This window comes from Streptomyces sp. CNH189 (assembly GCF_000527195.1).
The window spans coordinates 57,526-98,209 of sequence record NZ_AZUS01000028.1; the positions used below are offsets into that span (position 1 = coordinate 57,526).

Annotated in this window: 38 protein-coding genes and 3 pseudogenes (1 of these 41 cut by a window edge); 20 read left to right on the forward strand and 21 right to left on the reverse strand. The window is 73.2% G+C overall.

The window, feature by feature from the left end; translation table 11 throughout:
* Positions 1–226, forward strand: the 3' end of a protein-coding gene (locus B100_RS0130365) for a DUF2510 domain-containing protein (protein ID WP_024888145.1). 755 nt of this gene lie to the left of the window's left edge; only the last 226 of its 981 coding nucleotides appear in the window; its start codon lies off the left edge, out of view; the stop codon is at positions 224–226.
* Positions 227–370: 144 nt separating this feature from the next.
* Here the strand turns inward: B100_RS0130365 and B100_RS0130370 are convergent, their stop codons facing one another.
* Entirely contained in the window at positions 371–985 is a 615-nt protein-coding gene (locus B100_RS0130370; protein WP_024888146.1) for a TetR/AcrR family transcriptional regulator, read from the reverse strand.
* 245 nt (positions 986–1,230) lie between these two features.
* Between B100_RS0130370 and B100_RS0130375 the strand changes: the two genes are divergently transcribed.
* Both B100_RS0130375 and B100_RS34470 read left to right on the forward strand, forming a co-directional pair.
* Complete coding sequence (locus tag B100_RS0130375) at positions 1,231–2,022, forward strand: phosphatase PAP2 family protein (RefSeq protein WP_024888147.1); 792 nt, start codon at positions 1,231–1,233, stop codon at positions 2,020–2,022.
* Positions 2,019–2,832: pseudogene (locus B100_RS34470) on the forward strand (DMT family protein); the annotation flags it as partial. The gene B100_RS0130375 and the pseudogene B100_RS34470, both read left to right, overlap by 4 nt.
* A gap of 1,106 nt (positions 2,833–3,938) precedes the next feature.
* Here the strand turns inward: B100_RS34470 and B100_RS0130385 are convergent.
* From B100_RS0130385 to B100_RS0130395, 3 genes are all read right to left on the reverse strand, one after another.
* Positions 3,939–4,814 carry a glutathione S-transferase C-terminal domain-containing protein gene (locus B100_RS0130385; protein WP_024888149.1) on the reverse strand — a complete coding sequence of 292 codons (876 nt, stop codon included), beginning with the start codon at positions 4,812–4,814 and terminating at the stop codon, positions 3,939–3,941.
* Between the two features lie 125 nt (positions 4,815–4,939).
* Entirely contained in the window at positions 4,940–5,089 is a 150-nt protein-coding gene (locus tag B100_RS37370) for a putative leader peptide (RefSeq protein ID WP_199785305.1), read from the reverse strand.
* 153 nt (positions 5,090–5,242) lie between these two features.
* Complete coding sequence (locus tag B100_RS0130395) at positions 5,243–6,523, reverse strand: sulfite oxidase (RefSeq protein WP_024888150.1); 1,281 nt, start codon at positions 6,521–6,523, stop codon at positions 5,243–5,245.
* 619 nt (positions 6,524–7,142) lie between these two features.
* Here B100_RS0130395 and B100_RS0130400 point away from each other — a divergent pair.
* The 8 genes from B100_RS0130400 (at position 7,143) to B100_RS0130435 (ending at position 13,609) form a co-directional block, all read left to right on the forward strand.
* Complete coding sequence (locus B100_RS0130400) at positions 7,143–7,712, forward strand: winged helix-turn-helix domain-containing protein (RefSeq protein ID WP_024888151.1); 570 nt, start codon at positions 7,143–7,145, stop codon at positions 7,710–7,712.
* A 13-nt stretch (positions 7,713–7,725) separates the two neighbouring features.
* Positions 7,726–8,955: an acyl-CoA dehydrogenase family protein gene (locus tag B100_RS0130405; protein ID WP_024888152.1), complete on the forward strand. Its 1,230-nt coding sequence runs from the start codon at positions 7,726–7,728 to the stop codon at positions 8,953–8,955.
* Positions 8,956–8,995: 40 nt separating this feature from the next.
* Complete coding sequence (locus B100_RS0130410) at positions 8,996–9,778, forward strand: sulfite exporter TauE/SafE family protein (RefSeq protein ID WP_024888153.1); 783 nt, start codon at positions 8,996–8,998, stop codon at positions 9,776–9,778.
* Positions 9,779–9,886: 108 nt separating this feature from the next.
* Entirely contained in the window at positions 9,887–10,345 is a 459-nt protein-coding gene (locus B100_RS0130415; RefSeq protein ID WP_024888154.1) for an RrF2 family transcriptional regulator, read from the forward strand.
* A 139-nt stretch (positions 10,346–10,484) separates the two neighbouring features.
* Positions 10,485–10,586 (forward strand): putative leader peptide, encoded by a 102-nt coding sequence (locus B100_RS37815; RefSeq protein ID WP_486585736.1) that lies wholly within the window; start codon positions 10,485–10,487, stop codon positions 10,584–10,586.
* 182 nt (positions 10,587–10,768) lie between these two features.
* On the forward strand, positions 10,769–11,875 hold the full coding sequence (locus B100_RS0130425) for an aliphatic sulfonate ABC transporter substrate-binding protein (protein ID WP_024888155.1): 1,107 nt from the start codon (positions 10,769–10,771) through the stop codon (positions 11,873–11,875).
* A 38-nt stretch (positions 11,876–11,913) separates the two neighbouring features.
* Positions 11,914–12,711 (forward strand): ABC transporter ATP-binding protein, encoded by a 798-nt coding sequence (locus tag B100_RS0130430; protein WP_024888156.1) that lies wholly within the window; start codon positions 11,914–11,916, stop codon positions 12,709–12,711.
* A complete protein-coding gene (locus B100_RS0130435; RefSeq protein ID WP_024888157.1) occupies positions 12,698–13,609 on the forward strand; it encodes an ABC transporter permease in 912 nt (303 codons plus the stop codon). Before B100_RS0130430 ends, B100_RS0130435 begins: the two co-directional genes overlap by 14 nt.
* Before the next feature lie 20 nt (positions 13,610–13,629).
* On the opposite strand, the gene B100_RS0130440 is transcribed toward B100_RS0130435, so the two are convergent.
* The 13 genes from B100_RS0130440 to B100_RS0130500 all read right to left on the reverse strand — a co-directional run bounded on the left by B100_RS0130440 (position 13,630) and on the right by B100_RS0130500 (position 27,942).
* Positions 13,630–15,792 carry a discoidin domain-containing protein gene (locus tag B100_RS0130440; protein ID WP_024888158.1) on the reverse strand — a complete coding sequence of 721 codons (2,163 nt, stop codon included), beginning with the start codon at positions 15,790–15,792 and terminating at the stop codon, positions 13,630–13,632.
* Between the two features lie 47 nt (positions 15,793–15,839).
* Positions 15,840–17,417, reverse strand: coding sequence for a glycoside hydrolase family 13 protein (locus tag B100_RS0130445; RefSeq protein WP_024888159.1), 1,578 nt, complete (start codon positions 17,415–17,417; stop codon positions 15,840–15,842).
* A 37-nt stretch (positions 17,418–17,454) separates the two neighbouring features.
* Entirely contained in the window at positions 17,455–18,321 is an 867-nt protein-coding gene (locus B100_RS0130450; RefSeq protein WP_024888160.1) for a carbohydrate ABC transporter permease, read from the reverse strand.
* Positions 18,318–19,268, reverse strand: a complete 951-nt coding sequence (locus B100_RS0130455; protein ID WP_024888161.1) for a carbohydrate ABC transporter permease — start codon at positions 19,266–19,268, stop codon at positions 18,318–18,320. Before B100_RS0130455 ends, B100_RS0130450 begins: the two co-directional genes overlap by 4 nt.
* A gap of 3 nt (positions 19,269–19,271) precedes the next feature.
* Positions 19,272–20,615: an ABC transporter substrate-binding protein gene (locus B100_RS0130460; protein ID WP_024888162.1), complete on the reverse strand. Its 1,344-nt coding sequence runs from the start codon at positions 20,613–20,615 to the stop codon at positions 19,272–19,274.
* Positions 20,616–20,751: 136 nt separating this feature from the next.
* Positions 20,752–21,750, reverse strand: a complete 999-nt coding sequence (locus B100_RS0130465) for a LacI family DNA-binding transcriptional regulator (RefSeq protein ID WP_199785306.1) — start codon at positions 21,748–21,750, stop codon at positions 20,752–20,754.
* 58 nt (positions 21,751–21,808) lie between these two features.
* A complete protein-coding gene (locus tag B100_RS0130470) occupies positions 21,809–22,474 on the reverse strand; it encodes a GntR family transcriptional regulator (protein ID WP_024888164.1) in 666 nt (221 codons plus the stop codon).
* Entirely contained in the window at positions 22,471–23,472 is a 1,002-nt protein-coding gene (locus tag B100_RS0130475) for a proline racemase family protein (RefSeq protein ID WP_024888165.1), read from the reverse strand. The genes B100_RS0130470 and B100_RS0130475 overlap by 4 nt, the downstream gene beginning before the upstream one ends.
* A 14-nt stretch (positions 23,473–23,486) precedes the next feature.
* Positions 23,487–24,380: a dihydrodipicolinate synthase family protein gene (locus B100_RS0130480; protein ID WP_024888166.1), complete on the reverse strand. Its 894-nt coding sequence runs from the start codon at positions 24,378–24,380 to the stop codon at positions 23,487–23,489.
* A complete protein-coding gene (locus tag B100_RS0130485; protein ID WP_024888167.1) occupies positions 24,377–25,765 on the reverse strand; it encodes an FAD/NAD(P)-dependent oxidoreductase in 1,389 nt (462 codons plus the stop codon). Before B100_RS0130485 ends, B100_RS0130480 begins: the two co-directional genes overlap by 4 nt.
* Positions 25,755–26,054: a (2Fe-2S)-binding protein gene (locus B100_RS0130490; protein ID WP_024888168.1), complete on the reverse strand. Its 300-nt coding sequence runs from the start codon at positions 26,052–26,054 to the stop codon at positions 25,755–25,757. The genes B100_RS0130485 and B100_RS0130490 overlap by 11 nt, the downstream gene beginning before the upstream one ends.
* Positions 26,051–27,214 carry an NAD(P)/FAD-dependent oxidoreductase gene (locus B100_RS0130495; protein ID WP_024888169.1) on the reverse strand — a complete coding sequence of 388 codons (1,164 nt, stop codon included), beginning with the start codon at positions 27,212–27,214 and terminating at the stop codon, positions 26,051–26,053. Before B100_RS0130495 ends, B100_RS0130490 begins: the two co-directional genes overlap by 4 nt.
* A gap of 68 nt (positions 27,215–27,282) precedes the next feature.
* Positions 27,283–27,942 (reverse strand): MmyB family transcriptional regulator, encoded by a 660-nt coding sequence (locus B100_RS0130500; RefSeq protein WP_024888170.1) that lies wholly within the window; start codon positions 27,940–27,942, stop codon positions 27,283–27,285.
* A gap of 223 nt (positions 27,943–28,165) precedes the next feature.
* Between B100_RS0130500 and B100_RS0130505 the strand changes: the two genes are divergently transcribed.
* The 3 genes from B100_RS0130505 to B100_RS0130515 all read left to right on the forward strand — a co-directional run bounded on the left by B100_RS0130505 (position 28,166) and on the right by B100_RS0130515 (position 29,777).
* A complete protein-coding gene (locus B100_RS0130505; RefSeq protein ID WP_024888171.1) occupies positions 28,166–28,816 on the forward strand; it encodes a helix-turn-helix domain-containing protein in 651 nt (216 codons plus the stop codon).
* Positions 28,817–28,847: 31 nt separating this feature from the next.
* Entirely contained in the window at positions 28,848–29,387 is a 540-nt protein-coding gene (locus B100_RS0130510) for a hypothetical protein (protein WP_024888172.1), read from the forward strand.
* A gap of 150 nt (positions 29,388–29,537) precedes the next feature.
* Complete coding sequence (locus B100_RS0130515) at positions 29,538–29,777, forward strand: hypothetical protein (RefSeq protein WP_024888173.1); 240 nt, start codon at positions 29,538–29,540, stop codon at positions 29,775–29,777.
* Between the two features lie 288 nt (positions 29,778–30,065).
* Here B100_RS0130515 and B100_RS0130520 read toward each other — a convergent pair whose 3' ends face one another.
* Both B100_RS0130520 and B100_RS0130525 read right to left on the reverse strand, forming a co-directional pair.
* Positions 30,066–30,725 carry a 4'-phosphopantetheinyl transferase superfamily protein gene (locus B100_RS0130520; RefSeq protein WP_024888174.1) on the reverse strand — a complete coding sequence of 220 codons (660 nt, stop codon included), beginning with the start codon at positions 30,723–30,725 and terminating at the stop codon, positions 30,066–30,068.
* Complete coding sequence (locus tag B100_RS0130525) at positions 30,722–31,582, reverse strand: metallophosphoesterase family protein (protein WP_024888175.1); 861 nt, start codon at positions 31,580–31,582, stop codon at positions 30,722–30,724. The genes B100_RS0130520 and B100_RS0130525 overlap by 4 nt, the downstream gene beginning before the upstream one ends.
* A 239-nt stretch (positions 31,583–31,821) precedes the next feature.
* Here B100_RS0130525 and B100_RS0130530 point away from each other — a divergent pair, with 239 nt between their 5' ends.
* On the forward strand, positions 31,822–32,955 hold the full coding sequence (locus B100_RS0130530) for an ATP-grasp domain-containing protein (RefSeq protein ID WP_024888176.1): 1,134 nt from the start codon (positions 31,822–31,824) through the stop codon (positions 32,953–32,955).
* 203 nt (positions 32,956–33,158) lie between these two features.
* On the opposite strand, the gene B100_RS0130535 is transcribed toward B100_RS0130530, so the two are convergent.
* The gene (locus B100_RS0130535) at positions 33,159–34,496 is read right to left on the reverse strand and encodes a 6-phospho-beta-glucosidase (protein WP_024888177.1); all 1,338 of its coding nucleotides are present in this window, start codon (positions 34,494–34,496) and stop codon (positions 33,159–33,161) included.
* Between the two features lie 520 nt (positions 34,497–35,016).
* Here B100_RS0130535 and B100_RS0130540 point away from each other — a divergent pair.
* A pseudogene (locus tag B100_RS0130540) lies at positions 35,017–36,001 on the forward strand (glycoside hydrolase family 16 protein); the annotation flags it as partial.
* Between the two features lie 91 nt (positions 36,002–36,092).
* Here the strand turns inward: B100_RS0130540 and B100_RS0130545 are convergent.
* Positions 36,093–37,016, reverse strand: a complete 924-nt coding sequence (locus B100_RS0130545) for an AraC family transcriptional regulator (protein WP_024888179.1) — start codon at positions 37,014–37,016, stop codon at positions 36,093–36,095.
* Positions 37,017–37,278: 262 nt separating this feature from the next.
* Between B100_RS0130545 and B100_RS0130550 the strand changes: the two genes are divergently transcribed.
* The 4 genes and pseudogenes from B100_RS0130550 to B100_RS0130565 form a co-directional block, all read left to right on the forward strand.
* On the forward strand, positions 37,279–37,596 hold the full coding sequence (locus B100_RS0130550) for a hypothetical protein (RefSeq protein WP_486585737.1): 318 nt from the start codon (positions 37,279–37,281) through the stop codon (positions 37,594–37,596).
* Positions 37,593–39,209: a glucose-6-phosphate dehydrogenase gene (gene zwf, locus B100_RS0130555; protein ID WP_024888181.1), complete on the forward strand. Its 1,617-nt coding sequence runs from the start codon at positions 37,593–37,595 to the stop codon at positions 39,207–39,209. The genes B100_RS0130550 and zwf overlap by 4 nt, the downstream gene beginning before the upstream one ends.
* Positions 39,206–40,141 (forward strand): glucose-6-phosphate dehydrogenase assembly protein OpcA, encoded by a 936-nt coding sequence (gene opcA / locus B100_RS0130560; RefSeq protein WP_024888182.1) that lies wholly within the window; start codon positions 39,206–39,208, stop codon positions 40,139–40,141. Before zwf ends, opcA begins: the two co-directional genes overlap by 4 nt.
* A pseudogene (locus B100_RS0130565) lies at positions 40,134–40,684 on the forward strand (glucose-6-phosphate isomerase); the annotation flags it as partial. The gene opcA and the pseudogene B100_RS0130565, both read left to right, overlap by 8 nt.

Here is a 40,684-nt window from a genome sequence, read left to right on the forward strand (position 1 = left end):
GGTGACGGTGGCCGGGCAGCAGGGGTACCTGGTCCGCTGGAAGGCGGTCACCAGCAAGGGCTCGGACGGCTACGTGCAGTCCCTCGCCTTCCCGTCCCCGGCGAGCCCGCGGCAGATCGTGGTGGTGCGTTTCGGCGTCGACACCGACCAGGGGCAGACGGTCCTCGACGAGATCACCGAGGGCATCGCGGTGTCGAAGGGCGGCGGCAACGGTCAGGACGTCTGACCGGCCCTCACGACGACGGCCGGGTGGGGCACCCCTCCGCTCAAGAGGTGTCCCACCCGGCCGGGTGGCGCCGCCCCCGTCCCCACGGTGCGGCGCGTCTCGGGCCTCCGTCCGGTCGTCCCCTTGACCGGCGGGGCCCGGGTCTCATTCCAGCCCGAGGGCCGGCAGCACGGCGGCCTCCACGAAGCGCACCACGTACTCCGGGTCGGCGTTGCGGCCCTCCAGCATGGGCCGGACCCGCAGCACCCCGAAGATCTGCGCCGGGATGTACTCCAGCGCCGCGTTGTCCGCGGCGACCTCGCCGCGCTCCACCCCGCGCCCGAGGATCTCCCGGAGCGCGGCGATCTCCGGGTCGACCAGCGCCTCCCGCAGCGCCTGCGCCAGCTCCCGGTCCTGGACGACCGCGTGGCCGAGGGCCTGGAGCAGCGTGGCGTCCTTCGGTGACCACTCCCCCGCGCGGCGGGCCGCCTCCCGCAGGTCCCCGGCGAGGCTGCCGGTGTCGATCCGCGCGAACCGCGCCTGCCGGCTGGAGCGCAGGGCGGCGGCGACGAACTGCGGCTTGGTCCGCCACTGCCGGTAGAGCGTCGACTTGCTGCAGCGTGTGCTGGCGGCGACGCCCTCCATGGTGACCGCGTCGTAGCCGCACTCGCGGATCTGGTTCAGCACGGCGTCGAAGAACTCCCGCTCACGCTCGGGCGTGATCTTGGAGCGGCGCGAGGTTCCGACCGGTCCGGGTCGGTCCGCGTCCTGCGACGTCATCGGCTGCCTCTCCTTCGACGGAATGTGTCGTGCCTCGAGTGTGTCGTACGTCGGGGTGTGTCGTACGCAATCGAAACACGAGTGTACCGGTACGCGAACGTATCGGTACACTGGCGTATCGGTACTGAGCCGTATCGGTACGTTCGCGTCTCGATATGATCAGCACCGATGAGCTGGACCCGGTCCCCGAGTCAGCAGCTCCGACTGCACCAGACCGCACCACCGTCAGCGAAGGGGCCGGGGGAATGCACGCGCGCGAGGAGTCCGAACCGCCGGAACCGGGTACCCGCGGGCGCCCGCCCGTGGTCCGTGAACTGCTGCTGGTGGCGGGGCTGTTCCTCGTCTACAAGCTCGGCCGGCAGCTGACGGCCGGCCACACCGCCGAGGCCTTCCGCAACGGCCGTGAGGTCTGGGACCTGGAGCGCGCGCTGGGCCTGCCCGGCGAGGGAGCCGTCCAGTCCCCGCTGCTGCACGGCGACACCCTCGCGCAGATCGCGAACACCTACTACGCGGCCGTGCACTTCCCCGCCACGGTGGCCTTCCTGGTGTGGCTCTACCTGCGCCGACCCGGCCACTACGTCTGGGCCCGGCGGGTGCTGGCGGCGCTCACCGCGGCGGCGCTGGTGCTGCACCTGGCCTATCCGCTGGCTCCGCCGCGGATGCTCCCGGCCACCGGTCTCGTGGACACCGCGCGGCTGTACGGACCGTCGGTCTACGGCCCGCCGAGCGCCGACCAGGTGTCGAACCAGTTCGCCGCGATGCCCTCGCTGCACTTCGGCTGGGCGCTGATGGTGGCCGTCGGACTGATCGTCGCCACCCGGTCGGTGTGGCGGTGGCTGTGGCTGCTGCACCCGCTGCTGACCCTGCTGGTGATCGTGGGCACCGCCAACCACTTCTGGCTGGACGCGCTCGCGGCGGCGGCGCTGCTGGGCCTCGCCCTCGCGGTGCTGCGCCGCCCGCGGCCCGCCCTCGCCGCGACCCGGATCCTGCCCCGCCGGCCGGTACGCCGCCACTCCCTGGTGGGGGCGGGCCGATGAGCGCCCTGCTGGTGGCGGTCCTGCTGTCCCTCGTCTCTGCCGTCGCCTACGCCGTCGCCGCCGTGGCCCAGGCCCGGCTGGCCTCGCGCAGCTCCGGCGCCGGCGCCTTGCGGCTGCTGGGCAGCGGCGCCTGGTGGGGCGCGGTCACGCTGAACACCCTGGCCGCACTGCTGCACGTCGTCGCCCTCAAGTACGGCCCGCTGACCGTGGTGCAGCCGCTCGGCGCGCTCACCCTGGTCGCGGCGGTGCCGCTGGGGGCGCGGATGGCGGGGCGGCGGGTGAGCGTCGCGGAGTGGCGGGGCACGGCCCTCACCCTGGCCGGACTCGCGGCGATCCTGGCCACGGCGTCCGGCCCGGCGCCCGACGGCGTGCTGAGCGTGCCGGAGGCGCTGGCCGTCGCGGGCGGTACGGCGTCGCTGATCGGCCTGCTGTCCTGGCCCGGCGCCCGGCCCGGCCTGCGTCACGCGACCGCGTCCGGCATCGCCTCGGGGGTCGCGTCCGCGCTGACGCAGACGGTGACGGTCGCGGTGACCGACCGGACCGGCCCGCTCCTCGACGTCCGCGTGGTCGGCGTGGCCCTGCTGGTGGCCGTGTTCGCGGCGGGCGGCCTGCTGCTCGCGCAGACCGCCTACCGGGGCGGCCTCGGAGCGCCGCTCGCGGTGGTGACCCTGGCCAACCCGCTTGCGGCGGCGGTCATCGGCCTCGGCCTCCTCGGCGAGCACCTGCGCGGCGGCGCGACGGGCATCCTCCTGGGTCTGACCGGAGCGGGGTTCGCCTCGTGGGGAGTGGTGGTGCTGTCCCGTGTGACCCAGGAGCCGGCGGGGGCGGCCGAGACGGCTGCCGCTGACACGGCGGGCCCGCGGACGGCGGTTGCGGCAGGTGCGCGGACGGCGGCCCTGGCCGACTCGCGGGAGACGGCTGCCCTGGCCGACTCGCGGGAGACGGCGGCCGGGCGGACGGGAGCGGTCGGCCCGGTGGACGTGCGGGAGCGGGAGTCGGCAGGAGCGCGGGTCGGTGCAGCGGTGGGGTCGCAGGCGCGCGGACTCGTAGGCACGAACGCGGCCGACTCCACGGCGGTTCCTACGGCGCAGTCGGCGGCAGCGTGGGCCGCCGCAGCAGTGCGCGCGCAGGCGGAGGACCACGCAGGACGGCACGCGGCCGACTTCACGCCCCGGAAGGCGACGGAGTCGGCGGGAGCGCGGGCCGCAGCGGGGCCATCGCACGCGGAGGTGCGCGCGGCAGCGAACGCGGCCCACGCCCTGGCCGAGTCGGCCGGAGTGCGGGGTGCCCCGGCCGGGCCATCGCACACGGAGAGCCGGGCGGCAACGAACCCGGCCCGCTCACTCGCCGAACCGGCGCAAGAGACGGCACGAGTCCAGGCCGCCACAGCGAGGCCGTCGCACGCGGCGGACCGCGCGGGGACGAACGCGGCCCACGCCCCGGCCCAGCAGGCGACGGAGTCGGCGGGAGTGTCGGCCGTTGAAGCGGGGCGGGCGCGGGCGTCGGATGTTGGGGGAGCCGGGGCGGCGGCGGTTGCGGTGGGCGCGCGGGCGTCCGAGCCGGTGCCGGCGCGGGCGTCGGGGGCCGTGGGAACGGATGCCGCCGGCTCCGTCTCCGTGCGGCGGGCGCGGGAGTCGGCGGCCGATGCCGCCGGCGGGACGGGACGACGGTTCCCGCGTCGGCGGGTCGCGTGGCCCTCGGGACGCGCGGCCACCGCCCCTGTGGTCGGTCCGGCCGGTGATCTGCCCGCCCCGGGCGACCCGGCACCGTCCTCCCCCGAGCCGGCCGAAGGCAGGGTCCGTAAGCGGGACCGCCGTCGGCTGCGGGGCGGGCGGCGGATGCGGCACGCGTGCCGGGGGCGGGACGCCGGGCGGCGCCGGGCCGCCTGAAGGATGGGACGGCAGGCTCAACCGGCGTCAGCCGAACCTGCGCGTCGGCTCCGCCGCCTCCTGACGGACGTACGCCGACCCGTCCATGATCGGCACCGCCGCGCCGGCCGCCTCCGTGCCCCGGCACCGGGCACGGTGCCTGCGGGCGATGCCGTCCAGGTCGAGGTGGCGGCCGAACGCGGGGTGCGCGGTCAGCCGCCGGGCGTAGGCCCACAGGCGCGGGTGTTGGGTGATCCGGAGCACCGCCGCCGCGTCGAGGTGGTGACGGTGCACGGTGTCCAGTTGCACCAGCGTCACCCACAGCCGGACGTCGGCGAGCGTGACGTCGTCGCCGAGGACGTACCGCCGGGAGGCGAGCCGCAGCTCCAGCACGTCCAGCGCCCGTAGCAGCGTGGCCGACGCGGTGTCGCGCTCCGCCCGGTCGCCGCCGTGCAGGCCGGCCCGCCGGGCGGTCGCGTCGACGCCCCGCTCGCAGAGCCGTTCGACGGCCGCCAGGGCCTCGTCGGTGCCCCGCGGGTACAGCGCGGATCCGTGATCGCCGAACCGCCGGGCCAGGTCGCGCAGGATGTCGGGCGCGTGGGTGCTGACGATCGTGCCGGTCCAGTTGTCGTGGAGGACCGGCGCCAAGGCCGGGCCCGGGTACAGGTGCGCACCGGCCTCGTACAGCGGGCGCAGCGCCCGGTGTCCGCCGTCGGCCGCGTCGGGCACGGCGGGCAGCAGCGTCACGGGAAGGGCGTCGCCGAGGCCGAGCAGGCCGTGCGTGACCGCGATCTGCAGACCGTGCGGACAGGCGGGTGAGAGGTGGAGCCGGTAGCGGTACGGGGCGGCGTAGTACCCGCTGTGCGGGTCGTCGCCGATCCGGCCGCGGAACGGCGGCACGGCGGTCGGGGATGTGGCGGACATGCGTCTCCCAGGGTGCTCGGTGACGGGGCGTACGGGCGTGGCGTGGCGCACGCGGGGGCCGTCGGGCCCGGCCGGGATGCGGTGTCGGGGCGTAGGGGCGGGAAGGGCGCGAGGAGAGGGAGGGCTCAGCGGCGCGCGGGGACGGTGTCGTCCGGGGCTCCCGTCGCGCCGCACACCCGCACGAGGTCGATGTGGCGACGGGACGTCAGCAGGGGCAGCTGCCGGAGGGCGAGACGCACGGTGTCCCCGCCGAGGTCCGGAGCAGCTTGACCCATCGCGTTCCCTACCGATTCACTAGGATTCCCGTACAGGAGTCTCTGGGCGGACACCGCCCGCGTCAAGGGGGCCGAAGGCCCCCGCACCCGACGTCTCAACACGCGAGAGGGGCGCGGGGGCCCGTCACCGGGAAGGCGCGTGCCGCGCGCGGGTCAGACCACGGTCACCTCGTGCCGTACCACCGCGTCGAACAGGTAGCCCTCGGTGTTGAACACGGAGACGTCCGGCTGGGTGCGGCCGGCCGTGTCGGTGGCGCGGGCCAGCAGCTGGGTCCTCCCCCGGGTGCGGGGCTTCCAGTCGACGGACCACCGCGTCCAGGTGTCGGGACGCGGCCGTTCGTCCAGCCGGGCCGGCCGCCAGCTCGCCCCGCCGTCGGTACTGACGTCGACCCGCGCGACGGGACCGGCGCCCGACCACGAGCGGCCGCGCAGCACCTGGCTGCGGCCCGCCGGGAACGTGGCGCCGCTCGCCAGTTCGAAGGCGCTCTTGAGGGTCTGCCGGGTCAGCGGCGCGCTGCCGCCCTCGGGATGGGCGGGCCCGAACAGCCGGTAGAAGGTGGTGTTCCAGGGCGAGAAGAGCGGCTGCCGGGACACCTCGATGTCGCCGACCCACTTGATCGACGCGATCCCCACCCAGGAGGGCACCAGCACCCGCACCGGGTGGCCGTGGTCCGGCGGCAGCGGCTCGCCGTTCATCTCGTAGGCGAGCAGGACGTCGTGCAGCGCCTTGGACAGCGGCAGCGGCCGGCGCACCCGGCCGAGGTTCTCCCCGCCGCTGACGTACTCGGCGTCCAGTCCGCGCGGCTGCACGTCCACGGCGTACGGCGACAGGCCCGCCCGGCGCAGGACGGTCGACAGGGGAACGCCCCGCCAGCGGGCGACACCGATCGCGCCCTGTGTCCAGGCCGTGCCGCCGACCGTCTCACCCTGCTGGGTGGTGTAGCCGCTGCGTCCGTTGCCGGCGCATTCGACGAACGCGGTGCGGGTGACGGACGGCAGCTTGCGCAGGTCGTCGTACCCGAACTCGGTCGCCCTGTCCTCGGCGGGGCCGCCGCGCAGCCCGCTCCCCCACAGTCGCAGCCGCCAGTCGTGCGCCCGAAGGGCGGGCGTGGCCGTGTGGTTGCGTACGAAGAACAGGTCGTTGGGGGTGTGGTGGCCGGTTCCGCGCAGGGCCTCCCAGCGGGTCTCGGCGTTGGTGCCGCGGCGGACGAACTTCTCGGGCGGCAGCGGTTTGACGATGGTGTCGCCGTCGGCGGCGTGGGCCGGTGCGGACAGGGGCATCGCGCCGGCGGCACCGGTGGCGGCGAGCAGGGTGAGCAGACGGCGTCGGCTCACCCCGTCCGCCCTCGCCTCCCCGGCGAGCCACTGGCGCAGCCGGTGCCGGTCGTAGGCGGTTTCGTCGGGGTGGGAGGAAGACGCGGCGGATGAGGGCATGGCGGGGTCCTCGTCGTCGTAGGGCCGGGAAGTGACGGGGTGTGGCGGGCCGGAGCAGCGGGAGACGCCCGCCCGGTCCGGCGGACCGGCGGGAGCAGGCGTCCGCCAAGCCGGCGGAACGGCGGGAACAGTGGGAGCGGGAGGCGCGCCGGGTCAGCCGGGGAGCCGACAGAGTGCCGAGGCCACGCGGACCAGGTCCACGGTGCGGCGGCGCGTCAGGGGCTCCAGCGGCGGCATGACGGGATGCAAGCACGCACCGTTCGGGAGTGTCAACGGACCGTCAGATCCGCTCGGCCGCCGCGCGAGCCTGCCATGCGGTCCAGGGAGCGACCCCGCGTGCTCAGCATGCGAGACGTTCCCTTGTTTTCCTACAGACTTAGTAGGGAAAGCTTGACGGTGTCCTCGGGGGGTGCGCAGCATGAGGACCATGTCCCTCACACAGCTACGACTCGTACGTCGTCGGCATGTCGACTTCGGTCACGTCGTCAGCGCCGCCTGCTGTCGCGCATAAGGCACGGCCCGCACCACCGCCCGTGCACTCCGGCCCACTCCTCCCCGGCCGCACGCACCACCCCCGCGTCCACCGGGGACCCGACACCTTCTCCGAGGGACCACCACCATGACCACGGCTCTTACGCACCCGACCGCCCCGCTCCGTGCCTCGCTGCCCGACGCGCGCCACCTCCACCTGGTGGCCGACGCCGTGCGGGAGGGCGGCGAGGACCCCCAGTCCGCCCCGCTCGTCGGCTACCTCCTGCTGGTCCCCCGGGGCACCGACCCCACCGAACTCTTCGTCAAGGACCGGCCGCGGCCGGAGTTCCGTCTGGTGGCCGCCGACGACGCGGCACCCGTGCGGCAGCCGGCCGACGACGCCGTCCGCGTCGACACCGCGCGCCGCGTCGCCGAGGTCGACGGACGCGAACTCGACCTGACGTACCTGGAGTTCGAGCTGCTGGCGCACCTGGTGCGGCGCCCCCACCTGGTGCAGTCGCGCGAGCGGCTGGTCGCGGCCGTCTGGGGCTACGACCACGTCGGCGACGGTCGGACGGTGGACGTCCACGTCGCGCGGCTGCGCCGCAAGCTGGGCGCGGCGCACCGGCGCCGCATCGTCACCGTACGGAGCATCGGCTACAAGTACGTCCCCGATCAGCAGGAAAGCCCCCACGCCGCATCCCGCGGCCGATCCTGAGGAGAGCACCGCCATGTGCCCTGCCGCCGCGCCGACCCGCCCCGCACCCCCGGCCGAACCCGCCCCGACCGGACGGGCGCACTGGCTGCGCGTGGCGCGCGAGGCGGCGGACGACCTGGCCACGGACACCGTGGTCAGGGAACAGGCAGGCAAGGCACCCCTCGACGAGGTGTCCCGGCTGCGCGAGGCGGGGCTGCTGACCCTGTCGGCGCCGGCCGGTCCGGGCGGGGACGGCGCGGACTGGGCCACGGCGTACGCGGTCGTCCGGGAGATCTCCACGGCCGACGGCGCCATAGGCCGGCTCCTCGGCTCGCACTACTTCCTGTCGTGGAGCGCCCGGTTCTTCGCGGACCCCGAGGCGGCCCTGCGGACGGCGGAGCGGTCCGCGGCCGAACAGTGGTGCTGGGGCGGCGGGTTCGCCCCGCAGGAGCCGCCGCTGACGCTGTCCCGGACGTCCCGGGGCCTCGTGCTCGGCGGCCGTCAGAGCTACCCGACCGGGGTGCTGGTGGCCGACCGCGTCGCCGTGCGGGCGGTGCGCGGGGACACGGGCGAGCCGTTGGCCGTCGTGGTGGACCCGGCCCGCCCGGGTGTCGTGGTCGACGCGACCGGCGACACCTTCGGGCAGCGGCTCGCGGCCGGCGGCAGCGTGGAGTTCGACGACGTGCCGGTGGGCGGCGACGACATCCTCGGCTCGCTGTCCGCGGACGAGGACCACCTGGTCCCCCGGGCCGCCCTGGCCGCGCCCGTCGGCCGGCTCTTCTCCGTGCAGTTGCTGCTCGGCATGGCCGAAGGGGTTCTGGCGGAGGTGCGTGAGTACAGCAGGGCCGGCCACCGGCCCTGGCAGCCCGTCCCGTCGGCCGGTTCGCCCGACGACCCGCAGGTACTGACCGCGTACGGCGAGCTCACCGTCCTCACCCGCTCCGCGTCCGCGCTGTGCGACCAGGCGCTGGACGCCGTACGGCACGGGCTGGAGCGCGGCGAGGAGCTGACCTACGACGAGTACGCGGACGTGTCCGCACTGGTGTCCATGGCCGAGACCGCGGCCTCCCGGGCGGCGCAGGAGTCGACCACCCGCGCGCTGGACATCATCGGTCCGCGCTCCGCGTCCGCCCGGCTGGGCTTCGACCGCTTCTGGCGCAACGCCCGCACGCATACGCTGTACGAGCCGGTCGCCCACCGGCTGCGCGACGTCGGGGACTACTTCCTCAACGGCGCCCACCCTCCGTTCGTGCTGCCCGCCTGACCCTCCGGGGTGAGCCGGGGGCCCTGCTCCAGGACGACTCGTGAACTGGTCCACCGGACTCGCCGGGCTGGCCGCGGGCCTGGTCATCTCGGTGATGACCACGCCGGCCGGCGTGTCGGGCGCGGTGTTCCTGCTGCCGGTGCAGTTGAGCGTGCTCGGCGTGCCGAGTCCGGCGGTCACCCCCACCAATCTGCTGTTCAACGTGGTGGCCGGGCCGGGGGCGCTGCTGCGGCATCACCGCGCGGGGCTGCTGCGCGACCCGCTGACGCGCCGTCTGGTGAGCGGCACCCTGCCCGGTGTGGCGGCCGGCGCAGCCGTACGGGTGTTCGCGGTCCCGGGGGCCACCGTGTTCCGGCTGCTGATCGCCGTGCTGCTGGTGCCGCTGGGGTTCTGGCTCGTGCGGCGCACCCTTCGCCCCTCCCGCCCGGTGGAGGACGTAGAGCCCTCGCCGCGGACGGTGACCGGACTGGCCCTGGTGGTCGGGGTGATCGGCGGGATCTACGGCATCGGCGGCGGCTCACTGCTCGGGCCTCTGCTGGTGGGGCGGGGCATGTCCGTGGCGCGGGTGGCGCCGGCCGCGCTGGCCTCGACGTTCGTCACCTCCGTGGCCGGCGCCGCCGTCTTCGCGCTGCTGTCCCTGGCCGGCACGGGCGACGTGGCGCCGGACTGGTACCTCGGCCTGGCCTGCGGGCTCGGGGGCCTGGCCGGCGGGTACCTGGGGGCCGTGCTGCAGCCGCGGCTGCCCGAGACGGGGCTGCGCCTGCTGCTGGGCGGGCTGGCCACCGCCGTGGGCACCCTCTACGCCGTGCAGGCGCTCGGCTGATCCCCGGCGCCGCACGCGACGGACGGCGGGTGGAGTGCGGCGGACCGCGGGTGGAGTGCGACGCACCGCGGGTGGAGTGCGGCGGAGGCCGTACGGGATAATGGCCGCATGCGGATCTCAGCCAGGGCGGACTACGCGGTACGTGCCGCGCTGCAACTCGCGTCGTCCGGGGGCGACGGGCCGCTCAAGGCCGAGGCGATCGCCGACGCGCAGGAGATCCCGCACAAGTTCCTCGAGAGCATCCTGAACGACATGCGCCGGGGCGGCCTCGTGGTCAGCCAGCGCGGCGGCAACGGCGGGTACCGGCTGGCGAAGCCCGCGGAGTCGATCAGCATCGCCGACGTCATCCGGGTCGTGGAGGGGCCGCTGGTCTCCGTGCGCGGTGTCCGTCCGCCGGAGCTGTCCTACTCGGGTCCCGCCGAATCGCTGCTCCCGCTGTGGATCGCGCTGCGGTCCAATGTGCGCCAGATTCTGGAAGGCGTGTCCCTCGCCGATGTGGCGTCCGCACAACTTCCCGCCGGGGTCGCAGAGTTGGCGGACGCTCCCACGGCCTGGGTGAACCCCTGATTCAGCCGCCCGACCAGGCGTTTCTCACCATGTGAGAGAGCGGCGTCCATCATATGAGCTGCCTCTTGGGGTGGGGGCTGCTTTCTGCCACGATCCCTATCAGCCAGGTAGGAAAACTAGGGTTCCGCAGGGGGAGGCCATGACCACGCGTGCGTACGCCGTCGTCACGCTGCTCCTGCTGACCTCCCGCCGCCACATCGACTTCGGCCGCACGTCCAGCGCCATCTGTCGGCCGGCCTGAGGCCGCACCGGTAGCGCATCCGCGACCGGCTCCACCACTCCCTCCCCGCACCCGCGCACCGAACCCGCGGCCGCCTCCCTCCGTCCGGAGGCCGGCCCGACGGTCGCGCGGGCGCACGCCCCTGGGCTCACGCCCGTACGCCGGCGACGTCCCGATCCTTCTTCCTCCGAGAGGACACCTCTGTGTCTGCCGCACGACCGCTCACCCTCCTGCGCACCGTCGCCGCCACAGCGGCCCTCCCGCTCCTGCTCACCGCCTGCGGCTACGGATCCGACGCCGCCGACGACGCCCCGAAGGCGGAGGTCGCGGCCGGCGCCGAGAAGCTGTCCGCCTCCGAGGTGAAGATCGGCTACTTCCCCAACCTCACGCACGCCACCGCCCTGGTCGGCGTCCAGGAGGGCCTGCTCCAGAAGGAGCTGGGCGGCACCAAGATCAAGGCGAGCACGTTCAACGCCGGGCCGTCCGAGATCGAGGCGCTGAACGCCGGGTCCATCGACATCGGCTGGATCGGCCCCTCACCGTCCATCAACGGCTACACCAAGTCCCAGGGCAAGAACCTGCGCATCATCAGCGGTTCCGCGTCCGGCGGCGTGAAGCTCGTGGTGAACCCGGACAAGATCAAGACCCTGGACGACCTCAAGGGCAGGAAGATCGCCACCCCGCAGCTCGGCAACACCCAGGACGTGGCGTTCCTGCACTGGATCGCCGAGAAGGGCTGGAAGGTCGACGCGCAGAGCGGCAAGGGTGACGTCTCCGTCGTCCGCAGCGACAACAAGATCACCCCGGACGCCTACAGGTCCGGCTCCATCGACGGCGCCTGGGTGCCCGAGCCCACCGCGTCCAAGCTCGTCGCGGACGGCGCGACGGTGCTGCTCGACGAGTCCGACATCTGGCCGGACAAGAGGTTCGTGATCACCAACATCATCGTGTCCCAGACGTTCCTGAAGGAGCACCCGGACGTCGTCGAGGCCGTGCTGCGCGGCTCGGTGAAGACCAACGAGTGGATCAACGCCGACCCGGACCGGGCCAAGGCCTCCGCGAACAAGGCGCTGGAGAAGCTGTCCGGCAAGGCCCTGCCGGCCGAGGTGATCGACCCGGCGTGGAAGTCCATCGCCTTCCTCGACGACCCTCTGGCGTCGACCCTCGACGCCCAGGCGGAGCACGCGGTGTCGGCCGGTCTGCTGGAGAAGCCCGACCTGAAGGGCATCTACGACCTCGCGCCGCTGAACAAGGTCCTCAAGACCGAGGGCAGGCCCGCGGTCGACGACGCCGGGCTCGGCGTCCGCTGACGACCGCGCACCCGACGAGACCCCAGGAGGTGACGACCATGGCCACCACGATGGCCGGGACGGCCGAGGACACCAAGGCGGCGCGGTACGCCGCACGGGTCGAGCACGTCTCGAAGTCCTTTCCCGCACCGGGCGCGCCCGGCGGACGGCAGCTCGTGCTGGACGACATCACCCTCGATGTCGCCCCCGGCGAGTTCGTCACCCTCCTGGGTGCCTCCGGCTGCGGCAAGTCCACCCTGCTCAACCTGGTCGCGGGACTGGACCGGCCGTCCGCCGGCACCATCGGCACCGACGGCAGGCCGGCCCTGATGTTCCAGGAGCACGCCCTGTTCCCGTGGCTGACCGCGGGCAAGAACATCGAACTCGCCCTGAAACTGCGCGGGGTGGGCAAGCCGGAGCGCCGCCAGGAGGCGGAGCGGCTGCTGGAGCTGGTGCGCCTGAAGGACGCGCACGGCAAACGGGTGCACGAGCTGTCCGGCGGTATGCGTCAGCGCGTGGCGCTGGCCCGCGCGCTCGCCCAGGACAGCCGGCTGCTGCTGATGGACGAGCCGTTCGCCGCGCTCGACGCCATCACCCGGGACGTCCTGCACGACGAACTCACCCGGATCTGGCGCGAGACGGGCCTGTCGGTGCTGTTCGTGACCCACAACGTGCGCGAGGCGGTGCGGCTCGCCCAGCGCGTGGTGCTGCTGTCGTCGCGGCCGGGCCGCATCGCCCGGCAGTGGACGGTGGACCTGCCGCAGCCGCGCCGCCTCGAGGACGGCGCCGTCGCCGAGCTGTCCGCCGAGATCACCGAAGAACTGCGTGGGGAGATCCGCCGCCATGGCCAGCACTGAGAAGACCGGCCTCACCAAGGACGCCGCCGCACCCCAGGACCCGGACGACCTCGCGGGTCTCGAGGCCGGTCTCGACGCGCTGGACTCCGCGCGGACCGTCCGCACCCCGCTGCGCCAGACCCTGCTCCGCAAGGTCCTGCCGCCGGTCACCGCCGTCCTCCTGGTACTGGTGGTGTGGCAGGTCCTGGTGTGGGCGGAGGTCGCGCCCGCGTACAAGCTCGCCTCCCCGTCCGACGTGTGGGCCGAGCTGCGCACCGCCTGGCTGCAGGGGAAGCTGCTGGACTACATCTGGACGTCCGTCTCACGCGGCCTGCTCGGCTTCCTGCTGGCGCTGGCCATCGGCACCCCGCTCGGGCTGCTGGTGGCCCGGGTGAGTTTCGTCCGGGCGGCCATCGGCCCGGTCCTGTCGGGGCTGCAGTCGCTGCCCTCGGTCGCCTGGGTGCCGCCGGCGGTGATCTGGCTGGGCCTGAACGACTCGATGATGTTCGCCGTCATCCTGCTCGGCGCCGTCCCGTCCATCGCCAACGGCCTGGTGGCGGGCATCGACCAGATCCCGCCGCTGTTCCTGCGCGCCGGTCGCACCCTGGGCGCGACCGGGCTGCGTGGGGCCCGGTACATCGTGATGCCCGCCGCGCTCCCCGGCTACCTGGCCGGACTCAAGCAGGGCTGGGCGTTCTCCTGGCGCTCGCTGATGGCCGCCGAGATCATCGCCTCCTCCCCCGATCTCGGCGTAGGCCTCGGTCAATTGCTGGAGAACGGGCGCAACAACAGCAGCATGCCGCAGGTGTTCCTGGCCATCCTGCTGATCCTGCTCGTCGGCATCACCATCGACCTGCTGATCTTCAGCCCGCTGGAGCGGCGGGTGCTGCGCGGGCGGGGGCTGCTGGTCGGCCGCTGACCCCGCCCGCTTCCCAGGCGTCAGGACCCGTAGACCTCCACCTCGCCGAACTGGGCGGCCGGCCAGCCGGTGTTGCCGGTGACGTGCAGCCGCAGGTGGCGCAGCGTGCCGTCGACCGGGACGGTCACCGTGTTGCCGGTCGCCGGGTCGAAGCGGTGCTCGCGCGCGGCGGCCAGCGTCGTGTACGCGGAGCCGTCGGTGCTGCCCTGCACGGACAGGGTCTGGGTGCGGGCCTGCCACGCGGCCTGCGGCGGCAGCTTCAGCACCACCCGGCGCACGGTCCGGGCGGCGCCTAGGTCGATCGTCAGGGACTGCGGGAAGGCGTGGTTGGCCGACTCCCAGTACGTGTCCGAATCCCCGTCGACCGCCTTTCCGGGGGTGTACACGTCCTGGGAGCCGGTGGCGGTCGCCGGGCGGCCCAGGGCGAGGTTGCGGTCCGGGTCGGGCTGGGGGTTCTGCTCGCCGGGCCGCGGCCAGCTCGCGCAGTCCGACCAGGTGCTGCTCCAGCCGGAGTTGCCGCCGCCGTCGGTGACGGTGAAGGTGCCGGAACCGGCCGGGTAGGGGCAGTTGTAGATCCCGGCCGAGCCGACGCCGGTCGCGGTGACGTTCCGGAACGTGGCCGCGCCCTGCGTCTCCGCCTGCACGACGACGGTCCCCACCCGGTTCACGGTGGCGCCGTCGACGGTGATGTTCCGCGCCGCGAGGCCGCGTCCGCCGCCGGAGACGAACTCGAAGGCGCTGTACGGGCTGTCGGTGATCGTGGTGTTCGTGATCCGTACCTGGGCGTCGATGGCGCTGTCGTAGGAGTCGACGCGCAGGGCGCCCATCGGGTGGCTCCAGTTGGGGTTCATCGCGCCCGTGCGCACCAGGGTGTTGCCGTCGACGGTGATGGTGCCGGACAGCGGGTGGAACGGGTCGAGGAACTTCTGGTTGGAGATCGCGATGCCGCTGCCGAGGGCGTTGGTGTCGGAGATGAGGTTGTCGCGGACGGTGATGTCGGTGCCGCCGTAGACCGCGATGCCGTTGGCGAGGTTCGGCTGGGTGATCGTGTTGTTCTCGAAGCTGCTGTCGACGTCCGGCGCGTTGAGCGACCACATGGCGAGGGCGTCGTCGCCCTGGTTGCGCAGGAAGTTGTTGCGGACCTTCACCCCGCGGGCGTTGCCGTTGAGGTTGAGGCCGTCGGCGGTCATGTCGAGGAAGCGGTTGTTCTCGACAACCAGGTTGTCGTTGTTCCCGGTCAGCCAGAGGCCCACCTTGAGGTGTTGGAGCCACATGCCGGAGACGGTGGAGTTCGGGCCGAGCGAGCCGTTGACGAAGTTGTCGGGGCTGGAGTCGACGCGTTCGGTGACCTCGCCGATGACCGCGAAGTCCTTGATGTGGACGTTCCCGGCCGAGGAGCCCTGGTCGACGAAGCGGGAGGTGCGCACGACCGAGTGCCAGTGGCCGGCGCCCTGGAGGGAGACGTTCTGGACGCCGCTCAGGGAGGAGGTCAGCCGGTACTCGCCCGGCGGGATCCACACGGTCCCGCCCTGCGCGGCGGCGACGGCCTCACGGAACGCCTGGGTGGAGTCGCCCTGCCCGGTCGGGTCGGCGCCCTTGTCGGTCACGGAGACGGATCCGGCGGGGCGGGAGGCGGCGCCGGGTGCCTGCTCGAAGTCGGCCACGTCCACGGTGACAGGAACGTTCGTGGCCTGGAAGGCGACGGTGTCGCCGGCCCGGACGTCCCGGCCGAGCAGCATCCGCGCGTTGGCGTAGAGGTGGTGGGTGCGGGCGCCCGGGATCCAGGGGGTGTCCACGTAGCTGTACTTGGAGGTGACCGGCAGGGTCCGGTCGAGCCGCTGCCCGTTGACGTACACGTCCAGCGAGCCGGACTGGCCGTCGGGGACGCTGTACGCGACGGTGACGGCGTTGGCGGCGCGCGGCACGGTGAACTCCACGCGCCGGCCCGCGTTCAGGCGCACCGCCTGCCGCCCGGACGCCTCGGAGGCGAGGGTGCCCTGGGTGTGGTCCGGGCCGATGCGGCTTCCGGTGTGGGTGGCGGACTCGGCCTCGACGGAGGTGAACGGGAGAGTGGCGCCGGCGGCGGCGTGGGCGGGCGCGGAGGCGACGGCGACGAGCAGCCCGGCGGCGAGGGCGACGGCCGTGGCCGCCGCCGGCACGCTTCTGACGGTGGGGGTGATCATGGTGCTGGTCCCTTCGTGGTGGGGGCGGGGAACAGGCGGGGCGCGGCTCAGGCGCGCAGCCAGACCGCGGTGTCGCGGGGCAGCCTCCCGGCGGTGTCGAGCGGGCCGCTGGCCAGGAGCAGCGCGGTGTGGGCGGGCAGGCCGACGGACCGGCCGGAGAGGTTGACGACGCACAGGGCGCCGGAGCGGGCGAAGGCGAGCACGCCGTCCGGTGCGGGGAGCCAGGTCAGGGGCGCGTCGCCGAACCCGGGCCGCAGGCGGACCGCCTCGCGGTAGAGGCTGAGCATGGAGCCGGGGTCGTGGGCCTGCCGGTCGGCCGCGTACGCGGGCCAGCCGGCGGGCTGCGGCAGCCAGGGCTCGCCGCCGAACCCGGCGTGCGGGGCGTCGGAGGTCCAGGGCAGCGGCACCCTGCATCCGTCGCGTCCGGGGTCGGTGCCGCCGGAGCGCGCGTGCATGGGGTCCTCGATGCGGTCGAGCGGGATGTCGGCCTCGGGCAGCCCCAGTTCCTCGCCCTGGTAGACGTAGACCGCGCCGGGCAGGGCGAGGGACAGCAGGGCGGCCGCCCGGGCGCGGCGGGTGCCCAGGGCCAGGTCGGTGGGGGTGCCGAAGGCTTTGGTGGCGAAGTCGAATCCGGTGTCGGCGCGGCCGTAGCGGGTGACGGTGCGGGTGACGTCGTGGTTGCACAGCACCCAGGTGGCGGGGGCGCCGATCGGGGCGTGCTCGGCCAGCGTCTCGTCGATGGAGGCGCGCAGCCGGGCGGCGTCCCAGGGGCAGGTCATGAAGGAGAAGTTGAACGCGGTGTGCAGTTCGTCGGGGCGCAGGTAGCGGGCGAAGCGTTCGGTGTCGGGGAGCCAGACCTCGCCGACGAAGACGGCCCCGTACTCGTCGGCGACGGCCCGCCAGGCGCGGTAGACGTCGTGGAGTTCGTCGCGGTCGACGTAGGGGTGCGGGTCGTGGCCCTCGGTGAAGTCGGGCAGCTCGGGGTCCTTGGCCAGCAGGGCCGCGGAGTCGATGCGGACGCCGGCGACGCCCCGCTCGAACCAGAAGCGCAGGATGTCCTCGTGCTCCTGGCGGACGGCGGGGTGCGCCCAGTTGAGGTCGGGTTGCTCGGGGGCGAACAGGTGCAGGTACCAGTCGCCGTCGGGCAGCCTGGTCCAGGCGGGGCCGCCGAACTCGGACTGCCAGTCGTTGGGCGGGAGTTCGCCGTGCTCGCCTCGGCCGGGGCGGAAGTGGAACAGTTCCCGTTCGGGGCCGCCCGCGAGGGCCGCGCGGAACCAGGGGTGCTGGTCGGAGACGTGGTTGGGGACGACGTCGACGATGGTGCGGATGCCCAGTTCCCGTGCCTCGGCGATGAGTTTCTCCGCCTCGGCCAGGGTGCCGAAGGCGGGGTCGATCGCGCGGTAGTCGGCGACGTCGTAGCCGCCGTCCTTCATCGGGGACCGGTACCAGGGGTTGAACCACAGCGCGTCGACGCCCAGTTCGGCGAGGTACGGCAGGCGGGCGCGGACGCCGGCCAGGTCGCCGGTGCCGTCGCCGTCACCGTCGGCGAAGCTGCGGACGTACACCTGGTAGATGACGGCGGACCGCCACCAGGCGTCGGCGGTGGCAGGGGTGGGCTGTCCCACGTGGGTGCCTTTCTCTTCTGTGGACGGGGGTGCGGCGTCAGCCCTTGGTGCTGCCCGCGCTGATCCCGGCGATGATGTGCCGCTGGAAGACGAGGAACAGCGCGACCATGGGGATGCTGGCGATCACCATCGCGGCGATCAGCACGGTCAGCTGGATGTTCTGCGACAGCTGCACCAGGGCCACGCTGATGGGCTGCTTGCCGGTGTCGGAGAACACCATCAGCGGCCACAGGAAGTCCTGCCAGACGGCGACCAGCGCGAAGATCGACACCACGCCGAGCACCGGGCGGGACATGGGCAGCACGATCGACCACAGGGTGCGCAGCTTGCCCGCGCCGTCGATCTCGGCGGCCTCCAGGACGTCCCTGGGCAGTTGGTCGAAGAACCGCTTGAGCAGGTACAGGTTGAAGGCGTTGGCGACGGCCGGCAGCCAGATGGCGAGCGGGTCGTTGAGCAGGCCGAGGTCCGCGACGGTCAGGTACTTCGGGACGACCAGGGCCTGGGCGGGGACCATCAGCGTGGCGAGGATGCCGCCGAGGATCAGGGTGCCGAAGGCGGGGCGGAGCTTGGACAGGGCGTAGGCGGCGGCCGTGCAGAACACCAGCTGGAAGATCCAGGCGCCCGCCGCCTGCACCACCGTGTTCCACAGGTGCGTGGGCAGCTGCATCAGCTCCCAGGCGTCCGCGTACCCGGCGGTGCTCCAGCTCTCCGGGACGAGGGTGGGAGGGGTGCGGGCCACCTCGTCCGGTGACTTCGTCGCGCCGGTCGCCATCCAGTACACGGGGAACAGGAACGCCAGCGCGAACAGCAGGACGACTCCGGTGAAGACGGTCCAGTAGACGGCCCTGCCGCGCGGGCGGGCCAGGACCGCCGGGGAGACCAGGGTGCGGGTGCCGCCGTTCATACGGCCTCCTCTCCGGAGCGGGTGAGGCGGAGGTAGACGGCGGAGAACGCGCCGAGCAGGGCGAGCAGCATCACGCTGAGCGCGCAGGCGCCGCCGAAGTCGTTGTAGAGGAAGGCGTACTTGTAGATGAGGTAGAGGACGGTGACGGTGGCGTTCTCCGGGCCGCCTCCGGTGATCACGAACGGTTCGGTGAACACCTGCATGGTGGCGATGATCTGCAGCAGCATCAGCATGAGGATCACGAACCGGGTCTGCGGGACCGTGACGTGCCGGACGCGTTGGAGCAGGTTCGCGCCGTCGAGTTCGGCGGCCTCGTACAGCTCACCGGGGATGGACTGGAGCGCGGCGAGGTAGATGAGCACGGTGCCGCCCATGTTGGCCCAGGTGGCGACGATCACCAGGGACACCAGGGCCGTGTCGGCGCCGTTGGACCAGTTCGAGGTGGGCAGGTGCAGGAAGCGCAGCGCCTCGTTGGCGAGGCCGGCGCCCGGGTCGTAGAACCACTTCCACAGCAGGGCGCTCACCACGGGCGGGATCATGACCGGCAGGTAGACGACGACCCGGAAGAACGCCTTGGCGTGCCGGAGTTCGTTGAGCACGAGGGCGAGCACGAAGGGGATCGCGAAGCCGATCAGCAGGGCGAGCACGGTGAAGGTGAGCGTGTTGCGCCAGGCGGCGGCGAACTCGGGGTCCCGCCAGACGCGGGTGAAGTTGTCGGTGCCGACCCATTCGGGGTCGGAGCCGGGCGTGTACTTCTGGAAGGCGATCACGACGGCGCGGATCGCGGGGTACCAGGAGAACAGCGCGAAGCAGATCAGTCCGCCGAGGAGGAAGCCGTACGCGCGCAGGTGGTCGGTGAGGCGGCGCCGTCTCCGATCCCCTGCCGGGGACGGCGCCTTCACCGGCCGGACCCGCACGGCGGACGGCCGTTCGACCGTCTTCGTCACCGGTCAGCTCCGTGCCAGGATGCCGTCGATCTTGCCGGTGGCGTCCTTGAGCAGCTGGTCGATGTCCGCGTCCTCCTTGGTGAGGACGGCGGAGACCACGCCGTCGAGGACGGAGTAGAGCTGCTGGGCGTGCGGCGGCTCGATCTTCATCGCCAGCTTCTGGTTGCCGTCCAGGAAGGCCTGGTAGTTCTCCACCGGGACGTTGGCGTTGGCCTTCTTGGCCTGCTGGTCCTCGGCGTCGGCGGCGCCGGTGAACAGACGGGGTTCGGGCAGGCCGACGGGGGCGTCGTTCTGCCTGGCGCGGGCGTAGTCGCCGAGGAAGCCGTCACCGGGGGTGAGGAACATGTGGTCGAGCCACTTGAGGCCGGCCCTGATCTGCTCCGGGGTTGCCTTCTTGCTGAACATGTAGCCGTCGCCGCCGACGAGGGTGGCCCTGCCGCCGGGCATGGGGGCGATGGCGATGTCCTTGTACTCGGCGCCCTTCTCCTTGACGAGGATCGGGATGTTGTCGGGGGCGGCGAGGTACATGCCGAGCTTGCCGGAACCCATCATCTGCTGGGCGTCGTTGATGACGAGCAGTTGCTTGCTGCCCATCGACTCGTCCGTCCACCGCATGTCGTGGAGGGTCTGGAGCACGGCGCGGCCCTCGGAAGTGTCGATGGTTGCCTTGGTGCCGTCCTCGTTCACCACGGCGCCGCCCTGGGAGTAGAGCTCGGCGGTGAAATGCCAGCCGCCCTGGTTCTGGGCGCTGTAGTCGGCGTAGCCGACGGTGCCGTCGCCCAGCGCGGCGATCCTCTTCGCGGCGGAGCGGACCTCGTCCCAGGTGGCGGGCGGGTCGTCGGGGTCGAGGCCTGCCTTCTCGAACAGGGCGCGGTTGTAGATCAGGCCCATCGAGTAGCCGGTGCGCGGGATGCCGTAGATCTTGCCGTCGACGGTGTAGATGTCGCGCAGTTGCTGCTGGATGGTGTCGTAGCTCTTCAACTCCGCGACGTACGGGGTGAGATCGGCGGCCTGGTTGATGTCGACGACGTGCCGGGCGTCGGTGAAGTACGTGTAGAAGACGTCCTCCATCTGCCCGCCGGCGAGCTTGGCGTCGAAGGTCTTGGGGTCCTGGCAGGGGAACGCGTCGTGCGGGACGACGTCGATGTCCGGGTTCTTCTTCTCGAAGGCGGCGACGTCCTCCTCGAAGAACTGGCGGTCGACCTTGGCGCTCTTGGGCGGCATGCAGTTGACGGTGATGCGGGTCTTGCCGTCGGCGGCTTCGTCGCCGCCGGAGCCGCAGGCCGTCAGCGTGAGCGCGCCGACGCTCAGCGCGACGAGGGTACGGCGGATCCCGGTGCTTCTCATCGGTGGACCCCTTAAGGGACAGGAGCGAGTGAACCCCTCGGAACAGGAGCGGTGGGCGGGGCACACTCAAGCACCGACGACATCGGTCCGCAATATGTCGCGCAGAATTTGAAATTATTCGACAGCTGAAGCCGGCTCAGGTTCGGGGCGCCTGGGCGGTCGAGCCGCGCACCACCAACTCCGGTTCGAACAGAAGCTCTTCGGGGGCCACCGTGCTGCCGCTGATCTGTGCGTTCAGCAGTTCCACCACCGCCCTGCCCATCGCCTCGATGGGCTGCCGGACCGTGGTGAGCGGGGGTTCGGTGCAGTTCATCAGGGCGGAGTCGTCGTAGCCGACGACGGAGATCTGCCCGGGCACGTCGAGTCCCTTGCGCCGCGCGGCGCGTACGACTCCGAGGGCGAGGGGGTCACTGGCGCAGATGAAGCCGGTGACGCCCCGGTCGATGAGCCGGGTGGCGGCGGCATGGCCGCCCTCGATGGAGAACATGGCGCGGGCGACGTGCTCCTCGGGCACCTCGCCGGCCACCGCCCGTGCGGCCGCCAGCTTGCGCGCCGAGGGCACGTGGTCGCCGGGGCCGAGCACCAGGCCGATGCGCTCGTGCCCGAGCGAGGCGAGGTGGCGCCAGGCCTGCTCCACCGCCACCGCGTCGTCGCAGGACACGGCGGGGAAGCCGAGGTGCTCGATGGCCGCGTTGACGAGGACGACAGGGATGTTGCGCTCGGCGAGCTGCCGGTAGTGGTCGTGCGGCGCGTCGGCCTGGGCGTAGAGACCACCGGCGAACACCACGCCGGACACCTGCTGTTGCAGCAGCAGGGTGACGTAGTCCGCCTCGGAGACCCCGCCCCGGGTCTGGGTGCACAGCACAGGGGTGAGGCCGAGCTGGGCCAGCGCGCCGCCGATGACCTCGGCGAACGCGGGGAAGATCGGGTTCTGCAGCTCGGGCAGCACGAGGCCGACCAGCCGGGCGCGCTCGCCGCGCAGCTGGGTCGGGCGCTCGTAGCCGAGCACGTCGAGGGCGGAGAGCACCGCCTGCCGGGTGGCCTCGGAGACTCCCGGTTTGCCGTTGAGCACCCGGCTGACCGTGGCCTCGCTGACCCCGACCTTCTTCGCCACCACAGCAAGTCGTCGCGTCATGCCCGCAAGCGTAGCGCAAGATATGCAAGCTGCTTGCATAATCGCGCAAACTTCCGCGTCAGGGTGCTGCCCACAGTCCTCGCACCTGCCCGAGGTGGCGGGTCATCACCTCCCGCGCGCCCTCGGTGTCGCGGGCGAGCAGTGCGTCGAGCAGGTCGAGGTGCTCCTCCGCCGACGCCCGCAGCCTCCCCTGTTCCGCCGGCGCGGTCAGTCCGTACAGCCGGGAGCGGCGGCGCAGGTCGCGGACCACCTCGACGAGGTGGCCGTTGCCGGCGAGCGCCAGCAGGCCGAGGTGGAAGCGCCGGTCGGCGTCGACGTACGCGACGAGGTCGCCGGCCGCGGCGGCGACGATCTCCTCGGCGAGCGGCCGGAGTTCGCCGAGCGCGACCGGGTCGGCCGTGCCGGCCGGCGCGGCCGTCGTGGGGATCTCGACGAGGGCGTGCACGTGGGTGTACTCGTCCAGCTGCCGTTCGGAGACAGCGGTGACCCGGTACCTCTTGTAGGGCACCACGTCGACCAGCCCCTCCTTGGCGAGGTCGAGCAGCGCCTCGGGCACGGGGGTGGCGGAGACGCCGAAGCGGGCCGCGAGCCCCGGCGCCGAGTACACCTCGCCGGGGCGCAGTTCACCGGCGATCAGCGCGGCCCGCAGGGCGCCCGCGACCCGCTCGCGGTAGCTGGGCCCGCGTCCGCCGAGCGCGGGCAGGGCGGGACCGCCGGCGGTCACAGGACGAACCCCGCCGGGAACGGGTCCCGCGGGTCCAGCAGGTACTGGGCGGTGCCGGTGATCCAGGCGCGTCCGGTGAAGCTGGGCAGCACGGCGGGGCGTCCGGCCACCTCGGTGGTGCCGAGCAGGCGGCCGGTGAAGCGGGTGCCGATGAAGGACTCGTTGACGAACTCGGTGTGCATGGGCAGTTCGCCGCGGGCGTGCAGCTGGGCCATGCGGGCGCTGGTCCCGGTGCCGCACGGCGAGCGGTCGAACCAGCCGGGGTGGATGACCATGGCGTGCCGGGAGTGCCGGGCGGTGGAGCCGGGCGCGGTCACCTGGACGTGGTGGCAACCGTGGATGGACGGGTCCTCCGGGTGGACGGGCTCCCCCTCGGCGTTGATCGCCTCCATGAGGGACAGCCCGGCGGCCAGGACGTCGTCCTTGCGGGAACGCTCGAAGGGCAGCCCGAACCGCTCCAGCGGCAGGATGGCGTAGAAGTTCCCGCCGTACGCCAGGTCGTACGTCACCGTCCGCCCGTCGGGCAGGGTGGCCTCGCGGTCCAGGGCGACGGCGAAGGACGGCACGTTGCGCAGGGTGACGGCGGTGGCGGAGCCGTCCTCGACCTCCACCTCGGCGACGACGAGCCCGGCGGGGGTGTCCAGGCGGATGGTGGTGACCGGCTCGACGACCTCGACCATGCCCGTCTCGACCAGGACGGTCGCCACGCCGATGGTGCCGTGGCCGCACATCGGGAGGTAGCCGGACACCTCGATGTAGAGGACGCCCCAGTCGCAGTCGGGGCGGGTCGGCGGCTGGAGGATCGCGCCGCTCATCGCCGCGTGCCCGCGCGGTTCGTTCATCAGCAACTGCTTGACCTGGTCGCGGTGTTCGCGGAACCACAGGCGCCGTTCGTTCATCGTCGCACCGGGAACGGTGCCGATGCCTCCGGTGATCACCCGGGTCGGCATGCCCTCGGTGTGCGAGTCGACGGCGTGCAGGACGAGTGTGCTGCGCATCCCGTGCCCCTCCCCTACGCCAGACCCGCCGCGACGGCCTGCTCGGTGGCGGCGCGGACCGCCGCCTCCTGTTCCGGGTCCAGCGGGACGCGCGGCGGACGGCAGGGGCCGCCGTGGCGGCCGACCAGGTCCATGGACAGCTTGACGGCCTGCACGAACTCCACCCGGGAGTCCCAGCGCAGCAGGGGGTGCAGCTGCCGGTACAGCGGCAGTGCGGTGGCGAGATCCCCGCCGGTGGCGGCGCGGTACAGCTCCGCGCAGGACCGGGGCAGCGCGTTCGGGTAGCCGGCCACCCAGCCCTTCGCCCCGGCGACCGCGAGTTCCAGGAGCACGTCGTCCGCTCCGGCCAGCAGGTCCAGGTCGGGGGCGAGTTCGGCGATCCGGTAGGCGCGGCGGACGTCCCCCGAGAACTCCTTGACGGCCTGGACGTACCCCTCGCCGTGCAGCCGGGCGAGCAGCTCCGGCACCAGGTCGACCTTGGTGTCGATCGGGTTGTTGTAGGCGACGACGGGCAGTTCGGCGCGGGCCACCTCGGCGTAGTGGGCGAGCACGGAACGCTCGTCGGCGCGGTAGGCGTTGGGCGGCAGCAGCATCACCGCCCGGCACCCGGCCTCGGCGGCCCGCTCGGCCCAGCGGCGCGCCTCGGCGGACCCGTAGGCGGCGACTCCGGGCATGACCCGCTCCCCGCCGACGGCGGCGACGGCGGTCTCGACGACACGGGCGCGCTCCCCGGGGGTGAGCACCTGGTACTCGCCGAGGGAGCCGTTCGGCACGACCCCGTCGCAGCCGTTGGCCACGAGCCAGGCGCAGTGTTCGGCGTACCGGTCGAGGTCGACGGACAGGTCCTCGCGCAACGGCAGCGCGGTGGCGACGAGGACTCCCCGCCAGGGGCGGCGGTGATCGGTCATGGGGATCCTTCCTCCGGGCGCGGGTGAGGCCGGTCGTGCTGGGCCGCCAGGACGCCCAGCGGAACAGGGCGGGCGAAGGGGCGGCGGGAGGGAGTCGGGGCGCACCCCGTGAGGGCCGCGACGGCCGGCGCGCACAGACGACCCTGGCACCACCCCATGCCGGCCCGGGTGAGCAGTCTGACCGTGCGGAGGTCACCGGCGCCGAGGGTGAGGGCCTCGCGGACGGCGCCCGCCGGTACCTCCTCGCAGCGGCAGACCACCGTGTCGTCGGTGACGCCGTCGGCCCAGTGGGCGGGCGGGGTGTGCAGGGCGTCCAGGGCCTCGGCGGCCGCGCGCCCCTGGGCGCGGGCCCGGGCGGCGGGCGCCCAGGCGCGCGGGTCGGGCGTCCCGCCCCGCAGCCGGGCCGCGATCGAACGGCCGGCGATGTGTCCCTCCGCCAGCGCGAGGGCCGCCCCGCCGATGCCCGTGGCCTCTCCGGCCGCCCACACGCCCGGCACGTCGGTGCGCTGCTCGCCGTCGACGGCCACGGCGGTCCCGTCGAGCCGGCAGCCGAGGCTCCCGGCGAGATCGGTGTGGGGCAGCATGCCGTGTCCCACCGCGAGCGCGTCGCAGGGCAGCAGGCGTTCGGTGCCGGGCCGGACACGGCCGTGCGCGTCGAGGGCGGCGACGGTGACACCGGTCAGCCGGTCCTCCCCGTGGGCGCGGACCACGGTGTGCCGGGCCAGCACCGGTACGCGGTGGCGCAGCAGCCGCGCCGCGTACCCGGCGGCCTCGGGCAGCTTTCCCGCGAGGGCTCCGGCGTGCCGGGGCAGGCGTACCGGGTCGGTGGACTCCACCAGGGCGGCGACCCGGACGCCCGCCGCGGCGAGCCCGGTCGCCACGGGCAGCAGCAGGGGGCCGGTCCCGGCGACCACGGCGGTGCGGCCGGGGGTGACGAGGCCGCCCTTGAGCATGGCCTGGGCGCCGCCCACGGTCACGACACCCGGCAGCGTCCAGCCGGGGAAGGGCAGGACCGTCTCGTACCCGCCGGTTGCCAGGAGCACGGCGGTGGCGCGCACCGCGGCAGGATCCCGCCCTTCGGGGCCGGTCAGCGCGTGCACCGTCAGCCCTTCGGACTCCCGCTCCACGCACCAGACATGGTGATCCGTCCGTACGTCCACGGTGCTCGCGGCGAGCGCGTCCCGCAGCCGGGTCCAGGTGCGCCGGCCGTTGCCCGGCACCTGGGTGTGTTCCGTTCGGAGCCCTGGCGCGGGCTGCCGGAAGTACTGCCCGCCCGGCTGCGACGCCGCGTCGATCAGCGTGACCCGGATGCCGCGCCGGGCCGCCGCGAGGGCCGCGGCGAGGCCCGCCGGACCCGCGCCGATCACCGCGAGGTCAGTCCTCATGGCCCGTCCCCTCCTGGGTGCGTATGTCGTCACCCGGGCGGGCGGGGACCAGGCAGGCGCGCCGGTTGGGGCGGCCGTTCACGGTCACGAGGCAGTCGAAGCAGACGCCGATCCCGCAGAACACCCCCCGCGGACGCCCCTCGTTGCGGGTGGTGCGCCAGGAGGCGACACCCGCGGCCCACAGCACGGCGGCGATCGTCCGGCCGGGCAGTGCCTCGACCGTCCGCCCGTCGAAGGTCACGTCGAAGGCGCGCCGTGGCCGTGGCCCGGGGCTCTTCCGGGGGTTCACCGTGCGGCCTCCTTCGTGGGGCGAGGGAAGCGGTCGGGACGGAAGGGGGCGAGGTCGAGGTCCGGCGTCGCCCCGGTCAGCGCCTGGGAGATCAGCAGTCCGGTGCCGGGTGCGAGGCCGATGCCCGCGCCCTCGTGCCCGCAGGCGTGGAACAGCCCGGGCACTCTCGGGTCGGGGCCGATCGCCGGGAGGTGGTCGGGCAGGTACGGGCGGAATCCCGCGTACGTCCGCAGGGCCCGCACGCCGGCCAGGAAGGGGAACAGCCGGGTCGCCCCCGCCGCGAGGGCCCGCACCGCCCGCAGCGACAGCGAGCGGTCGAACCCGACGCGTTCCCGGCTGGCGCCGATGAGGACCGGTCCGGCGGCCGTCCCCTCGACGACCGGGGAGGTCAGCAGGTCCGCCGTGTCGCCCGCGACGTCGGCGACGTAGTCGGCGGCGTACACCTTGTGCCGGATGCGGGGCGGCAGCGGCTCGGTGACGAGGACGAAGCCGCGCCGGGGCATGACGGGCAGGAACACGTCGGCCCGGTCGGCGAGTTCACCGCCCCAGGTGCCCGCCGCGTTGACGACGGCCGGTGCGTGCAGGTCGCCGCGCGGGGTGCGCACGCCGCGCACCGTGCCGTCGCGGGCGCGCAGCACCTGGGTCACCTCGTGGCCGGTGAGCAGTCGGGCACCGGAGGCGCGCAGCAGGTGGGCCGCCGCGAGGGCGGGCATCACCTGGGCGTCCTGCGGGTAGCGCACCCCGCCCGGGAGCCCTAACGCGAGGCGGGGTTCCAGGTCGTGGAGGCGGTCGGCGGGGACGAACTCGGCGGTCACCCCGGCCGCTCGCTGGGTGTGCGCGAACGCCCGGAGCGCGTCGAGTGATGTCGCGGTCCCGGCGACGACCAGGCCGCCCTTGGCCTCGTACTCCGTCGCCGGGCCCGACTCCCGGGCCAGCTCCGCCCAGAGGCGGGTGGACAGCAGGGCCAGGTCGAGTTCGGGTCCGGGTGCCTTGTCGGAGACGAGGAGGTTGCCCTCCCCCGCGCCGGTCGTCCCGCCGGCCACCGGGCCGCGGTCGACGACGGTGACGTCCAGACCGGCGCGAGCCGCGTACAGGGCGCAGGCGGCGCCCGTCATCCCGGCACCAACCACCACGACATCGCAGGTCAGCGACTCGCTCACGCCAGTACTATGTCACACATCACACTGCCGGGAACAGGGTGGAAACGGGCTGCCGTCGCGGCGATGTGTCAGTCGGCGGCGGGGACCACGCGCAGGTGGCCGGCGGCCCTGCGGGCCCCGCGGTCCCGGCCGGTGGCGCGGGGCGTCTCACGCAGGACGAACGTCAGCCGGCGGCACTCCATCTCCTCGAGGACGGAGGCGGTCTCCACGACGAGGCGGCAGTCCGTGGCACCTCGGCGCGGGTCCGGGTGCAGCAACGGCCGTACGGAGCCGTCGTGCCGGGCGGCCCGCTCCCCCACGGCGCGCAGCCAGTGCGGCACGCCCTGCCGGTAGGCGGCGTCCATGATCGGGTCCTGGGCGATGTCGCGCCGTACGGCGTGCAGCACGGGGTCGTGGGGGTGGCGCTCGGCCGTCGCCGCGTGGTCCGCCAGCATGGGCAGGCACCAGCTCGCCTCGTGGTCGCCCAGGACCGTCGCGGCGTCCGGGTGGAAGAGGACGAACCGCTGGAAGTTGACGCCCGGGTGGGCCGTCGGATGCGGCTCCACGCCCTGGAAAAGTGTCCGGAAAGCACCGTTGGTGAGCAGCACGTCCCAGCGGTGGTCCACCACCAGCGAGGGGAAGGGAACGGCGTCCAGCAGGACGGCGTAGTCCCGCAGATAGGCCTGCGCCTCGGACGTTCCGGGGCCGGGCCGCGGTGCCGGCCGCTGCCCTCCTGCCTGATATGCCATCGGGAGGTCACCCCTCTTGCCTGTGCGGCCCTGACGCGGCGCCCCGATCCTGCTGCGCCGGGACACGGCGTGTCAACTATCGTGGCATTCCGCGGCGGTTGACGGCCGAAATTGGCCACAGTTGTGGCGACACCTGGATGGGAGTTCGAAACACCGGCTAGTCTCCGTGAAGTTCACGGCAATCGCTTGTGAGAAGCCTGTGAGAGACGTAGGAGATCTTTCGGTGACGGGTGGCTTCGAGGGACCGGGCGCCGCGCCGACGAACGCGCTGCCGGCCGTCGTCGCCCGCGTCACCGCACTCGCCGACCGGCTCGGCGTGGCGCACACCGAGGTCTTCGACGTGGACCGGCTGTCCGTCGCGTCCGGTGTGCCGGAGCCCGTGGTCAAGGCGCTGCTGAGCGGCCGGCCCGCGGGTGAGCCCGATGTGCAGGCGCGGTTCCTGCAGCGGCTGGACCTGCTGCGCCGCACCCGGCTGAAGCCGAACGGACGCAAGTACACGCAACAGGAGATCGCCGACGGGGCGGGCATGTCCCGGCAACAGGCCGGCGCGCTCATCAACGGCGACCGGCGGCCCACCATGGAGCACTGCGACGCCCTCCAGCGGTTCTTCCGGGTGCACGCCGGTTTCCTCACCGCCGAGGACCCGGAGGCGCTGGCGAACGCCCTCCAGCACACCGAGCAGGAGCTGCTGCAGAAGCTGGCCGAGCGGGAGTCCGCCGCGACGGCCGACGACCCGCTGGAGCGGCTGCTGCAGGACCACGGGGTGCGGGGCATCGCCTGGCGGGCCGCGCAGCTGCCCACCGACCAGCACCGCGACAAGGTCGCGGAATGGCTGGACATGCTCCTGGAGAGCGTCCAGCGGCCCAAGTCGTGACCCGGGGAGAACTGTGGGCATCGGTAGGAACATGCGCCGTCTGTGCGGCGAGTTGGTCACGGAGCTGACGCTTCCCGTCCCGGCGCGGCCCGCCGATCTGTACGCCGCCCTGTGCGAGGCGATGAGCCGGCGGCGCGGACGGCCCGTGCTGTTCCGCACGGCCGTCTTCCCGCCGGGGACCGCGAGCGGGCTCTGGCTCGACATGGCGGACCAGGACCTCGTGGTGGTCGAGGAACGCACGGCGCCCGACCACCAGCTGGTGATCCTCGGCCATGAGCTGTGGCACATGAAGGCGGGCCACTCCGGCCATCATGTCGCCGGCGCCGAGGTCGCCACCCGTTTACTCGGTGAGGCCATGGACGACGAGGCCCTGCGGGCGACCGTGCTGAGGGTCGCCGCCCGCACCCGGTTCGACCAGGCGGACGAGAAGGAGGCCGAGGCGTTCGGTCTGCTGCTCGCCAGCAAGTGCCGTACCTGGCTGGACGGTTCGTCGCTGCGGGGGCCGGTGCAGCGGGATCACCTCGCGGGGCGGATCGGGGCTTCGCTCGGGTATCTGGGGCCGCAGAACTGAGGTTCTCCGGGCGGGTCGCGGGGGCGTGCGGCGAGGTAACGAGGGTGTACCTCGGGGTGATTGTCAGTGGTGGGCGGCAAGCTGGTGGTGCGCCCCTGTTTGTGCCGGGGGCGTGGGGACCGACGACCACGACACGGGGAGAGCCGAGCGATGCCCACCGCCGTACTGACCGACCGCGAGCGCACCGCCGTCCAGGCCTATCTCAGACTGCTGCACACGGTGCGGGCCGCCTTCGACGAGGGCCGGCCCGCACCGCCGGGGCCGGTTGTGCTGCCGGTCGTGCCGCCCTCCGTCCTCGCGGAGGCGGAGGTGGCGCTGGAGCGCGCGGGGTTGGCGGGGAACGAGGAGTCGTTCTTTCGTCTGGTGCGGGAGTGGTGTCCCGAGGGGTAGGCGCCGCCATGGCGGCACGCTTTTCCATCGGGCGGGGCACCGAGGGTGGCCCTGGGCCTGGTGGCGGCCTGGCGGCTGCGGAGTGGTGGGGGCGGAGCGCGCAGTTCCCCGCGCCCCTTGGGGTGTTCGTCCACACGGCGCGTGAGAGGTGACCGGTGTGGGACGGCCCCGGACGGGCGGGGGTTGTCTGCGGCTGCGGGGCCGTGGGGGTTGCGCGCGCAGTTCCCCGCGCCCCTTTGGGGCGCGCTTCTCCTCCGCGGCCGTGGGATGTGACCGGTCGGCCGGTGTTTATGTGTGGGGGATGGGGACTGCTGTGGCCAGCAGGGTGGGGTGGGTGGTCCAGTGGCCGGTGAAGTGGGTCAGGCGGCGGCCTGAGACCACGGGGCCGGGGACCAGGAGCTCCGCGTGGAAGGTGCCGTCGAGGTGGATCGCGATGTCCGCCTCCGAGAAGTCCAGCCACTTGCCCGTGAGCGGGAACCACGCCTTGTAGACGGACTCCTTGGCGCTGAACAGCAGCCTGTCCCAGTGCACGTCCGGTCGCTGTGCGGTCAGGCGGGCGATCCGCTGCGCCTCCTGGGGCAGGGATACCGTCGCCAGCACACCCTCGGGCAGCGGGCCGTGGGCCTCCGCGTCGATGCCGACGGACGCCAGGTCGCCGGCGCGGACCAGCGCGGCCGCGCAGTAGCCCTCGCAGTGGGTCATGCTGCCGATCAGCCCGTCGGGCCAGACGGGCGCGCCCCGCTCGCCGGAGACCACGGCCCGCGCCGGCACGCCGAGCTTCTCCATCGCGCGCCGGGCGCAGGACCGTACGGCGGTGAACTCGCGGCGGCGTTTGGGGACCGCCCGGGTGATCATCGCCTCCTCCCCGGGGAACAGCGGGGCGTCGGTGCCCTCGTCACCGTAGGCCTCGACGACGGCCGCCGTCGGCGGGAGCAGTTCCTCGATCACCGGGCCCGCTCCTCCGCGGGCAGGATCCGGCGCAGCCGCCCCGGCGGCTCCTGCCGTTTGCGCCACTCGCGCGGGTAGCCCACGGAGACCTCCTTGAAGCGGACGCCGTCCTGCGAGGTCGTCCGGGGAATGTGCAGGTGGCCGTAGACCGCCGTGTGCACGGGGTACGTACGGTGCCAGTCGTCGGTCAGCACGGTGCCGCACCACATGGCGAACTCCGGGTACCACAGCACCTCGGTCGGATGGCGGTGCAGCGGCCAGTGGGTGACGGGGATGAGGGGCAGACCGGCGGGGAGTTCCGCGAGCCGCCGTTCGGTCTCGGCGACCCGGGCCCGGCACCACTCCTCGCGGCTCGGGTACGGGTCGGGGTGCAGCAGGTGCTCGTCGGTGCAGACCACCCCGGTGCCGTGCGCGTACTCCAGCCCCTCCTCCTTGGTGGTGCACCCGGGCGGCAGGAACGTGTAGTCGTACAGCAGGAAGAGGGGGGCGACGGCCACCGGTCCGCCAGGCCCTTCCCACACCGGGTACGGGTCCTCGGGCGTGACGACGCCGAGCTCACGGCACTGCTCGACCAGATGGTCGTAGCGGGCGACGCCGCGCAGGGTGACCGCGTCACTCGGGTGGGTCCACAGCTCGTGGTTGCCGGGCGTCCAGATCACGCGGGCGAACCGCCCGGCGAGGGTCTTGAGCGCCCAGCGGACGTCCTCGACCGTCTCCGCGACGTCACCGGCCACCAGCAGCCAGTCCTCGTCGGACTCGGGCCGCATCCCCTCGACCAGGTCGCGGTTCTCGGCATAGCCGATGTGCAGATCGCTGATGGCCCACAACTGTGCGCCGCCACCACCCGTCGCCATCACCGTCGCCCTTTCAGCAGCCGCCGGACCCCTGCCACGAGATCACATCCGCCCCGCCGGAACAACCGCGCACCGGCCGCCGTACGTGGTATCAGGACGCACCGTCCAGGTCGTATGATCTGCCCGACACCACCGCCATGGACACGTCCCTCACGAACGGCGGTTCGGTGACCCTCCCTACGTCATGCCCGGGCACGGGCCGCTCCCCCCTGCCCGCACGCACACCCCGAAAGGCGGCCCGCATGGTCTCTCGCGTACGCGTCTGGCTCAACCGCACGTACGCGGAGAACGTGTTCTTCATGGATCAGCTGCGGAGAAATCCCGACGACCGGGCCGTCGAGATCCATGCCACCCACGGCGACCCCGACTCCCCTGTGCTCGCCGCGGCCGACACCGCCGAGCTGGAGCCGGAGGGTCTGTCCCCGGCGGCGTACGTCGAGTACGCGCTCACCCAGTGCGAGCGGCGCGGCATCGACGTGTTCGTGCCCCGGCTGCACCAGGCGGCCGTCGTCGCGCACCGCGCCGAGTTCGAGGCGGCCGGCACGGCGCTGCTGGCGCCGCCGCCCCAGGCGGTCGCCGTGTTCGAGGACAAGGTGGTCGCCTACCAGGCGGTCCAGGCGATCGGTGTGCCGGTGCCACCGTGGTGGCGGGTCCGCGACGCCGACGAACTCGTCATGGCCGTGGAGGAGTTGGAGCGTCTCGGGTACCGGGCCTGCTTCAAGCCCGCGGCCGGCGCGGGCGGGGTCGGTTTCCGGGTGATCACCCGCGAGCCCTTCTCGCTCGCCCAGCTGAACGGCTTCCCCAGCCCCCAGGTGCCGCTCGACCTGGCGCTGGAGGCCCTGCGGCGGGCCGAGGAGCCGGTCGACTGGCTGGTGATGCCGCGCCTGGAACAGCCCGAGGTGTCGGTGGACTGCCTGACCGGCCCGGACAACCGCGTCCGGCTGGCCGTCGGCCGCACCAAGAACGGGCGGCGCCGGGGCTTCACGCTGCACGAGCGGTGGCTGGAGCCGGCCCGGCGGATCGCGGAGGGCTTCGGGCTGCACCACCTGTCCAACATCCAGTTCCGGATGCTGGGTGACCGTCCGGTGCTGATGGACGTCAACACCCGTCCGGCGGGCGGGCTGCACCAACTGTCGCTGTGCGGGGTGAACGCGCCCTGGGCCGCGGTGCGACTGGCGCTCGGCGACGACCCGGGTGAGATCACCCCGCCGTTCCTGGGCCACGACTACGCGGTGGTGTCGGGTCCGCGTCCGCTGCTGTCCGTGACGGTGCCCCGGCAGCGGACCGGGTCGCCCGCGGCCCCGGGCACGCTGGACGCCCTGCCGGCCCCCGCGGCACCTGCCGAGCCGAGGACGGCGTCCGGCGCGCTGCCGTAGCCGGGCGGCGAGCGCGGGCGCTCCGAGAAGTTCCTCGAAAAAAATCTCCGCCAGGGTGTATCAGGCCCCGGTCTGCGTGCTCTTGATGATGAACGGCGACTGGGGAAGCCGCCGGGGGGAGCACGGGGGACCGGGGGGAGCTCGGGTCGGTCGGCCGCTGTCACGGGGGGCGACCGGCCGGCCCGAGGCCCGTCTCCCCCGCGTCAGCCGAGGTAGGCGAGGCCCGGATGGACGGCGGTGTAGCCGTCGACGAGCCGGCGCGCCACGCTCACGGAATCCACCAGCGGATGCAGGGCGAACGCCTTGACCGCCGTGGCGCGGGACCCCGACCGGGCAGCCTCGAGCACCTCCCGTTCCACGGCCTTGACGGCGCACACCAGTCCGGTGGCGTGGTCGGGCAGCGGATCGACGGAGACGGGGTGGGCGCCGCTCGCGTCCACCAGGCAGGGCACCTCGATCACGGCCTCCGCGTCCAGCGGCGACAGCGTGCTTCCGTTGCGGACGTTGAGGATCAGGGTGGTGCGCTCGTCCCGGGCGATCGCCCGCATCAGCGCGAGCGCCACCTTCTCGTAGCCGCCGGACAGGTCGTCCGCCTCCCGTTCGCCCGCGCCCGCGGCCTCCCGGTTCTCACTCATGTAGGTGGCCTCGCGCTCGGCGCGGGTACGGTCCCACAGGTCCAGGGCCGAGACGTCCGGATCGCCGGTCCCGGCGTAGAAGCGTGCCTGCTGGTCGCGCAGGAAGGCGCCACGGGTCCGGCGCGCCTGCTGGTACGCCCGCACGGCCTCGCGGTTGAAGTAGTAGTAGTGCAGGTACTCGTTGGGGACGGCGCCCAGGGAGCGCAGCCAGTCGGCGCCGAAGAGCCGGCCCTCCTCGAACGAGCCGAGCAGGGCGGAGTCGCCGAGCAGGCGCGGCAGTTGGTCCCGGCCCGCCACCCGCAGACCACGCACCCAGCCGAGGTGGTTGAGGCCGACGTAGTCGATCCACGCCTCCTGCGGACGCGCGCCGAGCACACGGGCGATGCGGCGGCCGAGGCCGACGGGCGAGTCGCAGATGCCGATGACGCGGGCGCCGAGGTGTCGGGACATGGCCTCGGTGACCAGACCCGCCGGGTTGGTGAAGTTGATGACCCAGGCGTCGGGGGCGAGGCGGGCCACGCGGCGGGCGATGTCGACGGCGACGGGGACCGTGCGCAGACCGTAGGCGATGCCGCCCGCGCCGACCGTCTCCTGTCCCAGCACCCCCTCGGTGAGGGCGACCCGCTCGTCGTGCGCCCTGCCCTCCAGGCCGCCGACGCGGATCGCCGAGAAGACGAAGTCCGCGCCGCGCAGGGCCTCGTCGAGGTCGGTGGTCGTGGTCACCTCGGGGGCGTCGGGCACGCCGGCCGCCTGCTCGGCCAGCACGCGGGCGATCGCGCGCAGCCGGGCGGCGTCCACGTCGTGCAGGACGACCCGGGTCACCCTTCCCTCGGCGTGGTCGGTGAGCAGCGCGCCGTACACGAGCGGCACACGGAAGCCACCGCCACCGAGAATCGTCAGCCTCACATCCGCACCTTTCCGCAGCTCCGGCCTCCCTTCCGACCCTACTCGCGCCCCACCCACGACGCCCCGAAGGGCGGGGCCCCTCACCACGCGAGAAGCGCGGCACACGGCGCCCCGAAGGGGCGGGGAACCGCGCACCCAGCCCCCCACCACCCCGCACCCGCCCCCGAAACGCGACAAGCACAACCCACTCCCCGACAGGGGCGCGGGGAACTGCGCGCCCAGCCCCCACCACCCGCACCCACGAGAACCCGAACGCCACCCCTCCCCAGCCCGCACCGAGGAGCCGCCCGGTGGTGCGACTCCCGGGTACCCCGCGTGTGCGCGACCCGCCCCGGTTCCCCCTATTCGCGCGCTTTCGAGAGGTGAACTCCCCCACGGGACAAGCCCTTTCGGGGTTACACCTCTTGACGCCGACGAGACCCCGGAGCACATTGGCGTGACCGTGAGAGCGCTCTCACAAGCGGTTCGGGGCGCTCGGAGCACGGACCCCCACAGCACTCCGCACCGAGAGGTTCCCCCCATGACCGTCACCTCCGGCACCGCCCGGTCCTCCCACAAACGCCGGCGCCTGCGCCGCACGCTGGTCGCCGTAGCCGGCGCGCTGGCGCTCGGGGCGGGCGCCGCCACCCTCACCGGTCCCTCCGCCAGCGCCTCCGTACCGCCCCCGCCGTCGGGCTGGACCCAGGTCTTCGCCGACGACTTCGACGGCGCCGAAGGCAGTGGCGTCAACACCGACAACTGGCGGTACGCGACCGGCACCGGCTACCCGGGCGGCCCCGCCAACTGGGGCACCGGCGAGATCGAGACGATGACGTCCAGCCCGGACAACGTCTCGCTCGACGGCAGCGGCAACCTCCGCATCACCCCGCGCCGCGACGGCGCCGGCACCTGGACGTCGGGGCGCGTCGAGACCAACCGCGACGACTTCCAGCCCCCGGCCGGCGGCACGCTGCGGGTCGAGGCCCGCATCCAGGTGCCGAACGTCACCGGTGACGCCGCCAGGGGCTACTGGCCCGCGTTCTGGATGCTCGGCGCCCCCTACCGGGGCGACTACTGGAACTGGCCCGCCGTCGGCGAACTGGACATCATGGAGAACACCCAGGGCATGAACACGGTGTTCGCCACGATGCACTGCGGGACCTCCCCGGGCGGCCCGTGCAACGAGACCAGCGGCATCGGCGGCGAGACCACCTGCCAGGGCACGACCTGTCAGGCCGGCTTCCACACCTACCGGATGGAGTGGGACCGCTCCTCGGACGTGGAGGAGATCCGCTTCTCTCTCGACGACGACACCTTCCACACCGTCCGGGAGGACCAGGTCGACGCGACGACCTGGTCGAACGCCACGGACCACGGCTTCTTCGTCATCCTCAACGTGGCGATGGGCGGCGGCTTCCCCGACGCCTTCGGCGGCGGCCCCGACGCGGGCACCGAGCCCGGCCATTCGATGCTCGTGGACTACGTGCAGGTGCTGACCTCCTCCTGACCCGACGGCCCCACCCCCCCACCCGGCCCTCCTGGCCGGCGACGAGGGCCCCACGCGACCCCTGGAAACCGCCCCCCGCGTGGGGCCCTCGTCGGTTCCCGCCCCGCCGCTCAGCGGTGTTCCGCGCGGAAGGCGGCCGGGGCGGTCCCGGTGTGCTGCTGGAAGAACTTGGAGAAGTTCGCCGGGTCCGGGAACCCGACGGCGGCCCCCACCCGCCCTATGGGCAGTTCCGTGTGCGCGAGGAGCCGTTTGGCCTCCAGCACCACCCGCTTGTCGATGAACGCCTTCGGCGTCTCCCCCGTGGCGGCGCCCACCGCCCGCGCCAGGGTGCGCCGGGAGTAGCCGAGGGCGTCGGCGTAGGCGCTGACGCTGTGGTTGGTGGCGAAGTCCCGCTCCACCGCCTCCCGGAACAGCATGAAGGTGCTGTCGTCGGCCGGCCGGGCCGAGTCGCCCGTACCGGCGGTGAGATGGGCCAGCCGCAGCAGGAACGCGGTGAGGGAATGACGGAGCACGGCCGTGTGCAGACTCAGCGGCAGGGTGGCCGTGTCCTCGTACTCACGGCGCAGTTGGTCCGACGCGGCCCTGAGCGCGGCGAACTGCGCGGGGCCGGGGCGCGTCAGCGGCGGGCGGTCGTAGCGGTAGAGGCCGGTGGCCTCGACGGTGGCGCGGGGCAGGAAGCCGGGCTGCATGGTCAGGGCGGTTCCGCGGTACTCGCTCCCCCGGGAGAAGCGGTGGACCTGCCCAGGGCGGATCCACAGCACATCGCCCGCCGTGGCCTCGTACTCGGTGAAGTCGATCATGTGCCGGAGCGGTCCGCCGTCGAGCAGCATCACGATGTGGAACTCGATGCGGTGCAGCCCGTCCGGCGGCGCGTCGGCACGCCAGGTGCGGTCGGGGCCCATCGGGGCGATCTGCATGCCGACACCGCACACGCTCCGCTCGACCGGGAAGGGGAAGGTTCTGATTCCGCCGCCGTCGGCGACGTCCGCCGTCCGGGCGCCGCCGTCACTCCCCTGGGGGAATCCGCCCGCCATGTCTCGCATGTCCGTCACCCGTCCGTCGGGCACCCCTCACGGGCGTGCCCGGTGTCCCACTTTCACCACAGGCTGGCACACCGGAACCTTCTTGTGAATAAGTCAGACTTTTACTTTTGAACACACTGCGGAGTTCCTTACGCCCGGGACGAGGACCACGTGGAGACGAGCACGCGCACGGCCGGCCGGCCCGGCCGGACCGGCGGGGAATCACCGGCCGCCGTACGCGGTTGACGCGACCGCGAGAAAGAAGATGATCACCGTGACCTGTGCGGCACGCGAAGAGGTGTTCGATCCGGGCGGCGGGGCCGCGGCCGGCGCACCGCGGCCCCCGTGGGCGCTCACCGGGGTGAAGGACCCCGCGGACGAGGACACCCTGTATGGGAAGGACCACGTCGGGCCCGGCGGTCGCGCCCGGGCGCGGCTCGCCCCGTCCCTCACAGGGCGGCCCGGCGGGGCGTACGACGAGGTGGTGCGGCAACTGGAGAACGAGGGCATCGCGAGGTTCGTGGACGCCGGACCCCGGCCGCTCGACGCGGTGACGGCGACGTCCGACAGCAAGGGAGTTGACGCGGAATGACCGACGAGACCACCGAACCGGCGGTGGACGCCCCGCAGGCGGAGCATGGTGAGCGGGCGGACACCGCGGCCGCCCTCACCGCGCCCCCGCCCGGCTGGGCCAACCCGCTGCGCGACGCCGGGGACCGCCGGCTGCCCCGGATCGCGGGCCCCTCCGGTCTGGTCATCTTCGGGGTGACCGGCGACCTGTCCCGCAGGAAGCTGATGCCGGCCGTGTACGACCTCGCCAACCGGGGGCTGTTGCCGCCCGGCTTCTCCCTGGTGGGCTTCGCCCGCCGTGACTGGGAGGACCAGGACTTCGCCGAAGTGGTGCACGACGCGGTCAAGGAGCACGCGCGCACCCCGTTCCGTGAGGAGGTCTGGCAGCAGCTGTCCGAGGGCATGCGCTTCGTCCCCGGCGACTTCGACGACGACCACGCCTTCGACCAGCTGCGCAAGGCGGTCGACGAGCTGGACACCTCCCGGGGCACCAGCGGCAACTACGCCTTCTACCTCTCCGTGCCGCCGAAGTTCTTCCCCAAGGTGGTCCAGCAGCTCAAGAAGCACGGGCTCGCCGACGCCCCCGAGGGTTCCTGGCGGCGCGCGGTCATCGAGAAGCCGTTCGGGCACGACCTGAAGTCCGCCCAGGACCTGAACGCCATCGTCCACGAGGTGTTCGACCCGGAGCAGGTCTTCCGCATCGACCACTACCTGGGCAAGGAGACCGTCCAGAACATCCTGGCGCTGCGCTTCGCCAACCAGATGTTCGAGCCGATCTGGAACCGGTCCTTCGTGGACCACGTGCAGATCACCATGGCCGAGGACATCGGCATCGGCGGCCGGGCCGGCTACTACGACGGCATCGGCGCCGCCCGCGACGTCATCCAGAACCACCTGCTCCAGCTGCTGGCCCTCACCGCGATGGAGGAACCCGCCTCCTTCGACGCGGCGTCGCTGCTGACCGAGAAACTGAAGGTGTTCCGGGCCGTGCGCCTCCCCGACGACCTGGGCCGGCACACCGTACGCGGGCAGTACGCGGCCGCCTGGCAAGGCGGCGCCAAGGTGCGCGGCTACCTGGAGGAGGAGGGCATCGCCGAGTCCTCCAAGACCGACACGTACGCGGCGATCAAGCTCGGCGTGGACAACCGCCGCTGGGCGGGCGTGCCCTTCTACCTGCGCACCGGCAAGCGCCTGGGCCGCCGGGTCACCGAGATCGCCGTGGTGTTCCAGCGGGCGCCGCACTCCCCCTTCGACACCTCGGCGACCGAGGAGCTCGGCCAGAACGCCGTCGTGATCCGGGTCCAGCCTGACGAGGGCATGACGGTGCGGTTCGGCTCCAAGGTGCCGGGCACCTCGATGGAGCTGCGGGACGTGACCATGGACTTCGCCTACGGCGAGTCGTTCACCGAGTCCAGCCCCGAAGCCTACGAACGGCTCATCCTGGACGTCCTCCTGGGGGACGCCAACCTGTTCCCCCGTCACCAGGAAGTGGAAGAGTCCTGGAAGATCCTCGATCCGATCGAGGAGTACTGGGCGTCGCACGGTCGGCCGGCGCAGTACACCTCGGGCAGCTGGGGACCCGCGGAAGCCGACGAGATGCTCGCACGAGACGGACGGAGCTGGCGCAGGCCATGAAGATCGACCTGACCGACACCACGGCAAGCAAGATCAACAAGGCGTTGGTGCAGGGCCGCCGCGCCATCGGCACACCGGCCGTGGGCATGGTCCTGACGATGGTGATCGTCACGGACGAGGAGAACGCCTACGACTCCATCAAGGCGGCCGAGGAGGCCTCGCACGAGCACCCCTCGCGCACCCTGGTGGTGATCAAGCGGCACGCCCGCAACCCGCGCGAGCGGACCCGGTCGCGGCTGGACGCCGAGGTCCGGGTGGGCTCGGAGGCCGGCACCGGGGAGACCGTGGTGCTGCGCACCTACGGCGAGGTGTCCGAGCACGCCGACTCGGTGGTGCTGCCGCTGCTGCTGCCCGACGCCCCGGTGGTGGTCTGGTGGCCGGCGGACGCGCCCGACAACCCCTCCCAGGACCCGCTGGGCGCGCTCGGCCAGCGCCGGATCACCGACCTGTACGCGGTGGAGAACCCGATGGAGGCGCTGCGCGCCCGGCAGCGCGCCTACGCGCCCGGCGACACCGACCTCGCCTGGACCCGGCTGACCCTGTGGCGCTCCATGCTGGCCGCGGCCCTCGACCAGGCCCGGACCACCGTCACGTCGGCGACCGTCGAGGCCGAGGCCGACAACCCGGCCGCCGAGCTGCTGGCGCGCTGGCTGGAGGCCCGGCTGCGGGTCTCCGTCGACCGGGTGGTGACCGCCGGCCCGGTGGTCACGGCGGTCCGGCTGGGCACCGAGGGCGGCGAGATCGTCATCGACCGCCCCGAGGGCCCCCTGGCCACGCTCACCCTGCCCGGACAGCCCGCACGCCGGCTGGCGCTGAAGGTCCGTTCCACCTCCGAACTCATCGCCGAGGAGCTCAGGCGCCTCGACGCGGACGAGATGTACGCCGTCGCCCTGCGCGGCGAGGCCACCGAGGAGACCCCCGCCCATGTCTGACGTCCCCGAACCGACCCGTCGCCCCGAGTGGGCCGCCCTGGAGCAGCACCGCGCGGACGCGCTCCCGGGCCTGCGTGAACTGTTCGCCGACGACCCGTCCCGCGCGGAGCGGTACGTCGTGCGCGTGGGCGACCTGCGCATCGACTACTCCAAGCATCTGGTGACCGACGAGACGCTGCGGCTGCTGCGTGAACTGGCGGTGGCCACGGAGGTGTCCGGGCTGCGGGACGCGATGTTCCGCGGGGAGCGGATCAACACCACCGAGGACCGGGCGGTGCTGCACACCGCGCTGCGGGCGCCGCGGGACGCGGTGATCGAGGTCGACGGGGAGAACGTCGTCCCGGCCGTGCACGCCGTGCTGGACCGGATGGCCGACTTCGCGGACCGGGTCCGTTCGGGCGAGTGGACCGGTCACACCGGCCGGCGTATCCGTAACGTCGTCAACATCGGCATCGGCGGCTCGGACCTGGGCCCGGCGATGGCGTACGAGGCGCTGCGCGCCTTCACCGCGCGGGAGTTGACGTTCCGGTTCGTCTCCAACGT

Coding starts and splice junctions, on each gene's coding strand:
- B100_RS0130375 (WP_024888147.1), top strand. CDS start 1,231: ATGCACGCGCGCGAGGAGTCCGAACCGCCGGAACCGGGTACCCGCGGG.
- B100_RS0130475 (WP_024888165.1), bottom strand. CDS start 23,472: ATGCGCAGCACACTCGTCCTGCACGCCGTCGACTCGCACACCGAGGGC.
- zwf (WP_024888181.1), top strand. CDS start 37,593: ATGACCGACGAGACCACCGAACCGGCGGTGGACGCCCCGCAGGCGGAG.
- B100_RS0130430 (WP_024888156.1), top strand. CDS start 11,914: ATGGCCACCACGATGGCCGGGACGGCCGAGGACACCAAGGCGGCGCGG.
- B100_RS0130405 (WP_024888152.1), top strand. CDS start 7,726: ATGTGCCCTGCCGCCGCGCCGACCCGCCCCGCACCCCCGGCCGAACCC.
- B100_RS0130530 (WP_024888176.1), top strand. CDS start 31,822: ATGGTCTCTCGCGTACGCGTCTGGCTCAACCGCACGTACGCGGAGAAC.
- B100_RS0130370 (WP_024888146.1), bottom strand. CDS start 985: ATGACGTCGCAGGACGCGGACCGACCCGGACCGGTCGGAACCTCGCGC.
- B100_RS0130510 (WP_024888172.1), top strand. CDS start 28,848: ATGCGCCGTCTGTGCGGCGAGTTGGTCACGGAGCTGACGCTTCCCGTC.
- B100_RS0130395 (WP_024888150.1), bottom strand. CDS start 6,523: ATGCCCTCATCCGCCGCGTCTTCCTCCCACCCCGACGAAACCGCCTAC.
- B100_RS0130465 (WP_199785306.1), bottom strand. CDS start 21,750: ATGACGCGACGACTTGCTGTGGTGGCGAAGAAGGTCGGGGTCAGCGAG.
- B100_RS0130480 (WP_024888166.1), bottom strand. CDS start 24,380: ATGACCGATCACCGCCGCCCCTGGCGGGGAGTCCTCGTCGCCACCGCG.
- opcA (WP_024888182.1), top strand. CDS start 39,206: ATGAAGATCGACCTGACCGACACCACGGCAAGCAAGATCAACAAGGCG.
- B100_RS37370 (WP_199785305.1), bottom strand. CDS start 5,089: ATGGGTCAAGCTGCTCCGGACCTCGGCGGGGACACCGTGCGTCTCGCC.
- B100_RS0130545 (WP_024888179.1), bottom strand. CDS start 37,016: ATGGCGGGCGGATTCCCCCAGGGGAGTGACGGCGGCGCCCGGACGGCG.
- B100_RS0130460 (WP_024888162.1), bottom strand. CDS start 20,615: ATGAGAAGCACCGGGATCCGCCGTACCCTCGTCGCGCTGAGCGTCGGC.
- B100_RS0130440 (WP_024888158.1), bottom strand. CDS start 15,792: ATGATCACCCCCACCGTCAGAAGCGTGCCGGCGGCGGCCACGGCCGTC.
- B100_RS0130415 (WP_024888154.1), top strand. CDS start 9,887: ATGCGGATCTCAGCCAGGGCGGACTACGCGGTACGTGCCGCGCTGCAA.
- B100_RS0130400 (WP_024888151.1), top strand. CDS start 7,143: ATGACCACGGCTCTTACGCACCCGACCGCCCCGCTCCGTGCCTCGCTG.
- B100_RS0130435 (WP_024888157.1), top strand. CDS start 12,698: ATGGCCAGCACTGAGAAGACCGGCCTCACCAAGGACGCCGCCGCACCC.
- B100_RS0130450 (WP_024888160.1), bottom strand. CDS start 18,321: ATGAACGGCGGCACCCGCACCCTGGTCTCCCCGGCGGTCCTGGCCCGC.
- B100_RS0130500 (WP_024888170.1), bottom strand. CDS start 27,942: ATGGCATATCAGGCAGGAGGGCAGCGGCCGGCACCGCGGCCCGGCCCC.
- B100_RS37815 (WP_486585736.1), top strand. CDS start 10,485: ATGACCACGCGTGCGTACGCCGTCGTCACGCTGCTCCTGCTGACCTCC.
- B100_RS0130385 (WP_024888149.1), bottom strand. CDS start 4,814: ATGTCCGCCACATCCCCGACCGCCGTGCCGCCGTTCCGCGGCCGGATC.
- B100_RS0130515 (WP_024888173.1), top strand. CDS start 29,538: ATGCCCACCGCCGTACTGACCGACCGCGAGCGCACCGCCGTCCAGGCC.
- B100_RS0130485 (WP_024888167.1), bottom strand. CDS start 25,765: ATGAGGACTGACCTCGCGGTGATCGGCGCGGGTCCGGCGGGCCTCGCC.